Annotated in this window: 54 protein-coding genes and 3 pseudogenes (2 of these 57 only partly in view); 35 read left to right on the forward strand and 22 right to left on the reverse strand. The window is 66.9% G+C overall.

Annotated elements, in window-relative coordinates; genetic code table 11:
* Positions 1 to 331: the 3' end of a leucine--tRNA ligase gene (gene leuS, locus BJF89_RS02705; RefSeq protein WP_075812006.1), read on the forward strand. Its footprint begins 2522 nt before the window's first position; only the last 331 of its 2853 coding nucleotides appear in the window; its start codon lies beyond the left edge, outside the window; its stop codon occupies positions 329 to 331.
* Between the two features lie 45 nt (positions 332 to 376).
* On the opposite strand, the gene BJF89_RS02710 is transcribed toward leuS, so the two are convergent.
* The 4 genes from BJF89_RS02710 to BJF89_RS02725 all read right to left on the reverse strand — a co-directional run bounded on the left by BJF89_RS02710 (position 377) and on the right by BJF89_RS02725 (position 3409).
* The gene (locus tag BJF89_RS02710; RefSeq protein WP_075812008.1) at positions 377 to 724 is read right to left on the reverse strand and encodes a hypothetical protein; all 348 of its coding nucleotides are present in this window, start codon (positions 722 to 724) and stop codon (positions 377 to 379) included.
* 50 nt (positions 725 to 774) lie between these two features.
* The gene (locus tag BJF89_RS02715; protein ID WP_075812010.1) at positions 775 to 1731 is read right to left on the reverse strand and encodes a universal stress protein; all 957 of its coding nucleotides are present in this window, start codon (positions 1729 to 1731) and stop codon (positions 775 to 777) included.
* A gap of 3 nt (positions 1732 to 1734) precedes the next feature.
* Positions 1735 to 2187, reverse strand: coding sequence for a MarR family winged helix-turn-helix transcriptional regulator (locus BJF89_RS02720; RefSeq protein WP_075812012.1), 453 nt, complete (start codon positions 2185 to 2187; stop codon positions 1735 to 1737).
* A gap of 115 nt (positions 2188 to 2302) precedes the next feature.
* Positions 2303 to 3409: an inositol-3-phosphate synthase gene (locus BJF89_RS02725; RefSeq protein ID WP_075812014.1), complete on the reverse strand. Its 1107-nt coding sequence runs from the start codon at positions 3407 to 3409 to the stop codon at positions 2303 to 2305.
* Between the two features lie 130 nt (positions 3410 to 3539).
* Between BJF89_RS02725 and BJF89_RS02730 the strand changes: the two genes are divergently transcribed.
* From BJF89_RS02730 to dnaB, 7 genes are all read left to right on the forward strand, one after another.
* A complete protein-coding gene (locus BJF89_RS02730; RefSeq protein ID WP_075812125.1) occupies positions 3540 to 4004 on the forward strand; it encodes a DUF5318 family protein in 465 nt (154 codons plus the stop codon).
* On the forward strand, positions 4001 to 6154 hold the full coding sequence (locus tag BJF89_RS02735) for a transglycosylase domain-containing protein (protein WP_075812016.1): 2154 nt from the start codon (positions 4001 to 4003) through the stop codon (positions 6152 to 6154). The genes BJF89_RS02730 and BJF89_RS02735 overlap by 4 nt, the downstream gene beginning before the upstream one ends.
* Positions 6155 to 6166: 12 nt before the next feature.
* Positions 6167 to 6367 carry a hypothetical protein gene (locus BJF89_RS02740; RefSeq protein WP_075812018.1) on the forward strand — a complete coding sequence of 67 codons (201 nt, stop codon included), beginning with the start codon at positions 6167 to 6169 and terminating at the stop codon, positions 6365 to 6367.
* A gap of 111 nt (positions 6368 to 6478) precedes the next feature.
* Positions 6479 to 6778 carry a 30S ribosomal protein S6 gene (rpsF, locus tag BJF89_RS02745; protein WP_038550660.1) on the forward strand — a complete coding sequence of 100 codons (300 nt, stop codon included), beginning with the start codon at positions 6479 to 6481 and terminating at the stop codon, positions 6776 to 6778.
* A gap of 65 nt (positions 6779 to 6843) precedes the next feature.
* Complete coding sequence (locus BJF89_RS02750) at positions 6844 to 7470, forward strand: single-stranded DNA-binding protein (protein WP_075812020.1); 627 nt, start codon at positions 6844 to 6846, stop codon at positions 7468 to 7470.
* Between the two features lie 63 nt (positions 7471 to 7533).
* The gene (gene rplI, locus BJF89_RS02755; RefSeq protein ID WP_038550657.1) at positions 7534 to 7989 is read left to right on the forward strand and encodes a 50S ribosomal protein L9; all 456 of its coding nucleotides are present in this window, start codon (positions 7534 to 7536) and stop codon (positions 7987 to 7989) included.
* Positions 7990 to 8621: 632 nt separating this feature from the next.
* Positions 8622 to 10139, forward strand: coding sequence for a replicative DNA helicase (gene dnaB / locus BJF89_RS02760; RefSeq protein ID WP_139311850.1), 1518 nt, complete (start codon positions 8622 to 8624; stop codon positions 10137 to 10139).
* Here the strand turns inward: dnaB and BJF89_RS02765 are convergent, their stop codons facing one another.
* The gene (locus BJF89_RS02765; RefSeq protein WP_255372458.1) at positions 10140 to 10616 is read right to left on the reverse strand and encodes a MarR family winged helix-turn-helix transcriptional regulator; all 477 of its coding nucleotides are present in this window, start codon (positions 10614 to 10616) and stop codon (positions 10140 to 10142) included. It abuts the gene before it with no gap.
* A gap of 87 nt (positions 10617 to 10703) precedes the next feature.
* Here BJF89_RS02765 and BJF89_RS02770 point away from each other — a divergent pair, with 87 nt between their 5' ends.
* The 3 genes from BJF89_RS02770 to BJF89_RS02780 are packed head-to-tail and all read left to right on the forward strand — an operon-like array spanning position 10704 to position 12107.
* Positions 10704 to 11249: a YceI family protein gene (locus BJF89_RS02770; RefSeq protein ID WP_075812024.1), complete on the forward strand. Its 546-nt coding sequence runs from the start codon at positions 10704 to 10706 to the stop codon at positions 11247 to 11249.
* A 40-nt stretch (positions 11250 to 11289) separates the two neighbouring features.
* Positions 11290 to 11736 carry a CrcB family protein gene (locus tag BJF89_RS02775; RefSeq protein WP_075812026.1) on the forward strand — a complete coding sequence of 149 codons (447 nt, stop codon included), beginning with the start codon at positions 11290 to 11292 and terminating at the stop codon, positions 11734 to 11736.
* Positions 11733 to 12107 (forward strand): CrcB family protein, encoded by a 375-nt coding sequence (locus tag BJF89_RS02780; protein ID WP_075812028.1) that lies wholly within the window; start codon positions 11733 to 11735, stop codon positions 12105 to 12107. The genes BJF89_RS02775 and BJF89_RS02780 overlap by 4 nt, the downstream gene beginning before the upstream one ends.
* On the opposite strand, the gene BJF89_RS02785 is transcribed toward BJF89_RS02780, so the two are convergent.
* Positions 12108 to 12617 carry a hotdog fold domain-containing protein gene (locus BJF89_RS02785; protein ID WP_075812030.1) on the reverse strand — a complete coding sequence of 170 codons (510 nt, stop codon included), beginning with the start codon at positions 12615 to 12617 and terminating at the stop codon, positions 12108 to 12110.
* Positions 12618 to 12809: 192 nt separating this feature from the next.
* On the opposite strand from BJF89_RS02785, the gene trxA reads away from it, so the two are divergent.
* Positions 12810 to 13172, forward strand: a complete 363-nt coding sequence (gene trxA, locus BJF89_RS02790) for a thioredoxin (RefSeq protein WP_075812032.1) — start codon at positions 12810 to 12812, stop codon at positions 13170 to 13172.
* A gap of 39 nt (positions 13173 to 13211) precedes the next feature.
* On the opposite strand, the gene BJF89_RS02795 is transcribed toward trxA, so the two are convergent.
* Positions 13212 to 14285 carry an NAD(P)-dependent alcohol dehydrogenase gene (locus BJF89_RS02795; RefSeq protein ID WP_075812034.1) on the reverse strand — a complete coding sequence of 358 codons (1074 nt, stop codon included), beginning with the start codon at positions 14283 to 14285 and terminating at the stop codon, positions 13212 to 13214.
* A gap of 103 nt (positions 14286 to 14388) precedes the next feature.
* Here BJF89_RS02795 and BJF89_RS02800 point away from each other — a divergent pair, with 103 nt between their 5' ends.
* The 3 genes from BJF89_RS02800 (at position 14389) to BJF89_RS02810 (ending at position 17376) form a co-directional block, all read left to right on the forward strand.
* Entirely contained in the window at positions 14389 to 15255 is an 867-nt protein-coding gene (locus BJF89_RS02800) for a PspA/IM30 family protein (RefSeq protein WP_075812036.1), read from the forward strand.
* Positions 15256 to 15527: 272 nt separating this feature from the next.
* Positions 15528 to 17021 (forward strand): MDR family MFS transporter, encoded by a 1494-nt coding sequence (locus BJF89_RS02805; RefSeq protein ID WP_187344667.1) that lies wholly within the window; start codon positions 15528 to 15530, stop codon positions 17019 to 17021.
* On the forward strand, positions 17005 to 17376 hold the full coding sequence (locus BJF89_RS02810) for a hypothetical protein (protein ID WP_139311851.1): 372 nt from the start codon (positions 17005 to 17007) through the stop codon (positions 17374 to 17376). The genes BJF89_RS02805 and BJF89_RS02810 overlap by 17 nt, the downstream gene beginning before the upstream one ends.
* Before the next feature lie 10 nt (positions 17377 to 17386).
* Here the strand turns inward: BJF89_RS02810 and BJF89_RS02815 are convergent, their stop codons facing one another.
* From BJF89_RS02815 to BJF89_RS02845, 7 genes are all read right to left on the reverse strand, one after another.
* On the reverse strand, positions 17387 to 18073 hold the full coding sequence (locus BJF89_RS02815; protein ID WP_075812040.1) for a YdcF family protein: 687 nt from the start codon (positions 18071 to 18073) through the stop codon (positions 17387 to 17389).
* 109 nt (positions 18074 to 18182) lie between these two features.
* On the reverse strand, positions 18183 to 18764 hold the full coding sequence (locus BJF89_RS02820) for an Ltp family lipoprotein (protein WP_075812042.1): 582 nt from the start codon (positions 18762 to 18764) through the stop codon (positions 18183 to 18185).
* A gap of 155 nt (positions 18765 to 18919) precedes the next feature.
* Complete coding sequence (locus tag BJF89_RS02825; RefSeq protein ID WP_075812044.1) at positions 18920 to 20053, reverse strand: aromatic acid exporter family protein; 1134 nt, start codon at positions 20051 to 20053, stop codon at positions 18920 to 18922.
* 25 nt (positions 20054 to 20078) lie between these two features.
* Positions 20079 to 21143 (reverse strand): hypothetical protein, encoded by a 1065-nt coding sequence (locus tag BJF89_RS02830; RefSeq protein ID WP_075812046.1) that lies wholly within the window; start codon positions 21141 to 21143, stop codon positions 20079 to 20081.
* Between the two features lie 50 nt (positions 21144 to 21193).
* On the reverse strand, positions 21194 to 22087 hold the full coding sequence (locus BJF89_RS02835; protein ID WP_075812048.1) for an SDR family oxidoreductase: 894 nt from the start codon (positions 22085 to 22087) through the stop codon (positions 21194 to 21196).
* A gap of 116 nt (positions 22088 to 22203) precedes the next feature.
* On the reverse strand, positions 22204 to 23601 hold the full coding sequence (locus BJF89_RS02840) for a GntP family permease (protein WP_075812050.1): 1398 nt from the start codon (positions 23599 to 23601) through the stop codon (positions 22204 to 22206).
* Positions 23598 to 24149 (reverse strand): gluconokinase, encoded by a 552-nt coding sequence (locus BJF89_RS02845; RefSeq protein ID WP_075812052.1) that lies wholly within the window; start codon positions 24147 to 24149, stop codon positions 23598 to 23600. The genes BJF89_RS02840 and BJF89_RS02845 overlap by 4 nt, the downstream gene beginning before the upstream one ends.
* Positions 24150 to 24343: 194 nt before the next feature.
* Here BJF89_RS02845 and BJF89_RS02850 point away from each other — a divergent pair, with 194 nt between their 5' ends.
* The 7 genes and pseudogenes from BJF89_RS02850 (at position 24344) to BJF89_RS02880 (ending at position 33258) form a co-directional block, all read left to right on the forward strand.
* Positions 24344 to 25708, forward strand: a complete 1365-nt coding sequence (locus tag BJF89_RS02850; RefSeq protein ID WP_075812054.1) for a lipase family protein — start codon at positions 24344 to 24346, stop codon at positions 25706 to 25708.
* A 28-nt stretch (positions 25709 to 25736) separates the two neighbouring features.
* Positions 25737 to 28045, forward strand: a pseudogene (locus tag BJF89_RS02855) (glycoside hydrolase family 3 C-terminal domain-containing protein).
* A 107-nt stretch (positions 28046 to 28152) separates the two neighbouring features.
* Complete coding sequence (locus BJF89_RS02860; RefSeq protein ID WP_075812056.1) at positions 28153 to 29034, forward strand: SDR family NAD(P)-dependent oxidoreductase; 882 nt, start codon at positions 28153 to 28155, stop codon at positions 29032 to 29034.
* Between the two features lie 8 nt (positions 29035 to 29042).
* Positions 29043 to 29849: an SDR family oxidoreductase gene (locus tag BJF89_RS02865; protein ID WP_075812058.1), complete on the forward strand. Its 807-nt coding sequence runs from the start codon at positions 29043 to 29045 to the stop codon at positions 29847 to 29849.
* 20 nt (positions 29850 to 29869) lie between these two features.
* Entirely contained in the window at positions 29870 to 31009 is a 1140-nt protein-coding gene (locus tag BJF89_RS02870; protein ID WP_075812131.1) for an acetyl-CoA C-acyltransferase, read from the forward strand.
* A gap of 18 nt (positions 31010 to 31027) precedes the next feature.
* Entirely contained in the window at positions 31028 to 31663 is a 636-nt protein-coding gene (locus BJF89_RS02875; RefSeq protein ID WP_187344668.1) for a TetR/AcrR family transcriptional regulator, read from the forward strand.
* Positions 31664 to 31860: 197 nt separating this feature from the next.
* Positions 31861 to 33258: a lipase family protein gene (locus tag BJF89_RS02880; RefSeq protein WP_075812060.1), complete on the forward strand. Its 1398-nt coding sequence runs from the start codon at positions 31861 to 31863 to the stop codon at positions 33256 to 33258.
* A gap of 10 nt (positions 33259 to 33268) precedes the next feature.
* Here BJF89_RS02880 and BJF89_RS02885 read toward each other — a convergent pair whose 3' ends face one another.
* Together BJF89_RS02885 and BJF89_RS02890 are read right to left on the reverse strand one after the other, a co-directional pair.
* The gene (locus BJF89_RS02885) at positions 33269 to 35557 is read right to left on the reverse strand and encodes a cation-translocating P-type ATPase (protein WP_075812062.1); all 2289 of its coding nucleotides are present in this window, start codon (positions 35555 to 35557) and stop codon (positions 33269 to 33271) included.
* Positions 35558 to 35559: 2 nt separating this feature from the next.
* Entirely contained in the window at positions 35560 to 35769 is a 210-nt protein-coding gene (locus tag BJF89_RS02890; RefSeq protein ID WP_075812135.1) for a heavy-metal-associated domain-containing protein, read from the reverse strand.
* Positions 35770 to 36049: 280 nt separating this feature from the next.
* Here BJF89_RS02890 and BJF89_RS02895 point away from each other — a divergent pair, with 280 nt between their 5' ends.
* The gene (locus tag BJF89_RS02895) at positions 36050 to 37156 is read left to right on the forward strand and encodes an alkene reductase (protein WP_075812064.1); all 1107 of its coding nucleotides are present in this window, start codon (positions 36050 to 36052) and stop codon (positions 37154 to 37156) included.
* Positions 37157 to 37626: 470 nt separating this feature from the next.
* On the opposite strand, the gene BJF89_RS02900 is transcribed toward BJF89_RS02895, so the two are convergent.
* Together BJF89_RS02900 and BJF89_RS02905 are read right to left on the reverse strand one after the other, a co-directional pair.
* A complete protein-coding gene (locus tag BJF89_RS02900) occupies positions 37627 to 38385 on the reverse strand; it encodes a decaprenylphospho-beta-D-erythro-pentofuranosid-2-ulose 2-reductase (protein WP_075812066.1) in 759 nt (252 codons plus the stop codon).
* A gap of 12 nt (positions 38386 to 38397) precedes the next feature.
* On the reverse strand, positions 38398 to 39813 hold the full coding sequence (locus BJF89_RS02905) for an FAD-binding oxidoreductase (RefSeq protein ID WP_075812068.1): 1416 nt from the start codon (positions 39811 to 39813) through the stop codon (positions 38398 to 38400).
* A 49-nt stretch (positions 39814 to 39862) separates the two neighbouring features.
* On the opposite strand from BJF89_RS02905, the gene BJF89_RS02910 reads away from it, so the two are divergent.
* Positions 39863 to 42970, forward strand: coding sequence for a hypothetical protein (locus BJF89_RS02910; protein ID WP_075812070.1), 3108 nt, complete (start codon positions 39863 to 39865; stop codon positions 42968 to 42970).
* Positions 42971 to 43000: 30 nt separating this feature from the next.
* On the opposite strand, the gene BJF89_RS02915 is transcribed toward BJF89_RS02910, so the two are convergent.
* Complete coding sequence (locus BJF89_RS02915) at positions 43001 to 43321, reverse strand: hypothetical protein (protein ID WP_139311852.1); 321 nt, start codon at positions 43319 to 43321, stop codon at positions 43001 to 43003.
* A 113-nt stretch (positions 43322 to 43434) separates the two neighbouring features.
* On the opposite strand from BJF89_RS02915, the gene BJF89_RS02920 reads away from it, so the two are divergent.
* From BJF89_RS02920 to BJF89_RS02940, 5 genes are all read left to right on the forward strand, one after another.
* Positions 43435 to 43923 (forward strand): hypothetical protein, encoded by a 489-nt coding sequence (locus BJF89_RS02920; RefSeq protein WP_075812072.1) that lies wholly within the window; start codon positions 43435 to 43437, stop codon positions 43921 to 43923.
* Positions 43920 to 44534 carry an N-acetylglucosamine-6-phosphate deacetylase gene (locus BJF89_RS02925; RefSeq protein ID WP_075812074.1) on the forward strand — a complete coding sequence of 205 codons (615 nt, stop codon included), beginning with the start codon at positions 43920 to 43922 and terminating at the stop codon, positions 44532 to 44534. The genes BJF89_RS02920 and BJF89_RS02925 overlap by 4 nt, the downstream gene beginning before the upstream one ends.
* A 105-nt stretch (positions 44535 to 44639) precedes the next feature.
* Positions 44640 to 45830 carry a hypothetical protein gene (locus BJF89_RS02930; RefSeq protein ID WP_075812076.1) on the forward strand — a complete coding sequence of 397 codons (1191 nt, stop codon included), beginning with the start codon at positions 44640 to 44642 and terminating at the stop codon, positions 45828 to 45830.
* Between the two features lie 86 nt (positions 45831 to 45916).
* Complete coding sequence (locus BJF89_RS02935; RefSeq protein ID WP_075812078.1) at positions 45917 to 46675, forward strand: GtrA family protein; 759 nt, start codon at positions 45917 to 45919, stop codon at positions 46673 to 46675.
* Positions 46672 to 47124 carry a GtrA family protein gene (locus BJF89_RS02940; RefSeq protein WP_255372459.1) on the forward strand — a complete coding sequence of 151 codons (453 nt, stop codon included), beginning with the start codon at positions 46672 to 46674 and terminating at the stop codon, positions 47122 to 47124. Before BJF89_RS02935 ends, BJF89_RS02940 begins: the two co-directional genes overlap by 4 nt.
* Positions 47125 to 47157: 33 nt before the next feature.
* On the opposite strand, the gene BJF89_RS02945 is transcribed toward BJF89_RS02940, so the two are convergent.
* On the reverse strand, positions 47158 to 48081 hold the full coding sequence (locus BJF89_RS02945; protein WP_075812080.1) for a glycosyltransferase: 924 nt from the start codon (positions 48079 to 48081) through the stop codon (positions 47158 to 47160).
* Positions 48082 to 48219: 138 nt separating this feature from the next.
* On the opposite strand from BJF89_RS02945, the pseudogene BJF89_RS19265 reads away from it, so the two are divergent.
* The 5 genes and pseudogenes from BJF89_RS19265 to BJF89_RS02965 form a co-directional block, all read left to right on the forward strand.
* Positions 48220 to 49512 (forward strand): annotated as a pseudogene (locus BJF89_RS19265) (NAD(P)/FAD-dependent oxidoreductase); the annotation flags it as partial.
* Positions 49513 to 49620: 108 nt separating this feature from the next.
* Positions 49621 to 50262 (forward strand): annotated as a pseudogene (locus BJF89_RS19270) (DUF1365 family protein); the annotation flags it as partial.
* Positions 50259 to 51485 (forward strand): cyclopropane-fatty-acyl-phospholipid synthase family protein, encoded by a 1227-nt coding sequence (locus BJF89_RS02955; protein ID WP_075812084.1) that lies wholly within the window; start codon positions 50259 to 50261, stop codon positions 51483 to 51485. The pseudogene BJF89_RS19270 and the gene BJF89_RS02955, both read left to right, overlap by 4 nt.
* Complete coding sequence (locus BJF89_RS02960; protein WP_075812086.1) at positions 51482 to 52780, forward strand: cyclopropane-fatty-acyl-phospholipid synthase family protein; 1299 nt, start codon at positions 51482 to 51484, stop codon at positions 52778 to 52780. The genes BJF89_RS02955 and BJF89_RS02960 overlap by 4 nt, the downstream gene beginning before the upstream one ends.
* Position 52781: 1 nt before the next feature.
* Positions 52782 to 53582, forward strand: coding sequence for a DUF1295 domain-containing protein (locus BJF89_RS02965; RefSeq protein ID WP_075812088.1), 801 nt, complete (start codon positions 52782 to 52784; stop codon positions 53580 to 53582).
* Here BJF89_RS02965 and BJF89_RS02970 read toward each other — a convergent pair.
* Both BJF89_RS02970 and BJF89_RS02975 read right to left on the reverse strand, forming a co-directional pair.
* Positions 53557 to 55062, reverse strand: a complete 1506-nt coding sequence (locus BJF89_RS02970; protein ID WP_075812090.1) for an SDR family oxidoreductase — start codon at positions 55060 to 55062, stop codon at positions 53557 to 53559. The two genes, BJF89_RS02965 and BJF89_RS02970, sit on opposite strands and share 26 nt — an antisense overlap.
* 18 nt (positions 55063 to 55080) lie before the next feature.
* Positions 55081 to 55563: a MarR family winged helix-turn-helix transcriptional regulator gene (locus tag BJF89_RS02975; RefSeq protein WP_075812092.1), complete on the reverse strand. Its 483-nt coding sequence runs from the start codon at positions 55561 to 55563 to the stop codon at positions 55081 to 55083.
* An 85-nt stretch (positions 55564 to 55648) separates the two neighbouring features.
* Here BJF89_RS02975 and BJF89_RS02980 point away from each other — a divergent pair, with 85 nt between their 5' ends.
* On the forward strand, positions 55649 to 56168 hold the 5' portion of the coding sequence (locus tag BJF89_RS02980; RefSeq protein WP_255372460.1) for a tryptophan-rich sensory protein. Its footprint extends 296 nt past the window's final position; 520 of the gene's 816 nt are visible here — the first part of the coding sequence; the start codon lies at positions 55649 to 55651; its stop codon lies beyond the right edge, outside the window.

Consider the following 56168-nt stretch of genomic DNA (forward strand, 5'->3'; position numbering starts at 1 on the left):
TGCCGCCGTGGAACCACTGGTGCTGATGATGGCGCCGGTCGCTCCACACATCGCGGAGGAGCTCTGGTCACGCCTGGGCCACGAGGGTTCTCTGGCGCATGCACCGTTCCCCACCTGGGAAGAGAAGTGGCTGGTCGACGACACTGTCGAGTTGCCCGTCCAGGTGATGGGCAAGGTGCGTGGCCGCGTGACCGTGGCCGTGGACGCGGCGCGTGAGGATGTTGAGGCCGCTGCGCTGGCGGAGCCGAACGTGGCGGCGCATGTCGAGGGCAAGACCGTCGCGAAGATCATCGTGGTCCCCGGCAAGATGGTGAACATCGTCGCGAAATAGGTGAACAGGTGGGGTCCACTCCCCCACCCCGGCACGTGACGGTGCTCAGTGCCCGATGATCAGCGGGACCGGCAGTGTGGTGAAGATGATGAGGAAGAAGGGGATCAGCCACCACAGTGTGCCCATGAACGGCTGCCACCACTGGTAGCGGCGCCATTTGCGGAGTACGACGAGACCGGCGACGATCGGGCCGAACATGGAGATCACCGTCGGGATGATCCGGGTGACGGCGGTGTCCCCCACCGTCTGGTCGAGTACGATCCAGGCGACGATGGTGACGACGGGGAAGGCGACCGCCAACTGCCAGGCCTGGCGCACGGACGTACGCCGGTCAAGGTTCTCGAGGCGGTCGAGCGGATCGGGGTTCTCTGAACTGTTGGGCTGAGCGGACATGATGTCTCCGAGTCTAGCCCGGGGGCCCGTCTGGTCGGCTACCGCCGGACTCAGACAGGGCTGACGAGAACCGGCGCAGGTGAGTGTGCGAGAAGCTGGTTGGTGGACGGGCCGATGAAGACCCTGTTGAAGGCACCGAGGACGGAGGACCCGACCACGAGGATCTCGCCCTTCTTCCAGTGCACGTCGTCCATCGCACCGCTCCACCCGGGTCCGGAGCCGACTTCGGTCTCCACACGCAGGTCCGGGTGACGCTCCTCGGCGCGCTCCCTGCCGCGGGCGAGGATGTCGAGCGCCTGACCGCGCCAGCGTTCGTCCGCTTCGGCGGCGTCGGGAAACGGTGTGAGGGTGGGGTACATCGATGCGCCCGTAGGACTGAAGGCGACCAGTCGGAGCGGGACACCCCAGCGCGAGGCCAGGTCCGCCGCCTTCCGGAGGGCCTGGTGGGACTGCTCGTTGTCGACGTAGGCACAGCTGACGCGTGTGACGCCGTGCTTCGACAACGTCGGTGTCCGTGGCACGGTGACCACAGGCAGCGGCGCGCAGTGCAACAGCGCATCCGCGGTCGACCCGGCCCGGAAGCGTCCGACGGGGCCGCCGGAGGTCCCGAAGCGGGAACCGACGACGATGAGGTCCGCGCCGAACTCCTCGGCGGACCGGATCAGCGCCGTCGTCTCTGAATGGCTGTGGAGCAGCTCGTCACTGTCGTCGATCATCGACTCCGGCACCCCGGCCTCGATGAGGGCGGTGCGGGCTGCAGCATGACAGGCGGTCGACTCTGCGGCCGCCCACTCCTCGAACCGTTGCACGGCGGCGGCGTCGGAGGCGTCGACACGGTCGACGCCCTCAGGCCAGATCCGCGGGATCACGGTCACCGGTTTGACGGTGATCTCGGCGGTCCTGGAGAGCCAGGAGACGAATGCCGCGGTGTCGGTGCCGGTGTTGGTGTCAGCGCCGTCGGGATCCCCGTCGGGCCGCCAGGCCAGCAGCACGCGCAGCGGAGTCACCGGCTACTTCTCCCCCATGCGACGGGAGTCGAAGACCTCCATACCGGCCTCCAGGGTCGGGATGAACTCCTCCACCTTCTCCAGCTGCTCCGGGTCGAGGACGGCGAGGATGTTCGCCATCTGCTTGTCACGTTCCTCGCCGATCCGGGTCAGTTCGGTCTTGCCGAGGTCCGTGAGTTTCACACGCACACCGCGGCGGTCGCTCACGTCGCGGACGCGGGAGACCAGGCCCAGCGACTCAAGGTGGTTGATCGCGTTGGAGGCGGTGGGCATCCGGATCGACTCCAGATCGGCGATCTGGCTGATGCGCAGAGCACCGTGGGTCTGGAGGTTCATCATGATGGAGAGCTGCGCGGTGCTGATGCTGGACTGCGTGGTCTGGCGGAAGTACAGGAGGTACATCCGGGTGACGACGGGCCGCAGGCGCTTCGCGACTTCAGACGGGGTAGCGGTCATGCCGACCAATCTACCGTGCTTTGCTCCTGAAAGGTATACTCGCACCACTTTTAGGTCAGTGAAGTTCCTTAACCCGGCAGGTCAGAGGGATATAGCCGACCTACAATGAGGGTGATCAGGACCCCGAGATGAAGGATTCGAGATCGGCACGGCCCTTGTCGTCCGGCTGCTGGATCCGGGGGGACTTCATCAGGTAGGTCGACGCCGGGTCGACGGGTCCGCCGATTCCACGGTCCTTGGCGATCTTCGCGGCACGTACCGCGTCGATGATGATGCCGGCGGAGTTCGGTGAGTCCCAGACCTCGAGCTTGTACTCCAGGCTGATGGGCGCGTCGCCGAAGGCGCGGCCTTCCAGGCGGATGAAGGCCCACTTACGGTCGTCGAGCCACTGCACGTAGTCGGAGGGGCCGATGTGGACATTGCGGTCGTCGATCTTGCCGGACAGGGATCCGGTGAGGTTGGACGTCACGGCCTGGGTCTTGGAGACCTTCTTCGACTCGAGACGGTCGCGTTCCAGCATGTTCTTGAAGTCCATGTTGCCGCCGACGTTCAGCTGGTAGGTCCGGTCGACGGTCACGCCGCGCTCCTCGAAGAGACGGGCGAGGACGCGGTGGGTGATGGTCGCGCCGACCTGGCTCTTGATGTCGTCGCCGACGATGGGGACCCCGGCGTCCTCGAACTTCTTCGCCCACTCCGGGTCGGAGGCGATGAAGACCGGCAGGGCGTTGACGAAGGCGACGCCGGCGTCGATGGCGCACTGGGCGTAGAACTTGTCGGCCTCCTCCGACCCCACCGGCAGGTACGACACGAGGACGTCGGCGCCGGTCTCGCGCAGGTGGGCGACGACCTCATCATGGGTGGCGTCGGGTTCGGTCGACTCCTCGATGGTCTCCCGGTAGTACTTGCCCAGACCGTCGGCGGTGTGGCCGCGGCGGACGGTGATCCCCGACTCGGGGAGGTCGCAGATCTTGATGGTGCAGTTCTGGCCGGATTCCGTCGCGACGGAGACGTCTTTGCCGACCTTGTCGGCGTCGACGTCGTAGGCGGCGACGAGCTCGATGTCGCGTACGTGGTAGTCGCCGAAGCGGACGTGCATGAGGCCGGGGACGGTGTCGTCGTCCGGGGTGTCCTTGTAGAACTCCAGGCCCTGGAGCAGTGAGGTGGCGCAGTTGCCGATGCCGGCGATGGCCAGCTTGATGGAGGTGTTGTCCTGTGAACTCATGGCTCCGGACGTTAGCCCTCCAGGAACTGAAAAACACGGGCTGACGTGGGGTGGAAAGTAACTTGACCGGTCAACGTCCGGTCTTGACCGATTCACCCGGACCGGGAAACCGGATAGAATGGCCCGCATCATGTCGACCCCAGTGCAGCCCGTCCACACCGTCTCCCACGACCTGGACCGTCAGCGGACCCTGCGTGCGCTACGGCAGGGCGACCGGCGACGTTCGGAGGTCTGTGACGCCGACCGCGGCCTCATGTCCTCGGCAGAGGTGCTGGGTTACCGTGTCGACCGCCCCTGCCCCGTCTGCGGCGCACCGGATCTCCGTGAGAGCCTGTGGATCCACGGTGCGGCAATGGGGGAAAAATCGGGAACGGCGCGTAGTCTTTCGGAGATTGGCGCTATCCTCGCTACCCTGTTTCCTGACGGCGTCGGACGGTCTGCTACGGAACGTCCCGGCGCAGCCCCTGTCGGAGGATCCGGGAGCGGGGTGGCTGTCCACACGGTGGAGGTCTGCCTCCGCTGCGGATGGAACCATCTCATCAGGGAAGACATGTACGGTGCCGGTAGATCCAGTACGGAGAGAACAGCCACGTGACTAACGACTCGACCACCCCCAACGACTCCACGAAACGGCAGCGCACGCGCACGCGCAAGCCGGTGTGGCGTCGGCTCTTCGCCTCAGTGGCGGCAGTTCTGGCCGTGCTGATCGTGGTGCCGCTGGTGACGTTCTTCGCCGCCTACTCGGTGACCAAGGTCCCGCAGCCTGAGGAACTGGTCAACAACCAGATCTCCCAGATCTTCGCCAACGACGGGACCACTGAGCTGGCCCGTATCGTCCCGCCCGAGGGCAACCGGCAGAACGTCGACATCGAGGAGATCCCCGAGCATGTCCGCAACGCCGTCATCGCGGCGGAGGACCGGGACTTCTACGACAACCCCGGGTTCTCGATCACGGGGTTCGGACGTGCGGCCCTGGGGCAGCTCACCGGTGAGGACGCCGGCGGCGGATCGACCATCACCCAGCAGTACGTGAAGAACGCCGTCGTCGGTGACGAGCGCAGCCTGGTCCGTAAGGGCAAGGAGCTGGTGATCTCATCGAAGATGTCCCGTGAGTGGTCGAAGGACGAGATCCTCGAGGCGTACCTCAACACGATCTACTTCGGACGCAACGCCTACGGCATCTCCGCTGCCTCCCGTGCGTACTTCAACAAGCCGCTCCAGGAGCTGACTCCTGCCGAGGGTGCGGTGCTCGCCGCCTCCATCCAACGGCCCAGCCAACTCGACCCGTGGACCAACCGCCCCGAGGCCGAGCAGCGGTGGAACTACGTCTCCGACGGCCTGGTCGGTATGGGCACGATCAGCCAGCAGGAACGTGACGAGATGGTCTACCCGGAGGTCATTGATCCTGCACAGGTGGATTCGGGATCTGTGGCCGAGGGGACGAACGGCCTGATCAAGAGCCAGGTCCTCGCCGAATTGAACGCCAACGGCATCACCGAAGAAGCCGTGAACACCGGCGGTCTGAAGATCACCACGACCATCGACGCCAACCACCAGCGGGCCATGGTGGAGAACGTCCACAGCGCGATGGACGCCCAGGCAGACACCGTCCGGTCGGCCGGCGTGGCGATCGACCCCAAGACCGGAGGTGTCCGCGCCTACTACGGCGGCGACGACCCCACCGGGCTGGACTGGGCCAATGCCGGTCTCCAGACCGGCTCCACCTTCAAGATCTTCACGATGGCCGCGGCGGTCGAGCAGGGCATCCCGACCTCGACCCCCTACGACTCCTCCCCCGTCACCACCGGTGCGACCGAGGTGAACAACGTCGAGGGTGAGTCCTGCGGCACCTGTTCTATGGCAGAGGCGCTCAAGCGCTCGCTGAACACCTCCTTCATCCGTGTCGCCCGTGACCTCAACGGCGGTCCCCAGGACGTCGCCGACATGGCACACCGTCTCGGCGTCGCCGAGGAGCTCCCGGGCATCGGCGAGACCCTCCGTGAGAACGGCGGCACCCCGTACGAGGGCATCACCCTCGGCCAGTACCAGTCCCGGCCGCTCGACATGGCCTCTGCGCTGGCGACGCTGACCAACCAGGGCCGCTACATCCCCGCCCACTTCGTCTGGAAGGTCGAGACCTCCGAGGGCGAGATGCTGATGGACAACACGGGGATGGAATCCACCCAGGTCGTTCAGCCTGAGGTCGCTGACGAGGTGATCGCGGCCATGGGGCCGATCGCCGCCTACTCCAACGGCCACTCGTTGGCCGGCGGACGCCCGAGCGCGGCGAAGACCGGTACCGCCCAGTTGGGAGACACCGGACAGAACAAGGACGCCTGGATGATCGGTTCCACCCCCCAGCTGGCGACCGCCGTGTGGATCGGAGACACTGACGGCCAGCCGTTGATGGACGGCCGTTACGGCGGTTCGATGTACGGTTCGCAGTCGCCGTCCGACATCTGGCAGGGCTTCATGAACGAGGCCCTCGTCAATGACGAGGTCGAGCAGTTCGCCAGCTCGGTTCCCGTCGTCCAGGACCCGCAGGCAGGAAATGCCTCCAGCAGTGGTGGCTCTGCGGAGATGCAGGGTGGCGGCGGCACCGGTGGCGGTGCTGCCGAAGGAGACCAGGACAGTGACAGCGGCGCGTCGAATGACGTCCCCGACACCGGGGCTGACACCGGTAACGGCACCGGGCAGGACACCGACATCGGACGGATGATCGACGACTTCCTCAACAACCTCTGATCTGCGGCGATCATGTCCAGTACAGAGCTGCTGATCACGATGGGCAGCGTCTTCATCGGGTTCCTGCTGTTCGGCGGATCCTTCGCCAGTTTCATGGCGAAACGTCGCCCTGCGGTGATCTGGGGCCTGTTCGCTGCGGCGATCGTCTTCATCACGGTGATCCCCGTCGTCGTGGCCGTGTTCTGGGGGACGGCGGGACCTGCGTCCGGATAACTTGGGCACACCACGTCCGGCGTGTATCCTGATCAGGTTGCTGACGCAACGAACCCTCCTGCCGTAACCACTCCCGGATACGGCCGAAAAAACACTAGACCACAGGAGGTGATGAGGTCCGTGCGTCAATACGAGATGATGATTATCATCGACCCGTCACAGGATGAGCGCACCGTTTCCCCGTCCCTGGACAAGTTCCTGGAGACGGTCCGCAAGGACAACGGTACGGTCGACAAGGTTGACATCTGGGGCAAGCGTCGCCTGGAGTACCCGATCAACAAGCAGGACGAGGGCATCTACGCCGTCGTCGACCTGAACTGTGAGTCGGCCACCGTCCAGGAGCTCGACCGCGTTCTGAACCTGAACGACATCATCATGCGCACGAAGGTGCTGCGCAAGGACGCCAAGTAAGCGTCCTCGCGGCATCTGCATCAACGTCGAACCGACACTGACACCGACTGACAGGAGAAACTGACATGGCACAGGGAGACACCCCGATCACCGTCGTCGGAAATCTCGTCGCGGATCCCGAGCTGAGGTACACCCCCAGCGGTTCCGCCGTCGCGAACTTCCGTGTGGCGTCCACGCCGCGCCGGTTTGATTCCCAGTCGAATCAGTGGGTGGACGGCGAAGCACTGTTCCTCCAATGCAACGTGTGGCGGCAGGCGGCCGAGAACGTGGCGAACTCGCTCACCAAGGGTGACCGGGTGATTGTCACGGGTCGGCTGCGGCAGCGCTCCTTCGAGACCCGCGAGGGCGAGAAGCGCACCGTGTTCGAGGTCGAGGCCGATGAGGTCGGCCCGTCCCTGAAGTACGCCACGACCCAGGTCACCAAGACCCCCCGCCAGGGTGGGAACTTCGGTGGCCAGCAGGCCCCGCAGGGCGGCGGCCAGGCCGGTAACCAGGGAGGCTTCGGTGGTAACCGTGGCCAGGGTGGTTTCGGTGGTCAGCAGGGAAACCAGGGTGGTCAACCCAACCAGGGTTACGGCGGTAACGCCGGTAACCAGGGTGGGTTCGGCGGGCGTAACGCCGCGCCGGACGATGACCCGTGGAACTCCGCTCCGCAGTCCGGTTTCGACGGCGGCGACGAACCGCCGTTCTGATCTGCCGTGTGAGTAACCCCCGGATCCCTCGGGATCTACCGAAACCATGAAAGGCTACGGATCATGAAGCTGATCCTCACCGCCGCCGTCGACAACCTCGGTGTCCCCGGTGACATCGTCGAGGTCAAGGCCGGCTACGGACGCAACTTCCTGCTGCCGCGCGGCTACGCCATCACCGCCACCCGTGGCGCTGAGCGTCAGGTGGAGAACATCCGCCGTGCCCAGCAGGACAAGGTCATTCGCGACCTCGACCACGCCCGCGAGGTCAAGGGCGAGATCGACCGCCTGAACAACGTCACGGTCACCGTGCGCACGTCGGAGCAGGGCAAGCTGTTCGGCTCCGTCACTGCCGAGGATGTCGCCGCCGCCGTGAAGGCTGCCGGCGGTCGCGAGCTCGACAAGCGCACCATCGTCCTCAACCAGGGTGACGTCAAGGCGACCGGTTCCTACAACGTCGACGTGAAGCTGCACCCGCAGGTCGTCGCGTCGCTGAACTTCAAGGTCGTCGCAGAGAAGTAGTTCTCTCCTCGCCTCCCCCGTCGCAGGAACCCACGACGGGTCTTCGGACACCCCCGGCCTAGACACCCGGGGTCCGGCCTAGACAACCGGTGTGTCCGCAGTCCGGGTATCCGCGCGTCGGCGGCGAAGAACGCCACCATCTGTAAGACAACAGCATCGCCAGACAGGCCCGCCCCGGTCGTTCCGACCGGTCGGCGGGCCTGTGGCATATCCGGGGGACGTGGCTCCCGCACACCGTTGTACACAGTGGTTCACGGGCCTGTGGATAACTGTGGACAACTCGGGATAACTTTCTGTGATATGCAGAAATTATGCGCATATTTAGTTATGGCGTGACCTCGGACAATGCCGCAGAGCTGCTATCTGGCCTGCGGTGACACATGTTGTCCACGGAGCAGTGCAGTTAATATTCTTCATTTTGACCCCTCTTACCTGCATGTTTTTCGATAATTGCAGGTCAGAGCGGTCCCTGTCCACAGGTTGTCCACAAGCGGAACTGGACGGACGCAGATCCGCCCACATTTTCTCCACAGTTCACCCACACTGCCTGTGGACAACTCCCGGGCGGCGGCGTCTCGCGTAGGGTTGTCCGGACGTCAATGAAGTCCGAGGAGGGGGCTAGAATCATGGACATGAGTACACCGGACCGGGCACGCGACAGCTTCGCCGACGACATGGGGGACGCTCCTCTGCCGCCGGAGCCTGATCAGTGGGACAACGACGCCTTCGCGCCGGCTCAGCAGCACGCTCAGGGCGGTTCCGGTGGACGCGGAGGCTTCAAGCGGCGGGACAACGCCACCGGTGCCGGAGGTGCCTTCGCTGAACCCCGGCAGATGCCGCAGAACACCGAGGCGGAGATGGGCGTGCTCGGTGGCATGATGCTCAGCAAGGACGCCATCGCAGACGTCGTCGAACGCCTTCGGCCGGATGACTTCTACCGTCCGGCTCACCGGACGATCTACGAGACCATGCTTGAGCTCTATGGCGAGGGCATGGAAGTCGACCCGGTGATCCTCGCCGGACGGTTGGATAACAACGCCATCCTCGACAGCGTGGGTGGGGCCCCGTACCTGCACGAGTTGTCCTCCAAGGTTCCCACCGCGGCGAACGCCGGCTACTACGCCGACCTCGTTGCCGAGAAGGCCGTCCTGCGCCGTCTGGTGTCCGCCGGGACCAGGATCGTGCAGTACGGCTACTCCGGTCTGGAGGGGAATGAACTCGAGAGCGTCGTGGACCGGGCGCAGCAGGAGATGTTCAACATCACCAACGAGTCTGCGTCGGAGGACTACATGGTCCTCCAGGATCTGCTGGAGTCCACCATGGACGAGCTGGACGCACTCGAGAACGGCGACGGGCAGGGGGAGGGCGTTCTCACCGGGTTCAGTGAGCTTGACGAGATGACCAACGGCCTGCGTGGTGGTCAGATGATCATCGTCGCTGCGCGTCCCGGTGTGGGTAAGTCCACGCTGGCGATGGACTTCATGCGCTCGGTATCGGTGCAGCAGAACCGTGCCTCGGTGCTGTTCTCCCTGGAGATGAGTAAGTCGGAGGTGATGATGCGTGTCTTCTCCGCGGAAGCGGAGGTGCCGCTGTCGGTGATGCGTGGCGGCAAGATGGTCGATTCGCAGTGGGACAAACTGACCCAGCGGGTCACAGCCATCGAGAATGCGCCCATCTACATCGACGATTCACCCAACCTGACGATGACGGAGATCCGCGCCAAGGCCCGACGGCTCAAGCAGAAGCACGACCTCGGCCTGATCGTCGTCGACTACCTGCAGCTGATGAGCTCGGGCAAGAAGGTGGAGTCACGCCAGCAGGAGGTGTCCGAGTTCTCCCGTCAGCTGAAGCTGCTTGCCAAGGAGGTTGACGTGCCACTGGTGGCGATCTCGCAGCTGAACCGTGGTGTGGAGTCACGTGGCGACGACGCCCTCCCGCGCGTGTCGGACCTGCGCGAGTCCGGTTCGCTGGAGCAGGACGCCGACATCGTCCTGCTCATCAACCGCCCGGACGCCCAGAACCGGGATCACGAGCGGGCAGGGGAGGCCGACCTGATCCTGGCCAAGCACCGTGGTGGGCCTATCGGCACGGTCCAGGTCGCGCACCAGCTGCACTACTCGAAGTTCTCGGACCTCAGCAGGGGAGTGTGACTACTCCTCGAACTGCTCGGCCAGGGTCGCGAGGATCTCGTGGAGGTCGGCGGCCTGCTCGTCGCTGAGCACGTCGAACATCATGCGGCGTACCGAGGTCACGTGGGAGGGTGCCGCATCCCGGATGGTCTCGAGACCGTGGTCGGTGAGCACGACGAAAGCTCCACGGCCATCGGAGTTACACGTCTCCTTGCCGAGGAGTCCCCGGTTCATCATGCGGGTGATCTGGTGTGACAGGCGGGAACGGTCCCAGGTGAGCCGGTCGGCAAGTACCGCCATACGCATCCTGTGCCCGTCAGCCTCGGAGAGATTCACGAGGACCTCGTAGTCGGGCATGGACAGGCCGGTGTCGCGCTGAAGGTCCCGTGCCAGGGCGGAGTCCATACGCCGGGCCACGGACAGCCAGGATCGCCAGAGGCACTGTTCGGACTCGGTGAGCCAGGGGGTCGTCGTCTTGCCGTTCGTCATGTTTCCCATTCAACCACAGTAATGATGTAGTTGACACATCAACTACCCGCGTCTACTCTGGCTCCCGTATCGCACCACACCAAGGAGAACATCATCATGAGCAGCATCAACGACTACAGCGGCACCTACACCATCGACCCGGCGCACTCCGAGATCGGTTTCACTGCGCGCCACGCCATGGTCACCAAGGTCCGTGGATCCTTCACTGACTTCACCGGATCGGCCTCCACCGGCAACGGTCTGGAGAATGCGTCGATCAGTGTCGAGATCCAGGCAGGATCCATCGACACCAGGAACGCTGACCGTGACGGCCACGTGAAGTCGGCCGACTTCTTCGACGTCGAGACCTACCCGACGATCACTTTCGCCTCGACCGAGGTCCGTGCCGACGGTGACGACACCCTGGTCGTCACCGGTGACCTGACCATCAAGGACGTCACCAAGTCGGTCACCGTCGAGTTCGAGTTCGACGGCGAGGTCACCGACCCCTGGGGCAACAGTCGCATCGGTTTCGAGGGGTCCACGGAGATCAACCGTACGGACTTCGGGCTGACGTGGAACGCTCCGCTGAAGAGCGACGGTGTGCTGGTGTCCGAGAAGATCAAGCTCAACTTCGATATTTCGGCGACGAAGAACGCCTGACTACCTGACTATTCCGGTCAGGTGTTCTAGCATCACGGACATGACTTCAGTTGTGTCCACAGGGGAGCAACGCCGTTTCGGTGCCCTCGTTTTTGCCGGGGGAGCCCTCGGCGCGTTTCTGCGGTGGGCCTTCACCGTGGACACCGGCGTGGCAGGGTCCCTCTGGCCCCTCCTGGTGGTCAACCAGGTCGGTGCTTTCGCCATGGGGCTTCTCGTCGGAGCGCTGCCGTTCGTGCGGGACACCGGACGGGACGGCGCACCCGGCCGTAGGAACAGGATCCGTGTCTCCCTCGGTACCGGTCTACTCGGGGGATTCACGTCGTACTCCGCGATCGCCGCCACCGTGCAGGATGCCGGTGGCGTGCTCGGGCCTGTCGTCTACATCGTGGGAACGGTCGTACTGGGGCTGCTCCTCGCCCGCGCCGGAATGTGGTGCGGCGAACGACTCGTTCCCGGTGACCGGGGTGTCCAGGGGGAGGACGCATGACCGGCGACATTTCGTTGGTGGCGGCACTTCTCGTCGCCCTCGGGGGCGGTGCCGGTGCATGGCTCCGCTGGCGCATCGACTCGGCGATAAAACAACGTACCCGCAGTGACCTGCTCGTCAGCCTGCTGGTGATCAACACCGTCGGGTCGCTGGTCCTCGGTGTGCTCTACGGGCTGACGGACAGCTGGTGGCTGATCGCGCTCATCGGTACCGGCCTCTGCGGCGGCTTCACCACGTTCTCCAGCGCCTCGGCGGATGCGGTCCTGCTGTTCCGCCGTGACCGGGCGTTGGCAGCGCTCATCTCCGTGGTCGGGATGGCGTTGCTGGCGGTGGCCGCCTTCGCCCTCGGCCACTGGCTCGTCGACTGGTGATCAGCTCTTTTTCGCGGAGATCCACACGTCAATCTCCGCGTGGACCGGCTCATTGCCCGCGTCGTCGACCAGTGCGATGTCGAGCGTCACCAGTTGTCCGCCGGTTTCGCGGGTGATGGTGGAGAAGTCGGGGAAGTCAGCGGTGGCGGTCACGGTCAGCCCGCCGGTCGACTTCGTGGGGTAGTCTGCGCGCATCCCGCGGGGTAGCCAGCGGTGGGAGGTGGGGACCGTGGACTCGCAGAGCATGCCCATGGCCGCCTCGGCTCCGTTGAGCGCGGCGATCACGTGGAATGTGCCGATGTGGTTGCGCACACCCCACCAGTCGCCGATACGTACAACCGCACGGCCTGGTTCAGCGACGCGGATGCGGGGGAAGACCGTCCGGAAGTAGGGGGCCTTCAGACTGAATCCCAGGGAGAACAGCCCGCGGCCCGGTGCGCTGCCGTTGAGCTTCTTCCACAATGTGTAGGTGCCGGTGGCGGAGCCGTGTCCGGAAGCATGAGTAGTCATGTATCCAGACATTATCCCAGCAGGTCGGCCGCCACAGCCGAACTACAGTAGCGGTGACGTATATCGGCGAACACCGGTACCGTGGGGAGCGGTAACAGCAACGGTGGAATACCTGCCGTCCCCGACGACGTTGTACGGGGTGCGGAACGAGAGCAAACCAGCAGACGAACCAACAGTCAGGAAGGTGCGGCCATGGCCACCACGACGATCACCAGCGAGAACTTCCAGGACACCATCCAGGGCGACGGCATCGTGCTGCTCGATTTCTGGGCGGAATGGTGCGGGCCCTGTAAGCGGTTCAGCCCGGTCTACGAGAATGTGTCCGAGAAGTACCCGGACTACACGTTCGGCAAGATCGACACCGAAGCCAACCAGGACATCGCTGCAGCACTGCAGATCCAGTCCATCCCCACCCTGATGGCGTTCCGCGACGGCATCCTCGTCTACCGTGAGGCCGGCGCGCTGCCGCCGAAGGCCCTCACCGATCTCATCACCGAGGTCGAGGGCCTGGACATGGACGACGTCCGTAAGAAGGTCGCCGAGCAGAACAGCTAGGGACGGCGACCGGGGGCGGCCGTCGAGGGGGAGCGACGGTCAGATGGTGTGGGCGTCGATCACGGCACGGTAGCGCACCTCTGAGCCCAGGACGCGCCGGTAGGCGTCGTTGACACCGTCGGCGCCGACGAGTTCGATGTCGGCGGTGATGCCGTGCTCGGCGCAGAAGTCGATCATCTCCTGGGTCTCGGCGATACCGCCGATATTTGATCCGGCGACGCTGCGTCGACGCCCGGTGAGCTGGTTGGCCCGGATGTTCATGCCCTCCGGAGGGAGGCCGAGCATCACCAGCGTCCCGTCCGGTGCCAACATGCTGATGTACCGGTGGATGGGCAGCGCAGCCGAGACGGTGTTGAGAATCAGGTCGAACTCATCAGCGTGAGCCTTGTGGAAGGTGTCTGCGGCGTCCCCGCCGGTGGCCACGTAGGACGAGGCACCGAACCGGAGTCCGTCCTCCTCCTTCGACAGGCCGTGGGAGAAGACCGTCACCTCGGCACCGAGCGCGGTGGCGATCTTCACCGCGACATGGCCGAGGCCACCCATGCCGACCACGGCGACGCGGGAGCCCGGGCCGACACCCCAGTGCTTGAGGGGCGAGTACGTGGTGATCCCGGCGCACAGCAATGGTGTCATCGCCGCCATGGTCTCTCCGTCCAGACCACCGGCGACCTCCGGCATCCGGATCAGGAAGTCCTCCCGGCAGACGATGTGGGTCGAGTATCCGCCTTGGGTGATTGACCCGTCGTGTCGGTCGACACTGTTGTATGTGCCGGTCATGCCGTTGAGGCAGTAGTTCTCCTCCCCGGCGGTGCAGGAGGCGCACTCGCCGCAGGAGTCGACCATGCAGCCGATACCGACGACGTCGCCGACGGCGTACCGTGTCACCTCTGCACCGGTGTCCAGGACGGTGCCGATGATCTCGTGGCCGGGCGCCATCGGGAAGTTGTCGTGTGGCCAGTCGCCGTTGACGGTGTGGATGTCTGAATGGCAGATTCCGGACCAGCGGATTTCGACGAGACAGTCGTCGGGGCGCAGATCGCGGCGGGTCACGGTACCTTTCGTCAGGTCAGCGCCGGCGGAGGGGGCTTCGATACAGGCAGCGGTGGTAGTCATGGTCTCCGATGGTAACCGTCCTCCCCGCAGAGGCGGCACGCGCGAGCAGAAAACCCTTTATGCTGGGGAACAGACCGGACAAGACATTGTTAGGAGTGCCGCCATGGCGAACCCCTTCTCCAAGGGCTGGAAGTACCTGATGCAGTCCCTCGACACCACCATCGAGGAGAACGCGGACCCGAAAGTCCAGATTCAGCAGGCGACGGAAGCCGCCAAAAAACAGCACCGTGAGGTCACGGAGTCTGCCGCCCGCATCATCGGTAACCGTAATAAACTGGAGATGACGCTGAACCGCCTGGTCAAAGACCAGGAGAAGCTGCAGAACAATGCCCGCACGGCACTGCAGCAGGCTGACAAGGCGAGCTCCGAGGGGGATTCCGCCGCGGCAACCGAGTACACCAACACCGCCGAGATCTTCGCGACGCAGCTTGTCACGGTCGAGCAGGAGATCGAGGACACCAAGAAGATGCATGCCCAGGCGACCCAGGCCGCAGAGCAGGCACAACAGCAGCAGCGGCAGTCGGAGGCGCGGCTGAAGGAGCAGATGGGCCAGATCGACCAGCTGCGGGCCCAGGTGGACCAGGCGAAGATGCAGGAGAGCTCCAACCAGGCACTGGAGTCCATGCAGGGTATCCAGGCGGATGACAGTGTCCCGACCCTCGACAGCGTCCGCGACAAGATCGAGGCCCGCTACGCCACTGCGCTCGGCGCCCAGGAGCTCACCGAGAACAGTGTGCGCGGCAGAATGGCCGAGATCGAGACCAGCGGGCGGGACATGGCGGCCTCGTCCCGGCTGGAACAGATCCGTGCGGAGCTGGCCGGTGGCGGTGCTGCCGGTTCCACGGGTGAGATCACTGCCGGACAGGAGGGCGCTGCGCACGACGGGGTCGGGGATGCGGAGGCGTCACCCGAACCGTCGTCTGACGCCGGCGCCGGGGACGACCAGCCAGGGGCATCGTCCGGCCGGTAGACCCCGTAGGTTCTGTGTCCTGGAGGGTTGCGCCGGGTCCCCGCACCCTTTAGGATTGCAAGGCTTGAGCACGGGAGCGTGGTGTTCCGCCGAGGGGCGGCCCCGGGCACTCCGGATAGTTGTGACAAGGCCTCCGCACGGAGGTCTTTTTGGTTGCCTTCATCCCGAGCCAATCGCTGCGACGTGTCATTCGCCGTTGCAGCCCACCGGTGACGACGTCTCCACGGCTGACCCGTGCGCGAATGTCGCCTTGCATCTTTGGGAGGACCTCCATGCCAGACACCAGAACCACGTCCGGCTCTCGCCCGGACACCTCAGGCGTCAACGTCGGCCTGTTGATCGGCATTCTCGTTGCCGCGGCATTCGTCGCGATTCTCAACGAGACCGCGTTGTCGAATGCGCTGCCCAGCCTCATGCGCGAATTCGAGGTGGGGGAGGACGTGGCCCAGTGGCTGACCACGGTCTTCATGTTGACCATGGCCGTGGTCATCCCCACGACCGGTTACCTGATGCAGCGGTTGACGCTCCGGACGATCTACATCGCGGCCCTGTCGCTGTTCCTGGCCGGAACCGTCCTGGCCGCCGTGGCGCCGATCTTCGCGGCGCTGCTGGCCGGCCGTGTACTGCAGGCCGCAGGTACGGCGCTGATCATGCCGCTGTTGATGACCACGATCATGATCCTCATCCCGGTGGAACGCCGTGGTTCCGTCTTCGGTCTGGTCACGATCGTGATCGCGGTGGGCCCGGCCCTCGGGCCCACATTCGCGGGTCTGGTTCTCGAGCTCGCGAGCTGGCGCTGGATCTTCCTGGTCATGATCCCCCTGGCCCTGCTGGCGCTCGTGATGGGTATCTGGCAGATCCGCAACTTCGAGGAACCGAGTCGTCCTCCGTTCGACCCGGTGTCCGTGCTGCTGTCTGCGGTGGGCTTCGCCGCGGCGATCTACGGTCTGTCCGGTCTTTCCAAGGCTGCCGAGGAGTTCCCGACGGTGGCGGTCGTGTGCCTGGTCGTCGGTGCTGTCGTGCTGGTCGTCTTCTTCCGGCGTCAGGGCACGTTGATGCGTGCCCAGGCCGCCGGTGAACACCGTGCGCCCCTGATGAACACCACCCCGCTGAAGATCCGCGAGTTCTCCTGGTCCCTGGGCCTGATGCTGCTGTCGTTCGGTTCACTGTTCGGTTTCATCATCATCATGCCGATCTTCGGTCAGAACGTCCTGGGTCTCTCTGAGCTGCAGACCGGGCTGGTCACTCTCCCCGGTGGCATCATCATGGGGGCGATGGGCCCGATCGTCGGACGGTTGTACGACGCCCACGGGACGCGGCCGTTGATCATCCCCGGCGGCGCGCTGCTGGTGGTCGCCATGGGTCTGCTGCTCATGCTCGACGAGAACAAGACCTTCTGGTATCTCGCCGCGATTGCGGTGGTGCTGAACATCGGCCTGTCACTGCTGATGACGCCGTTGATGTCGAATGCGCTCGCCGCGGTCCCGAACGAGATCTCCTCGCACGGTTCGGCGATCCTCAACACCCTGCAGCAGCTCGCCGGTGCCGCCGGAACCGCGTTGTTCATCGCCGTCATGGGTATCGGCTCGGCGAACTCCACGGCCGGGACGCCTACAGGTGCACTGGTGGACGGTGTCCACGTGGCCTTCTACCTGGGGTCCGGTATCGCCGTGCTCGTGTTCGTGCTGACCCTGGTGCTGCGGATCGATGCGCGGAGCGTGACCGCCACCGCCGATGAAGATCAGCGGGATGAACAGAACGCCTGACCGGCGGGTGCTGACCGTCGTCATTGCGCTGCTCGTGGCCCTGGTCGCGGTCGGCGTGGCGGTGGTGTGGTGGTACGGACAGTCGTACCTGGAGCGCGCCGGGGGACTGCGCGAGTCCGAGGCCCGTACCCACTGCGGTGAGGAGGTCCGGTGGGAGACCGGGTACGGCAAGAACGCCGAACTGGACCTGTGGGGGGCCAGGACCGATCAGGACGGTGACCGGTGGATCATCGACGGTCAGGTGTTCGCGGAACATCTGGACGGGGTCGAGGTGACGCAGGGTGCGCGTACGGACGGGGAGCAGTTCCGTTGCCTGGTCTCCGCGGACAGGGTGGTCGTGGAGATGGTGGACTGACCCTGGGACGTCAGCCCCGACCGCCGACGTAGCCGAACGCCCGGAGGCCGGCGTCGCGGTAGTTCTTCAACGCCCGCAGGTAGTGCGGGTCGGACGTGACCACGATCGCGGTTCCGCCCCGCTCCCTGATCATCTCGGCGGTGTACTTCACGTTCTGCAGGGTGTTGCCGGCCTCTTCCTCGAGGATGATCTCGTTGCCGACACCCATCTCTGCTAGGGCGTCCTTCATCGCGGCGGCTTCCGAAGGACAGTCCTCACGGGTCTGTCCACCGGTGACGATCACCGGGTTCTCCGGGTGCTCGGCGAGGAGCTCAGCCGCGGCGCGCAACCGGTCGGTGAGCACCTGCGGTGCGGAACAGTCCTCCTGCAGTTGTGCGCCGAGGACCACGACGGGCGCCGTGTCGATGCGCTGCAGAATCGAGTGTGCCAGGGGAGTGCGGACGAATTCGGAGTCCGTGATGTTGTAGACCTGCTGTCTGGCCGCGGCGACGAGGTCGTCGACGACGGAGACGGAACCGGACACGGCGCCTGAACCTGAGATGCTTCCACTGGAACCGAGGGAACCCGAGGAAGAACCTGACGGGTCTGCCATGGCTGGTGGGGCAGTCGCGACGCCGGCTGCCAGTGATCCGGCGAGGACAACGGCGGACAGGCGATGTCGCAGGTCCCGGGTCGACGACGACGGGCGAATCGGCACAGTTCACTCCAGTTGGTTCGGCTCTCCTCGACGCAGTGGCGCAGAGTAGTGATAGCAGCATAACTGATGCCCGGAGGCGCGGGAAGCCCCCGAAAACTGTGGCCCCGGCCTACTGGTCGAGGTGGGCCAGCGCGTAGTCGGCTTCCTCGACGGTGAACTTCTCGCCGTACTCGGAGACCAGCTGCTCGTGGATCGCCGACGGGGACATGCTCATGGTGTCCTGGTACGTGCGGGCCTTCTCCAGTGCATTGTTGTTCCAGTCGGCGTCGACATTGTCGACGGCGTACCGGGCGGCCTCAGGGGAGAACCCTTCGCCGTAGTCGGAAGTCAGCTGGTCGAGTATTCCGGCCTTGGACATGTGCATCATCTCGGAGTAGGTCTCTGCCTTGCGCAGAGCCGACTGGTGCTCACGGGGAACGTCCTGGGCTTCCGGTGCAGGGGCGTCGTCCTCGACCGGCGCGGCCGCAGGTACGTCGACAGGAGCGTCAGTGGCCGGGGCTGTGACGACCGGGGTGGTGTCATCGGCGGCCTCCGCCGCGTCCTCGTCACCGCCCGTGGCACCCACGGCGATGGCGATGAAGACGGCGATGGCCAGGATGATGAACCAGACCCTCTTGTAGAAGGGCTTCTTCACCGGAGCCGGTGCGGGCTGCTGGTACTGCGTGTCCTGGGGGTGGATGTTGGTGGTCATGGTGAAACGTCTCTCTGCGTCGGTGGAGACCGGTCACGCCGGTCGATGGACGTCCTCTCCTCGAAGGACTGCAGAGATCATCGCACCGGGGGAGGACGGCGAATTTTGGCGTTCGAACGGACCGGTCGAATGATCGGAATCACCGGCAGTTGCCCTCAGTGGGGGTCACGGGCCTCCCGCGACGACGCCACGTCGTCGACGATCTCGACGATGTGCTCGAGACCCGTGATCATCGTCCCGTAGACGGGCCAGTGGCTCGTCGGCAGGTTCTCGTCGTCCGAGAGATCCTCTGTGAGCTGCTTCAGCCGGTCCGACAGCGACTCCACCTCGGCGTCCGGGTCTGCCACGGCACGGCCCGCGTCCCGGGAGATCGAGGCCCATTCCTCACGGAAGCGGGTGTCCCACTCACCCTCGGCGTAGGAGGCCTCTCGCAATGTCCTGGCCAGGTTACGCAGGTGGGATGCGCCTTCGTCGGCACGTCGCAGGATGTCCTCCCAGCTGGCCTCCTCCGGATCCGGCGTCTCCTGCCCGCGTGCCCGCGCCCGTCGCAGCCGCGACAGGTACGACCGCGGGTTGGCCCGACGGCTCTCCCGGGCGAACCGCACCACCGACCAGGCCGAGTTCAGTTCCTCACTGATCGAGTCAGTTTCGTTGATCCACGCGTCTGCCCGGTCGGTGTCCCAGGAGGAGGCGAACTCCTCACCCATGTTCTCCAGGACCGATCCCATCCTGCGGTTCACGTTGTCGACGTACCGGGATGCCTGCCTGTCCCGCAACGGAGGCAGGACCAGCAGGTTCACCACGATTCCGACCACGACTCCCACCCCGATCTCCATCATGCGGTCGCCGAACTGCTGCTGTTGCTCGGAGAAACCGTCACTGAGGATGAAGATGGACATCGTGGCGACGGTGACACCTTCGTCGCGGATCCACCGCACTCTGGCCAGCACCATTCCCACGAGGAGTGCCAGGGCATACGTCCACAGGGAGACGCCCAGGAACGTGCCGACGACAAAAGCGACCCCGATGCCCAGGAGAGAGGCGATGGTCGACTGCACACCACGCGACAGGGTGCGGTACGCCGTGGCGTCGATCGTCAGCAGGGCGACCCAGGGGGCGAGGAAGGGGAAACTCGTGTTGAGGAACGTCACGGAGATCCACCACGCGCCCGTGGCGGCGATCACGCATTTGGCGATCTGCAGCCCCGCGGTGGACCCCTCCGGGCTCCTGACCGTAGCCCAGAGACGGCCGAGGACCCCGTGGTCGTCGTCCCTTGTCCGGGTGTTCAGGACCGTCCCCCTTCGTTGGTTCGGATCATCCGTTCAACTCCGCGGAACCGAGTTCCTCGGGCGCCTTGAAGCGCAGGACGGCGGCGATACCGCCGGACAGCGGGGCATCGGTCAACGCCACGTCGGCGTCGACCTGGGCGCTGCTGACGACGGCTTCACTCTCCCCACGGGTGGGGACGTCGTAGTTGAGCAGCAGGGTCTCCACCGCGCCCATGCCGGCCGCCTGGATCACGGCGTGCACGCCTTCTGCACTCCGGCCACGTGCCCGGGCTTCCTCGAAGCGCTCGGCCTGGGCGAGGGCGGCGCCAGCGGCGATCTCGCTGGCGATGGCGCCGACCGCCTGGTACAGCGCTTCTCCGGCGTTGTCGCCGCTGGTGTCGGCGAGTCCACCCTCGTCCGTCTCCTGGACGATCTCGGCCAGCGCCGGGGGCAGTTCCTCCTTCACCGCGGTGCGTCCCTGGGTTTCACCGGCGAGGACGAGGACATCAGGCGACCAGGTGCGGGCGGTGGCGTCCAGGTGTTCGGCGATACCGCGGGCGTTCTGCTTGACCGCCTCGTCTGCCCGGCGTTGGATCTGGTTGTGGGACAGTGCCCCTTTGCGGGGCTTGCGGACCGGTTCGTCGCTGCGGTTCTCGACGACCTCCTCGCCGGATTCGTCGAGGTTCTGGTCACGGGTGGCGACGAGTCGGCGGACCACGGCGCCCGTCTGGTCGACCACGGCCAGCAGGACGCGGACCGCGCCGGCGCGTTCCCGCACGTAGCCGGAGAGTTCAGGGTTGTCGCCGAAGGCGGAGCTGTCCCCGGTTCCCGGGCGGGCGTCCCACGGTTCGTTGAGGAGGACGCCGCCGGCGTGGGCGACGAGCACGCGTCCGTCGGTCTGGATCTCGGTGATGTTGCGTGTGGACAGTGCGTCGTCCACCACCGACAGGAGCTGCTCGTCGGCACCTGCCTCGGCGAGCTGTTCACGCTGTGCGTTCCACCTCAGGCGGATCTGGTTCTCCGCGTCCTCGGAGGGGTTGCGTCCCTCAAGGTAGACGGTGACGAAAGGTCCGTCAGCCTCGTTGATGTCCCGGACGGTGTCGAGTTTCATCGTACTGTTCCTTTCTGGGGAAGCCGGGTGTGCTTACGGTGGGTGGATGCTTACGGCGTCATCTGTCCGCCGTTGACGTGGATCGTCGATCCGACGACGAAGCTGGATTCCGGCGACGTCAGGAAGACGTAGGCCGGGGCGAGTTCGACGGGCTGGCCCGCCCGGCCCAACGGGGTGTTGTGACCGAACTCGGGCAGTGCCTCCTTGGGCTGGCCGTCCGAGACCTGCAGGGGCGTCCACACGGGGCCGGGCGCCACGGCGTTGACGCGGATGCCCTCCGGAGCCAGTTGAGTGGCCAACCCCTTGGTGAAGTTGTTGATCGCCGCCTTCGTCGACGCGTAGTCCATCAGGTGGTCCGAGGGGTCGTAGGCCTGGATGGAGGTCGAGTTCACGATCGTCGCACCGGCGTCGAGGTGGGGGAGTGCGGCTCTGGTCACCCGCACCATGGCGTGGAGGTTCACCTCGTAGGTCTGCTTCCACTGCTCGTCGGTGATGTCGGCGAACCGTGGCACCGAGATCTGCCGCCCTGCGTTGTTGACCAGGGCGTCGAGTCCGCCGAGTTCCTTGACGGCCTGTTCCACGAGGTCCACGCAGTACCGCTCATCGGCAAGGTCGCCGGGCAGCAGGACGGCGCGACGGCCCTCCGCCTCGATGAGGTCGGCGACGCGGCGGGCGTCGCGTTCCTCGTCGGGGAGGTAGGCCAGTGCCACATCGGCGCCTTCACGGGCGAAGGCGAGTGCGGTGGCCGCGCCGATGCCGGAGTCCGCGCCGGTGACCAGAGCCCTCCGTCCTTCCAGGCGTCCGGTGCCGCGGTAGCTGGTGGCCCCGATGTCAGCCTCGGGGATCAGCTCAGCGTCCAGACCCGGTTCAGGCTGGTGCTGCTCGGGGGGTTCGATCCTCGCGAAGCGGGTGACAGGGTTGGTGAACGTCAGTTGGTCGGTCATGGCTCGTGCTCCCATCTGCATGTCGCTTATCGGGAAAGTGCCACGACCCTACCAGCGGGCTGACCTGCGGGTATGTGGGCCACCCGGAGGGGTGGCCCTATGTGTGGGTGCCCGGGTCAGATGACCAGGTGGACCAGCAGAACCACGCCGAGGGCGACGACGGAGAGCACCGTCTCCATCAACGACCACGTCTTCAGCGTCTGCGGCACGGTCATGCCGAAGTACTCCTTGACCAACCAGAAGCCGGCGTCGTTGACGTGGGAGAAGAACACCGACCCGGCGCCGATCGCCAGCACCATCAGCGCGACTTCGGTCGAGCCCATGCCCGCGGCGACCGGCGCCATGATGCCGGCGGCGGTGACGGTCGCCACCGTCGCCGAGCCGGTGGCCAGGCGGATGAACACCGCGACGAGCCACCCGGCGATCAGCGGGGAGACCGGCGCGGCCTGCACCCACTCGCCGACGACGTCGGCGACACCGGTGTTGACCAGCGTCTGCTTGAAACCGCCGCCGGCGCCGACGATGAGGATCACGCCGGCGATGGGTCCGAAGGCACCGCCGATCTGGTCGGAGACCTCCTGCCGGGTGCGCCCCACACCGAAACCGAGGAAGAACATCGCCAGCAGAACCGTCGCGAGTAGTGCGACGATGGGTTCACCCAGGAACTCGAAGGTCTTGTACACCACCGAGTCCTCGGACACCTGCAGTGATTCCACGACGGTGCGCGACAGCATCATCACCACCGGGAGCAGCACCACGGAGAGGCCCCGCCCGACCGAGGGACGGTCGGCCCCGGTGCTCCCGGTGTTCTCGGTGATGTCCTGCCCGGAGATGGAGGTCGGTGCCTCGATCGGTACCCACCGGGCCATGAACTTCGCCGACAACGGGCCGGCGATCGCCACGACGGGGACAGACACCAGCAGACCCAGGGCCAGGGTGAGGCCGAGGTTCGCACCCAGGGCGTCCACGGCGATCAGGGGGCCGGGGTGCGGGGGCACCAGGGCGTGCAGGGCGGAGAGACCCGCCAGGGCCGGAATACCCAGCAGCATGACCGGCAGCTGCGACCGACGGGCGGCCAGCATGACCACCGGGATCAGCAGGACGATGCCGACCTCGAAGAACAGCGGGATACCCAGCAGCATGGCCAGCCCGGCGATGACCCAGGGGCGTAGCCCCGGGGCGGTGCGGGCGAGGAAGGCGTCGACGATACTGTCGGCGGCACCGGACTTCACGAGGAACTGTCCGATCACCGCGCCGAGGGCGATGAGGACACCGACGTCGCCGACGGTGCCGCCGAAGCCTTCAGTGAAGCTGCCGAACGCCTCCACCAGGGGAGTGCCGGCGACCAGCGCGAGGACGGCCGAGCCGATCATCAGGGACAGGAACGGGTTGAGTTTCGCCCAGACGATCAGTCCGATGATCAGGGCGATGCCGATGACCGCGGCGACCACCAGTTGGGTTTCACCGGCGGTCCCGGTCGATTCGGCGTCGGCGGCGAGGAGGGTCAACGTCATTGCGGCCGCCCCTCGTGGGCGAGCACGGCGAGTGCGTCAATGGCCAGGATCTCGGTGGCGAGCGACTCGGGGGACTCGGTGGCGTCGACCGTGATGCCCTTCTCGTCGGCGTCGAGACCTTCGAGGGTGTCGAGTTGGGAGCGCAGCAGAGAGGCCGGCATGAAGTGGCCCTTGCGGACCTCCATGCGGGCGGCGAGAACGTCTTCCGGCGCGTCCAACAGCACGAAGAACTCGTCGCCGACGGCCTCACGCAGGACGTCGCGGTAGGACTTCTTCAGTGCGGAACAGGTCACGATGGTGGAGTGACCCTTCTCCGCCTGTGCGGTCATCCAGTTCCGCAGTTCCTGCAGCCAGGGCCATCGGTCGTCGTCGTTGAGCGGCTGGCCGGAGCCCATCTTCTTCTTGTTCGCCTCGGGGTGGAATACGTCGGCCTCGGCGTAGGGCACACCGGTTCGCTGTTCGAGCTGTTCGGCGATCGTGGTCTTCCCGCTGCCGCTCACACCCATGATGACGAGGTGGACGGGGCGGGGCCGGGTTGTGTCGGACATGGCACTCGTTTCTGGTTGGACGGGTGGTCTTGCGGAGACTGTACCCCTGCGGCCCTCCGCGGGGAAGGTTCCGAGTATGTCTGCCTCTGTGTCTTCGTGTGGGTTCTCCCCTTCTTCTCAGCGAGCCACGACAAGCGGAGTAGGTTTGACAGGAAATGTAGTAGGAAGAATATACCGTCAGAGGAGAGAAGACTATGGGGATCCTGGACGCGGTGAGGGGCAGGGTCGAGCCGACGGGGAGGCGGGGGCTGTCGGTGCTCGCCGGTGCAGCCGTCGTAGTGGCACTCGCGGTATCTCCGGCGCAGGGGCAGACCCTGCCGTGGGCAGGGCAGGCCCCACGGGTCGAGGCCGGCGACGTCGACCCCTTCTACAACACCGCCGACCTGGTCCCGGGCGCGCCCGGGACAGTACTGCGGACCGCGACCGCCCCCTACGCGCCGGCACCGTCCGGCCCGGACGGGCACCAGTTCGCCGTGCCGGACAGGGTGCAGAAGATGATGTACTCCACCACGGACATGACCGGTGCGCCCGTCGCGGTCAGCGGCTACACCGTCGAGCCGACGGTGCCGTGGACCGGCCCGGGGGAGCGTCCCACCGTGGTCGTGGGACGGGGCACGGTCGGCCAGGGTGACCAGTGCGCCCCCTCCCGGAACTGGCCCCTGGACGACCAGCCGGACCCGCTGGACTCCGGGCGCACCGTCGCCCTGGAGGGTGCGTACGACTGGGTGTTCGCCAGTCAGGGCGTCCGGGTGGTGGTGACCGACTATGTGGGAATGGGCACACCGGGGATGCACACCTACATGAACCGGGCGGAACAGGGGCACGCGATGATCGACGCGGCCCGTGCGGCCCGCAGCCTCGTCGAAGACCGCGGAGACGGTTTCGGCTCGGTCGGGTTCTACGGGCACTCCCAGGGCGGTGGTGCATCGACCGCAGCGGTCGAGGCAGTCGCCGACTATGCCCCGGACTTGGACGTGGTCGGCGCCTACGCCTCGGCCCCACCCGCTGACCTCGAGGCGGTGCAGCGCACCATCGACGGGTCGAACCTCGTCGGGGCGATCGGCTTCACCATCAACGGTCTCAACGCCCGGTACCCGGCGTTGGCCGCCGAACTCGACACGCACCTCTCCGACCACGGTCGTGACGTCCTTGATGACCTGGCCGGCATGTGCACCGACGAGATCGGCGACACCTACGGTTACCAGACAACCGACCAGTGGACGGCGGACGGCCGTCGGCTCGATGACCTCCTCGGCGAGATCCCGGAGGGCGTGCGGGCCATGAACGAGCAGCGCATCGGCACCGGGACGCCGGCCGCTCCGACGATGATCGTCTCCGGCCGCCATGACAAGACGGTGGCCTACGGTCAGGCCCGCGAGCTTGCCGCGACATGGTGCTCGACCGGGGCGCCCGTGGTCTACCGCGACGACATCCTCCCCGAGATCAGCGACCAGAACCACTTCCTCCAGGCGGTCTCCGGAAGTGCCTTCGGCATCCCGTTCCTGCTCGACCGGTTCCACGGGCGTCCGGTGACCGGCACCTGCGACTTCCCGGCGTGAATTCCCGTACACCAGTACAAAGGACACCATGACCCACCACACACCATCCACCACGGACGACACCACCGGCACCACCGACATTGCGGCACTGTCACTGGCAGACCGCGCCGGGCTCGGATCGGGCAGGAACTTCTGGCAGACGAAGGAGGTCGGTGACGTCCCCTCCGTCACGTTGACCGACGGGCCGCACGGGCTGCGCAAACAGACCGGTGGTGTGGACCACCTGGGACTGGCCGGCAGCGTTCCTGCCACCTGCTTCCCACCGGCCGCCGGTCTCAGCCAGAGCTGGGACCCCGACCTCGTGGAGCGCATCGGCGCCGCCCTCGCGGAGGAGGCGCAGGCGGAGGACGTGCAGGTGCTCCTCGGTCCGGGAGTGAACATCAAGAGGTCGCCACTGGGTGGACGCAACTTCGAGTACTACTCCGAGGATCCGCACCTGGCGGGGGCGCTCGGCACCGCCTGGGTCACCGGACTGCAGGACGGGGGCGTCGGTGCGAGTCTGAAGCACTTCGCGCTCAACAACCAGGAGCACGACCGGATGCGGGCGAGTTCCGACGTCGATCCCCGTCCGATGCGTGAGATCTACCTGCGTGCCTTCCGCAGGATCGTCGAGGACGCCGCACCATGGACCGTGATGTGCTCCTACAACGCCGTCAACGGAGTGCCCGTCCGGCACAGTCGTGAACTGCTCACCGACATCCTCCGCGGCGAGTGGGGCTTCGACGGCGTGGTCGTCAGCGACTGGGGTGCGGTCGGCGGGCGCCTACGCTCGGTCGCCGCAGGTCTTGACCTGCAGATGCCGTCGGACGGTGGGGCGGCGGACGCCGAGGTGGTGACAGCGGTCAGCAACGGGCAGCTCGACGAAGACGTGGTGACCGTCGCAGCGGAGCGGGTGGCGGCACTGGCCCGGCGGGCCACCGCGGCACGCCGGGAAGCCTCCTTCGACGACGAGACCGCGGAGAAGCACCATGCCCTCGCCCGTGAGGCAGCGGCGCGGTCCGTCGTCCTGCTGAAGAACGACGACGCCGATGGACGGCACATCCTGCCGATCGCCGCCTCGGGGGTGACCGGTTCCGTGGCCGTGATCGGTGCCTTCGCCGAGACCCCGCGCTACCAGGGCGGAGGAAGTTCCCATGTGAACCCCACCCGCGTCGACTCGCCGCTGGAGCTGCTCAAGGAACGTCTGGCGGCACCGGTGACCTATGCCGCGGGCTTCACCACGGACGGTTCAGGGCGTGACAGCGGGCTGCTCGCTGAAGCGGTGGAGGACGCCGCGAACGCGGACATCGCCGTGGTGTTCCTGGGCCTGTCGCCGGACCAGGAGTCCGAGGCTTCGACCGGACCGACCTGTCGTTGCCGCCGGAGCAGCTCGGGTTGTTGCGTGCGGTACGTGCGGTGCAGGAACGGGTGGTCGTGGTGCTGTCCCACGGTGGCGCGTTGGACCTCGGGGAGGTGTCTGACCTCGCCCCGGCGGTTCTGGACGCCAACCTGCTCGGCCAGGGCGGTGGTGCGGGGATCGCCGATGTACTGACCGGCGAGGTGAACCCGTCGGGCAAACTCACCGAGACCCTGCCTGCACGGTTGGCCGACACCCCGGCCTACCTGGATTTCCCTGGTGAGCACGGGCACGTCCGTTACAGCGAAGGTCTGTTCGTCGGTTACCGCTGGTACGACGCACGCAATCTGCGTGTCGCCTACCCGTTCGGTCACGGCCTGTCCTACACGACCTTCGAGTACGACGATGTCTTCGGCCAGCCGGACGACGACGGCGACGGCATCACGGTCACGGTCGGGGTGACCAACACCGGTCACCGGGCCGGACGGGACGTGGTGCAGGCGTATGTGTCTGTGCCGGACTCGGACCAGGTCAGGGCTCCCAAGGTGTTGGCCGGGTTCGGATCGGTCACGCTGGAACCCGGTGAACGAGAGGAGATCGAGATCCACCTGGACCGGCGTGACCTGGAGTACTGGGATGTGCGGGTGGACCGTTTCGTCCTGGAGCCGGGACGCTACGTGGTTCACGTGGGGGCGTCCAGCAGGGACCTGCGTGGTTCGGTGGAGGTCGACCTGGAAGGGGAGGAGGTGCGTGTTCCGCTGACCCTCGAGTCGACGCTCGGCGAGGCACTGGCGGTACCGGCGGTGGCGGAATCGCTCGGCGATGTCCTCGGCGGCATGGCCGGGGGTGATGGTGAGAGCGGCGGTGAGGGTGGAGACGGTCTGGGTGTCGACATGGCGAAGATGATGGCGAGCATCCCACTCGACCGGATCGTCACGTTCAGCGGGGGAGCGGTGACCCGCGAACAGCTGCAGGAACTGTTGGAGAGGGTCAACGGGTAGGGGCTCGCGTCGTACATCGGCCCGCTGGGGGGAGGGCCTTGACACGGCTGAGATCAGCATCACATAATACTCGTTAGTATCGCAGTTAGAAACTAGAGAGGAAGAACATGGAAGAGTTTGCAGGACAAGTTGCCGTCATCACCGGAGCAGGCGGAGGACTGGGCAGGGCTCATGCCCTGGACCTCGCGAAGCGCGGCGTGAAGGTCGTGGTCAACGACCTCGGCAACGCTGATGCTGTCGTCGACGAGATCGCGGCAGCCGGTGGTGAAGCCATCGCCAACGGCGCCGACGTCTCCGATGTCGAGGCTGCCGCCGCGATGATTGATGCTGCAGTGCAGCAGTGGGGTCGTATCGACATCCTCATCAACAACGCCGGCATCCTCCGTGACAAGAGTTTCGCCAAGATGGACCTCGCCGACTTCCGCAAGGTCGTGGATGTCCATCTCATGGGATCGGTCAACTGCACGAAGGCCGCCTGGCCCCACATGGTCGAGCAGGGCTACGGCCGTATTCTCATGACCACCTCCGCCTCGGGCATCTACGGCAACTTCGGTCAGTCCAACTACGGTGCCGCCAAGTCCGGACTGGTCGGCCTGACCAATGTCCTGGCCATCGAAGGCGAGCGCAAGGGGATCAAGGTCAACGCCCTTGCCCCGACCGCGGCCACGCAGATGACGGACGGCCTCATCGACGAGGACGCCGCTGCGAAACTCGGCCCGGAGACTGTGACCCCGGGTGCGGTCTTCCTGGTGTCGAAGGATGCACCCAACGGCGTGATCCTTGGTGCAGGTGCCGGAGTCTTCGCAGTGTCCCGCATGCTCGAGGCAGAACCGGTCGCCCTGCCCGCTGACGAGCTCAGTGCCGAAGGCGTCGCCGCCCACTGGGACGAGATCTCCGACCTCAGCAACACCCATTCCCTCGGCTCGGCATTCGACCAGACCTCGCTGTATGTGCGGACCGTCACCGGGGACGCAGGGAACAAGGGGTAGAAGGCGTCATGACCACCACGAACAACTTCGATATCTCGGGACACACCGTCCTGGTCACCGGCGGCGCACGGGGCATCGGCCTGATGATCGCCGAGGGGCTCCTCCGCGCCGGAGCGACCGTCCTGGTGTCCACCCGCAAAGCGGACGCTGCACAGGAGGCGCAGCAGGAGCTCTCGCAGTACGGGACCGTCCATGCCATCGCCGCCGACATCTCGACCGAAGAAGGGTGCCGGGACCTCGCTGAGCAGGTCAAGAGCCACACCGACCACCTCGATGGGCTGGTCAACAACGCGGGTGCGACCTGGGGTGCCACCTTCGACGAGTTCCCGCCGTCCGCCTGGGACAAGGTACTCGGCGTGAACGTCAAGACGCCGTTCGTGCTCGCCCAGCTTCTGCGTCCGCTGCTTGAGGCCGGTGCGGGCTCCGAACCGTCCCGCATCATCAACATCGGCTCCATCGACGGTCTCGCCGTGCCGAACTACGAGAACTACTCGTACTCCGCGTCGAAGGCGGCGGTCCACCACATGACCAGGCACATGGCCTCGACGCTGGCACCGTCGATCCTGGTCAACGCCATCGCGCCGGGGCCGTTCCCCACCAAGATGATGAAGTGGGCCATCGACGAGCACGGCGACGAGATGAGCAAGGCGAACCCTCTCGGGCGTCTGGGACGACCTGAGGACGCTGTCGGGCTCGTGACATTCCTGCTGTCCCCGGCCAGCTCCTTCATCACCGGCACGACGATCCCCCTCGACGGCGGACTGACCTCCACGATGTCTGTCGCCATGTACGATCCGACCAACTCACAGAACTGAACCAAGGAGAAATGAGCACCATGAGAGAAGCAGTGGTGGTTTCCACCGCACGTACCCCCATCGGCCGCGCCTACAAGGGTGCGTTCAGTGACACCCAGGGCCAGGAACTCGCCGCACACGCGATCGCCGCCGCGGTGGAGCGGGCGGGCCTCGACCCGTCTGACGTGGAGGAGGTCATCCTCGGCTGCGCCATGCAGGAAGGCTCGACCGGGTACAACGTCGCACGTCAGGCAGCCCTGCGCGCCGAGCTTCCGGTCTCCGTGCCGGGCATGACCGTCGACCGCCAGTGCGCGTCCGGCCTGATGGCCGTGGCGACGGCGGCGAAGGAGATCATCGTCGACGGCCTGCAGGTCGCCGTCGGCGGCGGCGTGGAGTCGATCAGCCTCGTGCAGAATGAGCACCGCAACAGCTACCGCGTCGTCGATCCGTGGCTCAAGGAGAACGGGCACGACGTCTACATCCCCATGCTGGAGACCGCCGAGAACGTGGCGGAGCGCTTCTCCGTCTCGCGTGAGGCCCAGGACGAGTACGCCCTGGAATCCCAGCGCCGGACCGCCGCCGCCCAGGAGGCCGGACTGTTCGAAGACGAGATCGTCCCCCTCGGCGGCCTCTCCCTCGACGAAGGCAACCGACCGTCCACGACGGCCGAGGGCCTGGCGAAACTGAAGGCGGTCCTGCCGGACCGTCCCGGGCACGACGCCACCATCTCCGCAGGCAACGCGTCCCAGCTTTCGGACGGTGCGGCCGCCGTCGTCCTGATGGAGAAGGACGAGGCCGCACGCCGGGGCCTGGAGCCCCTGGGCACCTACCGGGGAATCGCCGTAGCCGGGTGCGAGCCGGACGAGATGGGCATCGGGCCCATCTACGCCGTGCCGAAGCTGCTGGAGCAGCACGGGCTCACCGTCGACGACATCGATCTCTGGGAACTCAACGAGGCTTTCGCCTCCCAGGCAGTGTACTGCCGGGACCAGTTGGGCATCGACCCGGAGAAGTACAACGTCAACGGTGGCGCCATCGCCATCGGTCACCCCTACGGCATGAGCGGCGCCCGCATGGTCGGCCACGTGCTGCGTGAAGGCAAGCGGCGCGGGGCCCGGTACGTGGTCGTCACGATGTGCATCGGCGGCGGAATGGGAGCGGCCGGGCTGTTTGAACTGTGACTGTATAGACTGGAGGACATGACAGTGGACTCCTTCGGCGTCGATATGACAGCCCATGATCAGGCGCGTCATCAGATCCTCGACGCCGCAGCCGAGGTCTTCGAGCTCAGAGGTTTCGACCGTGCCACCATCGACGACATCGCCGAGGAGATCGGCGCGACGAAGGGGCGGGTCTACTACTACTACCGCTCGAAGTTCGACATCTACCTCGCCGTGTACGAGGAGGGGATGAAGACCGTCCGCCGTGTGGTGGAACCGTTCTCCAGCGGCGCGGGTACCGGTGCCGAACGGCTCACCGCCATGAGTGAGGCGCACCTGGCGAACCTCATGCAGAACCTCGGCTACCACAATGCCATCCACCAGGGTGTCCCCGGACAGCGTTTCGCTGCGCTCAAAGAGCGGCAACGCGAGGTGCTCGAGACGATCAACGGACTCCGCGAGGAGTACGAGGTGATGTTCCGGCAGGTGCTGGAGGACGGTATCGCCGACGCGAGTATCCGTGACGGTGACCGGCGTCTGATGACCCGTGTCCTGCTGAGCAGTCTGAACAGCACGGCCATGTGGTTCCGGCCCCGTGAGGGGCAGGACGAGGCCGAGATCCGGGCCCTTGCCGCCACGATCGTCGCGCAGGTGGTCGGCGGCATCACGACGTAGTAAGAATCTTCTGAAAACACATAGTTTTCAGTGTCGACAATCCCGGTCCCCATAATGGGGTCCGGGATTGCTATTTCCCTAAGTCCAGGTCACAGGCTTCCATGGTGGTTCGTGCCACGCGCGAAAATAAGACGTCCCCACTGTCGCACCGCGTCGACGCTACGGTGTCGTCAACTGACTGACGACCCGGAGGCGGAATGCGGGATACGAAACGAAAAGTAGGGGCGACGCTCCTCGTCCTGGCACTCGGTGGTGGTGCGGCACCGGCCTGTGCCGGCACAGCCGACGACCCGCCGAAAGAGACGACACAGTCCGCGCCGGTCACTGCGCCGGCCGAGATCCCGACCGTCCAGGACGATGCGTCGTTCTTCGCGCTTCCCGACGGAGACGACGCCGAGGAGCTGCAGCGACTCGCCCCCGGTGCACCGCTGAAACAACGCACCATCCCGGCTGAGATCGAGGGAATCGAGGGAATCAAGGAAATCGGGGAGATTGACTCCCCGTTGCAGGCCACCCAGGTGCAGTACCGCACCACCGACACCCTCGGTGAGCCCTCCGTGGCCGTGACCAGTGTGATCCACCCGCCGTCCTCCGTCGAACCGTCCGGCAACACCGTGATGTACGCCAGTTTCTACGACTCCATGCGCCCCGAGGACGGACCGTCCCGCGTCCTGTCCGGGAACGTCAGCGAAGGTGGCGCCGTCGTGCTGGCGGAACTCGCCTTCATCGCACCTTTGCTCGCCGCCGGACATACCGTGGTCATGCCCGATATCCAGGGCGAGGGGGAGATCTTCGCCGCCGGTCCGGAGTACGGGCAGATCATCCTCGACGGCCTCCGCGCGTCCCACCGGACTCCCGGGGCCGAGGTCCCGTCTGACGCTCCGACCGCGCTCGTCGGTTACTCCGGGGGGTCGATCGGTGCCGGTTGGGCGTCGATCCTGGCGGAAAGCTACGCACCGGAGGTCGCCGGGAGCATTGTCGGGGTGGCCCAGGGTGGCACCATGGTGCGCCCCGAACACAACCTCGTCTACGCGGGGGAGGGCAGCGGCTGGTCCGGTGTCGTCGGTATGGCGATGGTGGGGCTGGCGCGTGCCTACGGGGTCGACCTGGACCCCTACCTCACCGACACCGGTCGACAGGTCTTCGCCGACATGGACCGCGTCGCCATCGGTGACGCCTCCGACTCCTACGATCACCTGCGGTGGGAGGAGATCATCCTGCCGGAGTACCCGTATCCGGACTCCATTCCCGAGGTGCGTCACCTTCTGGACGACACGAACATGGGGTTGCGGGACACCCCGCCGTACCCTCAGCTGCTGGTACAGGCCGGAGGTGGTGAAGCGGAGAACACCCCGCCGCATCCAGTCCTCGGTGACGGCGACGGTGTGATGCTGCTCGGCGACACCCGGTCGTTGGCCCGGAAATACTGTGATGACGGGACGGACGTGGACTACCGGGAGATCCCGGCCGGTGGCCACGCGTTGGCAGGGGCCGCGTGGGCAGCGCAGATGGTGCCATGGATCAACGTCCGCTTCGCCGGTGACGAGCCGACGAGTACCTGCGGGCAGATCCCCGAGGGCAACCCGCTGCAGTGAGGTGCCCCGGTCAGCTGGCGTGGCTTGACCGGAAGCTGCGCAGCCGCAACGAGTTGGAGACCACGAACACCGAGGAGAACGCCATCGCCACACCGGCGAGCATCGGGTTGAGCAGCCCGATCGCAGCCACCGGAATCAATGCGACATTGTAGGCGAAGGCCCAGAACAGGTTGCCCCGGATCGTGCCGAGGGTGCGACGCGACAGGCGGATAGCATCGACGGCGGAGCGCAGGTCGTCATTCATCAGTGTGATGTCCGACGCCTCGATCGCCACGTCGGTCCCCGCCCCCATCGCCAAACCGAGTTCCGCGGACGCCAGGGCCGCGGCATCGTTGACACCGTCACCGACCATGGCCACGTTCCGGCCCTCAGCCTGGAGCGTACCGATGTGGTCGACCTTCTCGTCCGGCATCACACCGGCGATGACGTTCTCCGGGGCGATCCCGACCTCGGCGGCGACGGCTCGGGCGGCACCCTCGTTGTCACCGGTGAGCAGCATCGGTGTCAGACCGAGCTCCTTGAGCCCGGCCACGGCCTCGGCGGAGGTCGGTTTCACCGTGTCCCGCACGGTGATCACCCCGGCGGCGTTCCCGTCGATCTCGACGACGACGGGGGTGCCGCCGGCGTCCTGCGCCGCGTCGAAGGCCCCTTGTAGGTCATCGGGCAGGTGTGCGGCGGGACGACCCACGGTCACGGTGGACCCGTCGACCGTCCCGGTGACACCCCGTCCCGCGGTGGTGGCGAAATCGGTGGCCTGAGGAACCGCGCCACGCTGCTCGGCCTCGCGCACGATCGCCCGGGCGATCGGATGCTCGGAGCCAGCCTCAACGGCGGCGGCGGAAGCGAGCACGCCGGGGGTCGCGTCGCTGACGGACATCACACCCGAGGTGACCGTGCCCGTCTTGTCCATGACGACGGTGTCGACGCGCCGGGTGGACTCCAGCACCTCCGGCCCCTTGATCAGTAGGCCGAGCTGGGCGCCCCGCCCGGTGCCGACCAGCAGTGCCGTCGGTGTGGCCAGGCCCAGTGCGCACGGGCAGGCGATGATCAGTACCGCGACGGCGGCGGTGAACGCGGGCGCCACTCCACTGCCGGTGGCGATGTGGATGACCAGCGTCGCCACGGCGATGAGGATGACGACGGGGACGAAGACCTGCGAGATACGGTCGACCAGTCGCTGCACCGGTGCCTTCTTGGCCTGTGCGTCGGTGACCAGCTTCGCCATCTGGGACAGCGTGCTGTCCTCACCGGTGCGGGTCACGCGGACGAGCAGCCGTCCTGAGGTGTTGATGGTCGCCCCGGTGACAGTGGAACCGTCCGTGACCTCAACCGGCACCGATTCGCCGGTGAGCATCGACTCGTCCACGGCGGAGCTGCCGTCGGTGACCACGCCGTCGGCCGCGATCTTCTCGCCCGGACGCACCACGATCACGTCGTCGACCTGTAGCTCCTTGACGGGAACGCGGGCCTCGGCGCCGTCGCGCAGCACCGTGGCGTCCTTCGCCCCCATGTTCAGCAGGGTGCGCAGCGCCTCGGAGGAACGTCCTTTCGCACGGGTCTCGAACCAGCGGCCCAACAGCAGGAAGGTGATGACGACGGCGACGGACTCCAGGTAGATCTCGTCCATCGTGGAGTGCGACGGCAGAAGGTGCATTTCCATGGTCATCCCGGGCATGCCCGCGTTACCCAGGAACAATGCCCACAGTGACCACAGGTAGGCGGCCGTGGTGCCCAGGGTCACCAGGGTGTCCATGGTGAAGGAGCCGTGACGCAGATTCGCCAGCGTGGCCCGGTGGAACGGTGCCCCGCCCCAGAAGTACACCGGGGTGACGGCGGTGAGGACGGCCCACTGCCAGTTCTCGAACTGCAGTGCCGGGATCATGCTCACCAGGACGACCGGTACGGTGATCAGCGCGGAGACGATCGTGCGCTTCTTCAGGTCGGCGGCCTCACTGTCGCGGGCGGCGTCGACCCGGGACTGGCCGCTCTCCTGCCCGCCGGTTGAACCGGCATCACTGGTGTCACCGGTACTCGCGCCTTCGGTGTCGTCGGACATGGTGAAGGCGTCGTATCCGGCGCCTCTCACGGTGTCGATGAGGGCGCTGGTGTCGGCCTTGGCGGGGTCGTAACGGACCGAGGCGGATTCGGTGGCGAAGTTCACCGTGGCCTCCACACCGTCGAGCTTGTTGAGCTTGCGCTCTACGCGGTTCGAGCAGGACGTGCAGGTCATACCGGTGACGCCGAGGTCCAGATCGATCAGGCCGACGGGTTCGGCGGATTCGACGGGTGTGGTGGTCATGGTCAGCTCCTGATGCTGTAACCGGCTTCAGCGACGGCGTCGGCGACGGAGGAGTCGTCGATGTCCTCGCCGGTGACGGTGACGATCCCGGTGGACAATTCAGCGTCCACCGACGAGACGCCGGCGATCTCACCGATCTCCTCTTCGACGGAAGCTTTGCAGTGTCCGCAGGTCATGCCTTCGACGGTGTAGTTCTTGGTGATGGTGGCCATGGTGTTCTCCATTCGTCGTTCCGGTCTCTCTGACGATGCCGACTGTATACCCCTATGGGGTATGCCGCAAGGGGGCTGGCCGCTGTTCGGCGAGTGGCAGACCTGTCGGTCGCGTGGCAGGGGCGATGGTCGTTTTCGGCGTGCTATCCGCCCGTTACCCCTGACCGCGCAACCGGTAGCTCTGCCATCGCCGACGTCTGCCTGGAGACCTGCGCGTGTCTCATGCCTGGATTTCCGGGGCTGCGGGAATACCGTCCTGCCCGCCAGGGTTGTCCCGGAGGTGACTACAACGACTTCCACGACCACGACCACAACGACGTCTCTCTTCGACCCACTGGACACCGGTGCGCTCCACCTGAAGAACCGGGTGACCATGGCTGCGCTGACCCGTCAGCGTGCAGAAGAGGACGGCGTGCCCACCGACCTGCACGTGGAGTACTACCGGCAGCGCGCATCGGCTGGCCTGGTGCTGACTGAGGGCACCTTCCCCGCGTTCAGTAACCGTTCCTTCCCGGGGCAGGCAGGTATCGCCGATGACGCGCAGCAGGCCGGCTGGGCGCAGGTCGCCGACGCCGTGCACGCGGAGGGCGGGACGCTGGCCATGCAGATCATGCACGGTGGGCGCACGTCCCACCCCGACCTGCTGCGCGGCGGAGAGCCGGAGGCGCCCAGTGCGATCGGCACTGGCGGCCCGGTACGGGGATTCTCCGGGAAGCTCGACGGTGTGGTGCCGAGGGCACTGGAGACCGACGAGATTCCGCGGATCATCCAGGAGTTCGTGGACGGAGCACGCCGGGCCGTCGATGCAGGCATTGACGCGGTGGAGATCCACGGCGCGAACGGCTACCTGCTGCACGAGTTCACGGCGGCATCGTCGAACCACCGTGAGGACGCCTACGGCGGTTCCCCGGAAAACCGGGCCCGTCTCACCGTCGAGGTGGTCCGGGCCGTGGCCGCGGAGATCGGACCGGAGCGTACGGCACTACGGATCTCCCCGGAGCACGGTGTGCAGGGTGTTCCGGAGGACGACCGGGAGGACGTCCTGGCCACCTACGGCGCCCTCATCGACGGCATCCGGGACCTCGGACTGGCCTACCTCTCGGTGTTGCACGCGGACATCGACGGCGACCTGGTCGCGACCCTGCGTGAGAAGTTCGCCGGGACATTCCTGCTCAACAGTGGTTTCGGTCATGTCACCGAGCTGGACGAGGCGCGGCACATCGTTGAGGACGATCTGGCCGATGCCGCAGTGGTCGGTCGCCAACTCATCGCCAACCCGGATCTGGTCCGCCGTTGGCAGGACGGACTGGAACTGAACCGGCCGGATTCCTCGACGTTCTACGTCGGCGGGGCCCACGGGTACACCGACTACCCCTTCGCGGAGTAGGACGGATGCCCGGCTCAGGGGGTGCCGCGGCGTCCGGCGTGCTCCGTGAATTCGTCGCGGAGAGCGAGGAGGTCGAGGAGATTGAGGCTCTTGGGCCTGCGCCAGGCCCGGCGCCCCTTAGCCGGTGACGGGGAGCGGCAGTGCTGGGGCAGAGTCTCGTAGTATCTGCTCCCCAGGAATAGCCTGGAGCACGTTTATGCCACGATTCGTTCGCGTAGCGGAGTGTGGCGAACAGATCACTGCTTTTCGTACCTGTGTATTGCGCTGTGGGGATGATCCGGCGGAGCAGTCGGTCCGCTGGCAGACCCGCCGGTCGTTCTAGGCCCCAAAAGCGACCGGACCCTCTGCCATCGGGCCTGTACCTCTGCCACCCGAGGGCTGGTGTGCTACCGCAACGGTCCCGCAGGTGAACCCCTACATCCCCTCACCGCACCTGACGCGATACGGAAGCAGCCTACAGCCGCAGCCCCCTACAGCGGCAGCCGCCGCACGATGAACTGCGGCAGGTTCTTCAGGATCAGCATGATCGGGCGGAACAGTGGGTGGATCCAGATGACCGGCTTGCCGCTGTCCACCCCGGCGGCGACAGCCTTGGCGGCATCGGTCTTGTCCACGGTGAGCGGGGCGTCGTCCAACGCGGCGGTCATGTTGGTGCGGACCTGGCCGGGGCGCACCGTCAGGACCTTCACCCCGGTGCCGCGCAGAGCCTCACCGAGCATCCGGTAGAAGCCGTCCACGCCGGCCTTGGTGGAGCCGTAGACGAAGTTCGAGCGGCGCACCATCTCACCGGCGACGGAGGAAAACACCACGATCTGGCCATGTCCCTGGGCCTTCATCCGGTTGGACAGCAGCACGCCGACGGAGACCGCACCGGTGTAGTTGACCTGGGCGGCCAGCACGGCCTGCTTCTGGTCGGTCCACTGCACCTCGTTGTCGCCGAGGACACCGAAGGCGACGACGGCGAGGTCGATGTCGCCACCGGCCCAGATCTCGTCGAAGACTTCCGGGTGGGAGTCGAAGTCGGTGGCGTCGAAGCCGACCGTCTCCACGGTGGAGGCGCCGGCGGACTCCATGCGACCGACGGCGGAGGAGAGGTCCTCACCCGGACGGGCGGCCAGCACCACGCGTGCCGGGCCACGGGTCAGGAACTCCTCGACCACGGCGAGCCCCATGTCGGAGGCGCCGCCGAGCAGCAGGATGGACTGGGGTTTACCCACGGCATTGATCATTGGAAGACTCTCCTAGTTGAGCTCGAGGCGGCGGGACATGTCGGAGGCGAAGACACCGGTGGGGTCGATGGACCGTCGGGTGTCCAGCCAGCCGGACAGGCCGGGGTACATCTTGTGGAAGTTCTCGGCGGAGGTCCGTGACTCCTTGGCCAGGTAGAGACGTCCGCCGAACTCCATGACGCGCTGGTCGAGCTTGTCGAGGAACTCGCCGAGACCGGGGCGGATCGGGAAGTCCACGCACACGTTCCACCCCGGCATGGGGTAGCTCAGCGGAGCGCGGTTGCCCTCGCCGAAGAGCTTGAACACGTTGAGCGCGGAGTAGTGGCCGGACGCCTGAATCTCGCGGATGATGTCCTTGAACGCTTCCACAGCCTCGGTCGGCACCACGAACTGGTACTGCAGGAAGCCCTTGGAGCCGTAGCCGCGGTTCCACTCTCCGATGAGGTCGAGCGGCTGGTAGAACTGCGTGAGGTTCTTGATCTGGTTCTTCGCCGGGGCACCCATCGTGTAGTACGCCAGGCCGACCGCGGAGAGGGTCAGCTTGTTCAGGGTGAAGGACGGGAAGATGTCCGGCACCGTCATCAGCTGCGGTGCGTTGAACTTCAGCGGGTCCGCCGCCAGTTTCGGCGCGTACTCCTTGAGCTGGTCCAGGGTGGCCAGGGAGCCGCGGGAGATCGTCGCCCGGCCCAGTTTCGGGGCGGGGGAGATGCAGTCGAACCACGCCGAGGAGTAGGTGTAGTTGACCTCGGAACCGTCGGAGTGTGCGGCGATGGTCTCGTCGAGCGTGTCCGTGCGGTCGGTGTCCGCGAGGAAGTAGGCGGTCTCGGTTTTCGTCATCCGGATGGTGGCACGCAGGATGATGCCGGTCAGTCCCATCCCGCCGACGGTGGCCCAGAACAGGGTGCCGTCGGGGTCGTCCGTGGAGCCTTCCGGTTCCAGGTGCAGGACACGGCCGTCGGCGACGAGCAGTTCCATGGAGACCACGTGGTCGCCGAAGGATCCGGCGGAGTGGTGGTTCTTGCCGTGGATGTCCGGGCCGATGGCTCCGCCGATGGTGACCTGGCGGGTGCCGGGCAGGACGGGGACCCAGAGCCCGGACGGCAGTGCGGCCTTCATCAGCTGGTCGAGGGTGACGCCGGCGTCCACGTCGACCAGGGCGGTGTCCGGGTCGATGGAGTGGATGCGGTTGAGCTGCTGCATGTCGATCACGAGGCCGCCGCCGTTCATGGCGGGGTCGCCGTAGGACCGGCCCATGCCGCGGGCGATGACACCGCGCTTGAGGTGGTCGGGCTTGTCGGCGTTCTCGTCGGCGACCTGGGCGACGGCGGCGGAGATGATGTCGACATCAAGGGTGGCGAGGACCTCGGCCGAGGTGGGCGCGGTTCGTCCCCACCCGGTGAGCGTCCGGGTGTGCGTCTTCAGTTCCATGGGGACCACCCTACCGCCGGGGGAGGCTGATTCATGTCATAGTTGGGGCATGGGACGGGTCAGAGGTACGCAGGATGTGGCGTGGGTCGCACACGAGTGGGAGTCTCTGCGGGGGATGCGCTCGCGTGGCGAGATCGGTGAGGAGTCCTACCTGCGCAGGTGTGAGGAACTCTCGGATTGTCTGGGAACTTCCCGTGAAGATGAGGAGTTGGCGTACCGGATTGACCTGCTGCGTTGTCTGGAGGGGGAGGCGTTGGACCGGCGGGACACCGTCGACCTGTTGCCCGGGCTGTGGAAGATTCACCGCGAGGACCCGGAACGCTTCCCGGCGAATCCCGATGCAGGACCGGCCGCCGGTGGCACAGTCGACACGGGTGGCACAGGCGGCACGGGTGACGCCGACCTGCCGAATATCTTCGACCTGCTGTGGCAGGAGATCGTCCTGAGCGCCGCGCAGCGTCCGGACATGGACCTCGCGGACCTCGAGGATCTGAGCGAACAGGCCGTCGGGGCGCTGCGGGAGCTGGGACGCTCCGAGACCGATATCGCCGAGACCCGGGTGCGTGTCCTACTGGCACTGGGCCGGTTGGACGACGCGCAGGAGCTGCTCGACGATCTGCCGGAGCCGTCCTTGCCAGAGGAGCTGACCTGGGCGGAGGCGCACCGTTTCCAGCGTGACCTGGACGTCCGGGGCATGGTGGCGCTACAGCGTGGCGACCTGGAGTCGGTGGTCGGGATCGTCGCGGCGATGGAGAACGCCCCGGAGGCCCATGTCCAGCCGACGGTGATGCTAGCCGAGTCGTTGATTCCACTCTCCGGTGTCGTCGCGCTGGAGGTCTCAGCGGCGCGGGCGGCCTTCGTCGCTGACCGCGCGGTGGGCTCGCCGGAGTTGTCGGACGCACTGTTGCAGGTCGCCGAGTATCTGGCGGTGTCGGGACGGGCGTCACTGGCGCTGGGGCTGCTGGACCGGATGCTGCCGGTCATGGCGCTGCACCGGCGTGACCCCTCGTCGGACGTCCATCTGCTGGAGGGGATGCACACGGTTCTCGCCGCGGCAGTGGAGGCCGGGCACGGTGCGGTGCGGCCGTTGTTCGCCGGGTTGCCGGCGGTGGCGGACTGGCTGGCGTTCGCGGGTGAGCAGACCGGCGGCGGGACGGTCGCGGGTCTCGCCCGGTGGACCGGCGAACGGGCACGCTCCGCAGCGGCCGCACTGGACCGGCGCAACGGCAATGACGTCGAGTCGAGCATCGGGTTGGCACTGCACCGGGCACCGTCCGGTGCGCCGTCGGCGCCGGACGTCCCGGTGCCGGAGTCCCACGCCCTGTCGGTGACCCCGGTGATGCCGACGCGTCTGCCGTCCTGGGTGGAGGACGCCTGGCTGCATCTGCCGCGTGAGGTCGCCGACTGGCGTGGCGAGGTCAGTGGGGCGGTGTCCCCCGAGATCCCGGTGGCCGGCCCGGTGGACCTCTCGACGCTCGATACCGGCGACACCGTTGCCGCACTGATGATGTACTCGATGCTCGGCCTGTCGGAGGCTGTGGAGGTCACGGTCGACCGGTTGACGGAGATCCGCGACGGACGCGTGGGGCTCGGCCCGCATGAGGCCGTCGTCGAGGAACTCCTGCGCAGGTACGACGTGCAGGACGACGGTCTAGACGGTGTAGACGGTGTAGACGGTATAGACGGTATAGACGGCATTGACGAGGACGACGAGGATATCGACGACGTCCCGGCGGAGGACGACGAAGCGGCGGGCCCACCGGTGCTCGACGAGCTCGACGAGATGCTCCGGGAGCGGCAGCGCACCCAGGACGACGCGGAGGACGCCGGCGCCGATCCCGCCACCATTCTCGCCAACCGGGTGGAGACGGTCGCGGGGTTCTGGCAGGGCTCCGGTCCGCTCGTCCGACGCGTCATCGAACAGGACGTCCTGATGGGCGGGGTGTATCCCGACAGGGAGTCGCTGCGGCTGGCGTTGCGCGCATTACACCAGGTCACCCGGCTGTTGCCACGGTCGATCCCGGAGGTCGGCTCGGCACTGCTCGCCGGCATCAGTGAGCTCGCCGCCGACGACCCGGCGGTGGACGCGCTGGTGGCACAGGTCGCGCACTACGTCGCCGGGGTAGCCCTGAGCCTGCCGGTCCCACCTCCCGGCCCGGTGGCGATGCTCGGGGACGAAGCTGCCCCGGAGTTGCTGGACGAACTGCTCTCACTGGGTGTGGCCCTGTCCGGGCACGGTGCATTCCATGAGGCACTCGCGGTGTATGAACGGTGCCTGCGCACCGTGTCAGGGGAATCGGGGGAGGAGCCGACGATGTCGGACGACGAGGGGGCGATGATGCGCATCCACCTCATGGCGGCGCGTGGCGAGACTCTGGCGAAGCTGGGCAATCACCGGGCCGCGGCGGCGGCTTTCGCCGAGGCGGCGGACAGTGCCCAGTTCAGGGAGCAGTGGGAAGTCGCTGCGGAATACCACGTGACCTGCGTCTCCGCGCTCCTTGACGACCGGGATTTCCCGCGGGCCGCATTCGTCCTGGAGGGCTTCGACGACATCGAAGGGCTGGACTGGGCACGCTTCCCCCATGCCGCGTTCCGTCGTGAGGCGGAGGCCACCCGTCTGGCGACGGCCCTGGTGGGGGAGAACTTCGCCCGGGACTGGCCGGACCAGGTCGAGCGGCTGAAGGAGGCCTACCGACGGTTTCACCTGGTGGCGACCTCGGTGGAAGCGGAATTGTCCTCGGAGGAACTGGGGCTGCGCGCCGCCGGAGACCTGGTCGACCATGTGCTGAACATCAACCGCGGCCTGGTGCACACCGACCGGGTGGACGAGGCACTGGCGTTGACGGCGTGGGCGGCCGGCGTGGCGAAGGAGGCGGAAGGGACGCTCACCCGGGCGGGGACGGATGTCTCACCTGGCGTCACTGTGGAGTCGGCACGTCTCGAGGCGTTGACCGAGGAGGCGCTGCTGCTGCATGTGGCGGGCCGTGACAACGAGGCGCTGCTGATCTTCGAGTCGGTGGCCCAACAGGCGCGCCGGGTCGACGCCGACTGGCTCATCGCAGCGGTGACACGGCGTCTGGAGGCGGCGGCGCGCTACGGCGGGGACCCGGTGGTCCGCGACCGTTACACCGCCCTGCTCGGTGACGTGCGGGGCTGACCTGTCCCGCAGGCCCGTCTGGCGGCCCGTCTAGAGGTCCATGACCTCGCGGATCGTCTCGGGGAGCTCGGCGACGCAGGTGATGGTGGGGCCGTTGTAGTCGCGTAGTTCCTGGTTGACGATGCGCCGACTCGTGGAGTCGAGCACCGGGAGCTCCTGGGCGAGCAGGCGCACCATGAACTCATTCAGTGGCGCCTCGGCGTGCGAGGCGGCCTCGTAGCTCTTGTCCGCCGCGGTGCCACCCACCACGCTGGTCTCCGCCCGCGACCCCTTTGTCCCGGCAGGTTGGCCGGCGGTGGCCTTGGCGATGTTGCGCCGCATCTGGGTCTTGGCGCGGTCTTTTCCGAACATGGCGTCCAGCGTACAACGGCTGTGTCCGGATGATGTCCGGGCGCTGTTCTACACTCGGTGTCGTACGTGACTCCCGTACCGGGGTGCACGCCGAAACGGCAAGGAGGACCACGATGGCCAAGAAAACCAGGGCACGTAGCAGGGCAGGGAAACGGGCGCTCACGCAGAAGGAGTTCCGGATCATCGCCGGCACGACGCTGGGGTACTACCTGCTGCGCGACGTAGTGAAGCGGAAGTGGCCGCGTCGTGTCGGCCAGGCCGCGGTACTGGCCACCGGTGTCGGCCTCGTCCTCGCCGACGAGTGGGACGCTCTCTCGGACGAGGACCGTCAGGAGATCAGCGAGAGCCTGGCGCAGGCACGTGAAGCGGTGGGGTCCGGCCCGGTGCAGGGAACGGTGGTGCTGGCGGCCGGTGCCACAGCGGCCGTGGGTACCGGCGTCTGGCTGAACGGGCGCCTGGACGCCGCCGGTGCAGCGGTGGTGAGTGGTGTCGGGGGACGGATTCCCCTGGTCGGGGGAGTATTCCGCGCCCTGCCGTCGACGATCTACGGTGCGGCGCAGCTCGGCGTGCTCTATGTCGTGAATGAGCGGGTGCGCGCATGACGGACCCGGGCGCCCCGTCGGCCGCGGGAACCCAGTCCCAGCAGGCGGGAGCGACCCGCGCCCAGGATCCGCCGGTGATGGTCGCCGCCACGGTCGGCGACGTCACTGCGGTGTGGCAGGTCGAGGTCGACGCCCGGGTTCTGCTCGGCGACTTCAGCGGTGCCTGGCTCGCCGATTCCGACGGCGTGCACGGATTCGCTGCCGACGCCGACTGGATCGACGGGCGGGACGACCGCGAGACCGTCCTGTCGCTCATTCTCGGTCGACCGGTCATCGTGTCGGGTGAGGGTGCGGGACTACCGGACGGCGTACAGGTCGTGGATCTCAGGGCGACAGTGGAGAACGCCCGTGCAGCCGTCGAGCGTAACCGGGAGGACTTCGCCGAGGTGAACCCCGGCAAACAACAACCCCCCTGGGGCGAGATCGAGTTCGAGGAGCAGGACGGACTGCCACCGCAGGGGCTGGACGGGGACGCCGCCGAGGCGGTGATCCGGTGCATGTCCACCGCCCGTGGAGTCCGCCGTCTCGCCCAGGGCTGGAATGCCGTCGAGAAACTCCGGGTGCAGAGGCTCGGCGGGGAGTTGCGGGCCCTGCCGCTCGTCCTCGCCTGAAGCGCGGCCGGCACGCAGGCCGCACACAGCCAGGCACAGCCAGGCACGGTCGGGGTGCGGCCGGGGCGGCGGCAGCAACCCGGCAACCTCGCTACCCTTGGTGGCATGAACGCACGGCATGCTTCCCGGACGGACCGCTCCCGCGGCCCGGCGACCGGTGACGGCCTTGCCGCGGTACTCCGGCTCCCGCTGCTGGACGAGGGGGCGGGCACCGCGGCGGGTGCGGACGCCGTCCCGCCGGCCACATTGCTGGTCCTGGCTGAATACCACCGACAGTCCACGGGCTTCTACACGCGTGCCCTGGGCCTCAATGACCAGTTGTCGGTCGCCGAGACCGTCCGTGCGGTGCTCATCGCCTTCGACTGGCCGGGCGCCACGCAGCTGCTCGACGGCTCCCCGGACGGTCCGACCTGGTCCCTGCAGGCACGTCGTCGTGACCGTCTCCGCGTCTACAGCCGCACCGCCGGGCCGATCGGCACCACGCTGGACGAGGCGCTGGGGCGTGACGGCACGGCCTCCCTGCTCGTCGACGATCTCGTCATCACCCTGACCACCGCCGGTGCGATGACCAGGGATGAACACACTCCGGACGCCGTCTGCCTCGCCGGGGAGTTCATTCCCGAATCCAGGAGAGAGCCGGACGGCGACGGCCGGACGGTGGCGCTGAAAGCCTTGGCGTTCGTCGGATCGACCGGCGACGGCGCCGGTGGTGTCGAGATCCCGCGGGACGTCGACCTTGCCGCCGTGAATGTCGCGTTGACCGGAGAAGAGACCGTCGAGCAGATCCTCGCCGGACTCGCCCCGGAACTCCGGGAACTGTTGCTCGACGGTGACCTCTACGAGTTCACGCCCCTGTTGCAGGCGCTTGACCTGGGGCGTCCCGCTCAGGTGCAGGACAGTGCGCGTGCCGTCCTGGATGGTGTCCCCGCTGAGACGACTCCGCTCGGACGTGCCGCCGCCTGGTCACGGATTGTGGCGCTGTCGACGCTGTCGGACCGGGCCACCGCGGACGAGATCTCGGAGATGCTGATGGCGGCACTCGGTTTCACCCGGGCCGACGCCGGCATCGCCCCGGGAGGCGGGCGCCTGTCCGTCGACCCGTTGAGTGCCGCCGAGATACGTGGACTGTCCTCGGCGACGGGGAGGAGTCTGGCGTCCTGCGGTGCCGGAGCATGGGAGGCGAACGGGGCCGCCGACCCCGTGGTGACGCCCCTGGTGCCGCGCAGCAGCCTGCTTGAGCGGCTCGAGATGTACCGCTACCTTCTGCAACGGCACGAGAGAGACGCGGGCGGCTGAGGGGTTACCGCCACACCCGCCCGACACCCGCCCGACACCACGGTGTGTCGCCGGTGTTTCGTAATTGGCGGATATGCCAGTAGCGTATGTCCGATAAGTCTCCGCGATTTCGCCCCGGGTCCGGGACCAGGATCGAGACCAGGATCGAGACCAAGATCGAGACCAAGACCGACACCAGTGCAGAGAGGACGCCCGTCGTGACCGACGCCATCGCCGAACAACCGGGCTCCGCCGCAGACGGCAGACATCACGGGCCGACGGTCCCGCAGCGACAGTCCACGTCGGAGCGCTACTGGCGGCTGGCGCGGCAGTTCCTGAAGTTCGGGATCGTCGGCGCATCGGGTGTCGTCGTCAACAACGCCGTCGTCGTCGTGGCGAACAAGACCACCCAGTGGCTCTGGGACTTCGACGGCCACGAGGCCTTCGCCAACCTGCTCGGCACGCAGTTCCACATCCGCTGGTACCACGTGTTTGCGGTGCTGGCGTTCGTCGTGGCGAACCTGTGGAACTTCAACCTCAACCGGCGCTGGACGTTCCGGACATCAGGGAAGTCGTCCTGGTTCCGCGAACTCGTCCCGTTCATGATGGTCGGTATCGGCGGGCTGCTGGTGACGCTGGCCGTGCAGACCGCGCTGATCAACCCCGAGTCTCCGGTGGCCTTGTCGCGGGAGATCTGGGACGGCTCCAGTGGTCTCCGGGACCCCATCTACTGGGGCAATCTCATCGGTGTCTGCGTCGCGATCCCGGTGAACTTCCTGTTCAACAAGATGTGGACCTTCCGGGCCGCACGTGATCACCATGTGCCTGTCCACCTGACGCCACTGCCTGAGGGGGACGAGAAGTGACGGGACACGCGACGGACGTGCCGGATGCCGCACAGGACGCCGGGACGATCGAGCGGTTGACGCTGAAGACCCAGTTGTTCCGGTTCATCATGACTGGCGTGGTCGGCGCCGTCGTCGACTTCGGCAGCACCTACCTACTTTACCTCGCGGGGCTGGGGGACGGTGCGTCGAAGACGGTCGGTTTCATCCTCGGCACCCTCACCGCATACCTGATCAACCGCCGGTGGACGTTCCAGGCCACCCCGTCGGTGAAACGCTTTCTGATCACGATGGCGTCCTACCTGGCCACCTACGCGGTCCAGGTCAGTCTGTACAAATTGAGCATCCCGTGGCTCGAGGGCATGGACCTGGACCAGTTCTGGGTCCGCGCGATCAGCTTCGTCATTGCGCAGGGCACGGCGACGGTGCTGAACTTCATCATCCAGCGGTGGGTCATCTTCCGCAGCTGAGTCGACGCCGCCCCTGTGCCGCAGCGACTACGCCTACGGCCGGTAGAACTTCTCTGCGCGTCCCTTCGCCTGCAGCGACAGCCACTCACGGAAGCCCCTGAGGTCGCGCTTCTGCACCAGGAAGAACCAGCCGAAACGTGCGTACTCCTGTGGCAGTAGACGACGCATCCCCGGCTGGTTCATCAGGAAGCCGCGGTTGCGGTAGGTGAAGTAGCGCTTCGTCGCATTGTCGGGGTATTGGGTGTGCATCCGTCCCCCGAGGATCGGCTTGAACTCGTCGGCACCGTCGGGATGCAGGTAGGACGTCGTCAGGCAGGTGCCGAAGGGGAGACCGGAGCGCATGAGACGCCGGTGGTACTCGACTTCGTCGCCGCGGATGAAGAGACGGTAGTCGGGGACGCCGATGACTTTCATCGCCTCGGCGCTGAGGAGGGCGCCGTTGAAGAGACTGGCGATGCCGGGCAGGAAGTCACCCTGCAGTTCGTGCAGGTAGCGGTGCCACACCACTCCCTGTCGCAGGGGGAAGGCGAGCCGCTCGGGCTCGTCGATGTTGCAGACGGCGGGGGACACCTCGGCGAGGCCGTGGGTTTCGGCGACGTCGTAGAGGTTCTCCAGAACGTGCTCGTCAGCCGGGCGTCCGTCGTCGTCGGCGCACCACACGGCGTCGATGCCGAGAGACAGCGCGGTGAGGAAGCCGAGGGCGAAGCCACCGGCTCCACCGAGGTTGGTCTGCGAGGGGACGTAGACGGCCCGGTCGCCGGCGAGTTCCTCGAGCAGGACGCGGACCTCGTCCTGGCAGCCGTTGTCGACGACGATGACCTTGTCCACGGGGTGGGTCTGGGCGCAGACGACGGCCAGGGAGTTGCGTAGGAGCGCGACCCGCTGGTGGGTGACGATGACTGCGGCGGTGGAACCGTCGCGGTGGAGGCGGGCTGCTGACTGCACGGGTGTCTGCATGGATGTCATTGTGCCACGCGCGGCTGCGCGCCCAGGTGTCGGCAGCGCCGAGCAAAAATAGCTAACCTGGTTGATATATTTTTCGATTCGAGATTCCACGCACCGGAAGACCCCGGTGCGCAGACGGGAAGTGATCACATGGCCAGTTCCTCACGGCCCACCCGCATCGCCGTCATCGGTGCGGGAGTCAGCGGGCTCACCGCGGCCTATGAGCTTTCCAGCCACGCGGCCGTCACGGTGTACGAGGCGGACGGCAGGGCCGGCGGTCACGCCGACACCACCACCGTGCGTACCGGCGCCGGTGAGGTGAACGTCGACACCGGGTTCATCGTCCACAACGACCGGACTTATCCGGTCCTGCTGCGTATGTTCGCCGACCTGGGTATCCGGACCCGTCCGGCGGAGATGTCCCTGTCGGTCCGCGCCGACGACGCCCACGGTGGCGAGGGGCTGGAGTACGCCGGCGCCCGCGGCGTCGTGGGGTTGTTCGGGGACCGTCGGAACCTGCGGCGTCCTGCGTATCTCAGGATGCTCGGGGAGATCCTGCGTTTCCACCGTCGGGCACGGAGGCTGCTGGCAGAGGACGGCACTGCTGCCGACGGGACCGCTGCCGACGAGACGCTGGAGGAATTCCTACACCGCGGACGGTTCTCGGCGTACTTCGTGCGGCATTTCATGACACCACTGGTCGCCACCGTGTGGTCCTGTGATCCGGCGACCGCGGGCAGGTACCCGGCGCGCTACCTCTTCACGTTCCTGGAACACCACGGCATGCTGCGGGTGTTCGGTTCGCCGCACTGGCGCACCGTCGTCGGCGGGTCGCATGAGTACGTACGACGTATCGCCGACGTGGTCACCGCGCGCGGCGGTGAGGTTGTGACGGGCGTACCGGTCACACGGGTCAGTGAGCATGAGGGTGGGGTCAGCGTCACCACCGTGGACGGGACGTCGCGGATATTCGATGCCGTGGTCGTCGCCACCCATCCCGACCAGGCGCTGGCGATGCTGGCGGCACCGACTCCCGCGCAGCAGGAGATCCTCTCGGCGATGCCGTATTCACGGAATCAGGTGCAGTTGCACACCGACACCAGCCTGTTGCCGCGGACCCCCGTGGCCCGCGGGGCGTGGAACCACCTGGAACGCGGCAGTGGTGCGGTGGTCGTCACCTACGACATGACCAGGCTGATGCGCCTTCCGGAGGCCGACGGGACCCGCTACCTGGTCACCCTGAATGCCGCTGACCTGGTGGATCCGGCGACGGTGATCACCACACGGGACTACTCCCACCCCATCTACACCCCGACGTCCGTGACGGCGTCGCGCCGGTCGGGGGAGCTGGACTCGGACCGGATCGTCTTCGCCGGCGCATGGCAGGGCTGGGGTTTCCACGAGGACGGCGCCCGGTCGGGGCTGTCCGCAGCGCGCCGACTGGTGCCCCTGGACGAGTCCGTCCGCGCGGTGGAACCGGTGAACCGTGTCCTGCGCACCACGGTGAAACATGCCCGGACGACACCGGTCGAGCACCGTTTCACCCACCGCTCCTGGATGTGGTTGGTTGATCTCGACCACCTGCCGGACCATGGTGTGGCGTCGTGGTGGCGCGGGGTGTTCCTGGGGCGGGACCACCTCGGTGGCCGGAGTATCCGCGACGGTGTGGTCGGACTGCTCCGACAGCGTGGCATCACCGCGCCGGTGGGCCGTATCCGGATGGCGGCGATGCCACGGGCGTGGGGCACCGGATTCAACCCGTTGTCGGTGTTCTGGTGTGATTCGCCGGAGGGCGGTCCGCTGGTCACCGTGCTGGAGGTGCACAACACCTACGGTGACAGCCACGCCTATGTCGTCCGACCGGACGAGGCAGGTAGAACACACGCGGACAAGGAACTCTATGTCTCGCCCTTCCACGGCACCGACGGCGACTACGCGATCCGGGTGCCGTACCCCGTCGACGGACGGGTGCAGGTGGGCATCACCCTGCGCGTCGGCGACTACTCGTTCGCCGCGTCCGTCCGCGGCGCACCGGTGCACGACGGTGCTCCCCGGTGGCTCGACACGGCCCGTGCCGCACCGGCAGCACTGGTCACCGCCGTGCTCATCCGGGTCCACGGCATCTGGCTGTGGGCACGGGGACTACCGGTGCAACCCCGGCCACACACCACTCGAACGGAGGTCCCCTCGTGAGACCGTCAGTGAACGTCACCGCACCGGGGCTTGTCCCCGAGGCCCCGCAGGCACCGGTGGCAGCCTATGTCACCAGGAAACTCCTGGTCCGGGCGGCAAAGACCGCCGGTATCACCGTCGCCCACGTCGGCGACCCGCACGTCGGTCACGCCGACCTGAGGATCCTGCGTCCCGACGCGTTCTACGCCCGCCTCGGCGCCCGGGGCCTGATCGGATTCGGGGAGGCCTACACCGCCGGCGACTGGGAGGCCGACGACCTCGCCGGCACGCTCACCGCCCTCTGCCGGAAGTTCACCACCCTGGTCCCTGGGTGGATGCAGCGTTTCCGTGCTGTGTACCTGCGCCGACGTCCACGGGCGCACCGCAACACGGTGGACGGGGCACGGGCGAACATCAGCCACCACTACGACCTGTCCAACGACTTCTTCGCGACCTTCCTCGACCCAGGGATGAGCTACTCCTCGGCGTTGTTCGCCTCGTCGGGCATGAGCCTCCGGGAGGCGCAGAACGCCAAGATGGACCGGGTGCTCGACCGCGCCGGGGTCGGCGCCGGCACCCGTCTTCTGGAGATCGGTACCGGCTGGGGTGAACTGGCGATCCGCGCCGCCGGACGTGGGGCCCACGTCCACTCGGTGACCCTGTCGACCGAGCAGGCCGACCTGGCGCGGGAACGAGCGGTGCAGGCCGGGGTCGCCGGGCTGGTGGACATCGGTGTCCGGGACTACCGGGAGGTGGAGGGACAGTATGACGCAGTGGTCTCCGTGGAGATGATCGAGGCGGTCGGCCACGAGTACTGGGACGCCTACATGGGCACCCTCCGGGACCGGCTGCTCCCCGGCGGTACCGCGGTGATCCAGGCGATCACCATGGACCACCACCGGATGACGGCCTCGAAGGACAATGCGACGTGGATCACCAGCTACATCTTCCCCGGCGGGTGCATCCCCTCGGTTGAGGCGCTGGACGCCGCGGCGGAACGCGCCGGGCTGCGTCCGGGCGCGCGTCGGTTCTTCGGCGCCGACTACGCCGAGACGCTGCGACGGTGGGACGAGGCATTCCGCCGGGAGAGCGGCAGGATCGGACGACTCGGCTTCGACGACGCCTTCCGTCGTCTGTGGCATTTCTACCTGTCCTACTGCCAGGCCGGTTTCGCCGCCGACTACATCACGGTCGGTCAGGTGGAGTTCCACCGGCCGCATCATCACCAGGAGAACCAGTCATGACCAGCACACTCACATCCACCGGACACGCCACTGCCGCCGACCGGCTCGTCATCCTGATCACCCAGGCCACCGGCGTCACCGCCGGTGACCTGCCGGTCCAGATCCGGGCCTGGGACGGCAGCACCGCCGGGCCCGACGGGGCCGACTGCCCGACGCTCGTGGTGAAAGACCCGCAGGCACTGACGAGGCTGCTGTGGTCGCCGGGTGAACTGGGTCTGGCCCAGGCGTACGTCACCGGCGAGATCGACGCTGAGCCCAGCGACGCTCTCGCCGAGGGCTTCGCCCGGCTCACCGCGCTGGCCCGACGCCCGGAGGTTCGCGTCCGACTGACGCCGTCCTCACTGGTCAATGTCCTACGCGGGGTGAAGGACCTGGGCGTGGTCGGTCGGCGACCCACTCCACCGGCGTCGCAGGCACACCTGCGGGGACGGGCGCACACCCGTGACCGTGACCGGTCGGTGATCGCCCACCACTACGACCTCTCCAATGAGTTCTACGCCCAGATCCTCGACGAGACGATGTCGTACTCCTGCGCCTTCTTCGGGGACGGCCCCGGCAGCACCCCAGTGACCACTCTGGAGGACGCCCAGCGGGCCAAACTGGACCTGGTGTGCCGGGCACTCGACCTCACCGAGGGCCAGCACCTGCTCGACGTCGGCTGCGGCTGGGGATCGACCGCCGTCCACGCCGCCGAGAACTACCGCGTGCAGGTCACGGCGGTGACGATCTCACGCGAACAACGTGACTGGGTGCACCGCCTCGTCCGGGAGCGCGGCCTGCAGGACCGGGTCACCGTACTGCTGCAGGACTACCGTGACATCACCGGAGAGTTCGACGCCGTCTCCTCGATCGAGATGGGCGAGCACGTGGGGCAGCGCAACTACCCGTCGTTCATCCGGACGCTCCACGACCGCGTCCGACCCGGCGGACGGGTGCTCATCCAGCAGATGTCGCGCCGGGGGCGTCATCCCGGTGGTGGGCCGTTCATCGAGGCGTTCATCGCCCCGGACATGCACATGCGTCCGCTCGGGGAGACCGTGTCGATGCTGGAGGACGGTGGCCTGGAGGTGCGCGCGGTCCGTGGCATGAGGGACGACTACGCGCGCACGGTGGACCACTGGATCGACCGGTTCCATGCCCACCGCTACCGGATCATCGGTCTCGTCGGTGAGGAGGTCTTCCGCGTCTGGCACCTGTACCTCGTCGGCGGTGGCATGGCTTTCCGGCAGGGACGGATGGGCGTCGACCAGATCCTGTCCGTCCGTCCACCGGCGCTCCCGGCAGAGGGGGCGTGACATGGTTGTCGACTGGTTGATTGTGGCCGCAGCCTGTGCGGTGATGACTGTCCTGGTGATGACGGTGGTCGCCGTGGTGATCCGACGGCACGGCAAGGTCGCCGTGATGGACGTGCTGTGGGGGCCGTTGATCCTGCTGAATTCCGTGACCGCCGCTGTCACCGGACTGGTCGCCGGTGGCACTGGTCCGGTGGTGTGGGTGATGCTGGTGGTCGTCGTGGTCTGGGCGGGACGGCTCTCCCGCCATCTGGTGACACGGTTCGGCAGTGACAAGGAGGACCCGCGTTACGACGACCTGATGCGAAAACCGGCGGCGAGTCTGCTGACCTCGGTGCTGCTGCCACAGGGGTCGGTGGCATGGCTGGTGTCTGTTCCGGTCCAGGTCGCGGCGGTGGGCGGCACGGGCGGCACAGGTGGGGTGACGCCGGTGATCGTCGTCCTCGGTATCGTCGTCGCAGTGGCGGGCCTGGTGTTCGAGTCGGTCGCCGACCGTCAGCTGGACGACTTCCGCGCGGAAGGGGTCTCCGGCCGGGTGATGGACCGCGGGCTGTGGTCCTGGAGCCGGCACCCGAACTACTTCGGCGAGTCACTGGTGTGGTGGGGGATCTGGGTGGCGGCCGCAGCGTCCGGTGTGGGTGTCCTGGCCGCGGTGCTGTCGCTGGTGTCCCCGGTGGCGATGACCGTGACCCTGGTGTGGGGGACGGGGGCACGGTTGCTGGAGAAGCGCATGACCGGTCGGGACGGGTGGGAGGACTACACGCGCCGGACGTCCATGTTCATTCCGCTGCCGCCGCGGCGATGATGTTGCGCTTCATCAGCGGGAACACCGCCGCGTGGAACGGGGCGACGACCCACCAGTAGGCCCGACCGCGCAGGCCCCGCGGCAGGAAGACCGCGTCCTGCCGGTAGACGGTGGTTCTTGCGCCCTCGTCGCCACCGTCGCCACCGTCCTCCCTGTCGACCCGGAGGATCAGCCACGCCTGACCGCTGACCTTCATCTCCGCACGCAGCACCAGCAGGTTGGGGCGGTCGATACGCTCCACCCGCCACCAGTCGACGCGGTCACCGGTGGCGAGGTGCCGGGGGTCACGACGCCCTCCCAGGCCCGGGCCGCCGACCAGCCGGTCCATGATTCCGCGGACGTTCCACAGCAGGGGTGTGGAGTACCAGCCGTTGCGGCCGCCGATGGACTCCACGACCTGCCACACCTGCTCCACTGTCGCCGTCGTCCGTGCTTCGCGGCTGTCGGTGTACACCGTCTCACCCGACCAGTCCGGGTCGGTGGGCAGCTCGCCGCCGACGTCGGTGGACTGCCACGACCGGTCCCAGGACGTCGGGACCTCACCGGTGGCTTCTCGCTGCAGGGCCCGACGCACCGCCGTCGGATAGTCGGCGAGGCCTCCCGGAGGGTCGGGCAGGACGTCCCGGATCCGGTGACCGTCGGTGGTCACCGCGTCCTCCGCCATGGACTGCGCCAGCGGGACCGCCAGCGAGCGGGGAACCGGGGTGACCAGGCCGATCCACCCACCGGACAGCTGGTCCATCGGCAGTGGGACAGGAACGGCGGTGATCAGGCGTCGCAGCCCGCGGATCCGGCCGTAGATCCGCAGCAGGTCCGAGAACCGGTAGGTCTGCCCGCACCCGACGTCGAACTGGTCATTGACCCCGTCGAGGTCGTCGGCGTCGGCGGCGTGGACGAGATAGTGCAGGACGTCCCGCACGCTGATCGGTTCGATGCGGTTGTTGATCCACCGCGGTGCGACCATCACCGGCAGGCGTTCAGTGAGATGCCGGATGATCTCGAAGGACGCTGAGCCGGAGCCGATCACGGTGGCCGCACGCAGCACCACGGCAGGGACGTCGCCCTCGAGCAGGATACGGGCCACACGTTCGCGTGACCGCATGTGCTGGGACAGGTCCTCCAGGTTTCGGTCCGGCGGGTGCATGCCGGAGAGGTAGATGATCCGCGAGGCACCGGCCGCCGCGGCAGCCTCGGAGAGGTTCGTTGCGGCATCGCTCTCGGCGTCCTCGAAACTGGTGCCGGCGCTGTCACCCATGGAGTGCACGAGGTAGTAGACGACATCGACACCGCCGACCGCCTGAGTCAGGGAGGAGGGGTCCGACAGGTCGGCGCACACGGTGTCGACGTCGTCGTACCAGTCGAAGCGGGCCAGCCCGTCGGGGTGGCGGGAGGCGGCGCGGACGCGGTGCCCCGCAGCGAGGAGCTCAGGGATGAGGCGTCCGCCGATATAGCCCGACGCGCCGGTGACGAGGATGTCCATGGCACCAGCGTAGGCACCTCAGTCGTCGTGTGGGGCGTCGTCCGGGGCGATGGCCTCCACCAGCGCGTCGAGGAATCCGATGATCGCGCGACGGTCTCCGGCGGGGACGTCGCGGGCGGCCTGCAGCATCTTCTCGTGCATCGGGGACAACCAGTCCTCCACCTCCTCATGGGAGAGGTCGGTGGCCACGATGATCACCGAGCGTCGGTCGTCAGGGTGCGGGGCACGCCGGATGTGGCCGGATTCGGTCAGCCGGTTGAGCAGCTTCGCCGTTGCGGCCGTCGAGATGTGCAGCACCTCCGCCAGAGCCTTGGCGGTCAGAGGATGCCCGGAGCGTTCACCGGCGATGATGTGGCGCACGGCCTCGGTGTCGGTGGAGTTCAACCCCATGTCGGAGCCGACATGTCGGCGCATCTCCTGGTCGGCAGCCCGAAACCGCCGTACGGCGTGCAGAAGCGCCACGGCGGGATCGGAACCGTCGTACCAGTAGTCCGTTGACATGTGGTCATCATAACCGCTGACAACGGCTAGCCAAGTTAGCTATTATGGTGACGATCCTGACTGGACGAGACACGAGGAGCGGAACATGGGGCGCACCAGCATGACCGGAGATGCAGAGGCCCCCGTGCCCCTCACGGTACCGCTCGTCGTTCTCGCCAGTGGATTCATTGCGACTGCCGTCGCGTTCCTCGGCGCCGGCGTTGTCGGCGGCACGCCGGTCGCCGAGGCTGCCGGCGGCTGGCTCGGGCAGGACGCCACGCCCTTGGCCCCGGCGACACCGGCGTTCCGGGTCTGGTCACTGATCTACCTGGGTCTGGTGGCGTATTCGGTCTGGCAGGTGCTGCCGTCCCAACGTCGGTCGTCACGGCAACGCAGGCTGCGACCGTGGGCGGTGGCGTCGATGCTGCTGAATGCAGCGTGGATCTGGTCGGTGCAACTCGACCAGCTGACGGTGAGCCTGGTGGTGATCGTGGTGCTGTTGGGTGTGCTCGTGCGCATTCTGGTGCTGATGATCGAGACGCCGGCAGAAACCAGGGTGGGTGCGGTCCTCGCCGATGGCACATTCGGACTGTATCTGGGTTGGGTCACGGTGGCCACGGTCGCCA

This window comes from Corynebacterium sp. CNJ-954 (assembly GCF_001942345.1).
Taxonomy (GTDB): Bacteria; Actinomycetota; Actinomycetes; order Mycobacteriales; family Mycobacteriaceae; genus Corynebacterium.

Excerpts from the sequence above, each read along its gene's own strand:
- BJF89_RS02730 (WP_075812125.1), top strand. The coding sequence starts at position 3,540 with ATGTCGACCCCAGTGCAGCCCGTCCACACCGTCTCCCACGACCTGGAC.
- BJF89_RS02870 (WP_075812131.1), top strand. The coding sequence starts at position 29,870 with ATGAGAGAAGCAGTGGTGGTTTCCACCGCACGTACCCCCATCGGCCGC.
- BJF89_RS02905 (WP_075812068.1), bottom strand. The coding sequence starts at position 39,813 with ATGGAACTGAAGACGCACACCCGGACGCTCACCGGGTGGGGACGAACC.
- BJF89_RS02885 (WP_075812062.1), bottom strand. The coding sequence starts at position 35,557 with ATGACCACCACACCCGTCGAATCCGCCGAACCCGTCGGCCTGATCGAT.
- BJF89_RS02740 (WP_075812018.1), top strand. The coding sequence starts at position 6,167 with ATGTCCAGTACAGAGCTGCTGATCACGATGGGCAGCGTCTTCATCGGG.
- BJF89_RS02770 (WP_075812024.1), top strand. The coding sequence starts at position 10,704 with ATGAGCAGCATCAACGACTACAGCGGCACCTACACCATCGACCCGGCG.
- BJF89_RS02840 (WP_075812050.1), bottom strand. The coding sequence starts at position 23,601 with ATGACGTTGACCCTCCTCGCCGCCGACGCCGAATCGACCGGGACCGCC.
- BJF89_RS02930 (WP_075812076.1), top strand. The coding sequence starts at position 44,640 with ATGAACGCACGGCATGCTTCCCGGACGGACCGCTCCCGCGGCCCGGCG.
- BJF89_RS02775 (WP_075812026.1), top strand. The coding sequence starts at position 11,290 with ATGACTTCAGTTGTGTCCACAGGGGAGCAACGCCGTTTCGGTGCCCTC.
- BJF89_RS02795 (WP_075812034.1), bottom strand. The coding sequence starts at position 14,285 with ATGACTACCACCGCTGCCTGTATCGAAGCCCCCTCCGCCGGCGCTGAC.
- BJF89_RS02960 (WP_075812086.1), top strand. The coding sequence starts at position 51,482 with ATGACCAGCACACTCACATCCACCGGACACGCCACTGCCGCCGACCGG.
- BJF89_RS02720 (WP_075812012.1), bottom strand. The coding sequence starts at position 2,187 with ATGACCGCTACCCCGTCTGAAGTCGCGAAGCGCCTGCGGCCCGTCGTC.
- BJF89_RS02860 (WP_075812056.1), top strand. The coding sequence starts at position 28,153 with ATGGAAGAGTTTGCAGGACAAGTTGCCGTCATCACCGGAGCAGGCGGA.
- dnaB (WP_139311850.1), top strand. The coding sequence starts at position 8,622 with ATGAGTACACCGGACCGGGCACGCGACAGCTTCGCCGACGACATGGGG.
- BJF89_RS02750 (WP_075812020.1), top strand. The coding sequence starts at position 6,844 with ATGGCACAGGGAGACACCCCGATCACCGTCGTCGGAAATCTCGTCGCG.
- BJF89_RS02965 (WP_075812088.1), top strand. The coding sequence starts at position 52,782 with ATGGTTGTCGACTGGTTGATTGTGGCCGCAGCCTGTGCGGTGATGACT.
- rplI (WP_038550657.1), top strand. The coding sequence starts at position 7,534 with ATGAAGCTGATCCTCACCGCCGCCGTCGACAACCTCGGTGTCCCCGGT.
- BJF89_RS02830 (WP_075812046.1), bottom strand. The coding sequence starts at position 21,143 with ATGAAACTCGACACCGTCCGGGACATCAACGAGGCTGACGGACCTTTC.
- BJF89_RS02820 (WP_075812042.1), bottom strand. The coding sequence starts at position 18,764 with ATGACCACCAACATCCACCCCCAGGACACGCAGTACCAGCAGCCCGCA.
- BJF89_RS02805 (WP_187344667.1), top strand. The coding sequence starts at position 15,528 with ATGCCAGACACCAGAACCACGTCCGGCTCTCGCCCGGACACCTCAGGC.
- BJF89_RS02780 (WP_075812028.1), top strand. The coding sequence starts at position 11,733 with ATGACCGGCGACATTTCGTTGGTGGCGGCACTTCTCGTCGCCCTCGGG.
- BJF89_RS02975 (WP_075812092.1), bottom strand. The coding sequence starts at position 55,563 with ATGTCAACGGACTACTGGTACGACGGTTCCGATCCCGCCGTGGCGCTT.
- BJF89_RS02970 (WP_075812090.1), bottom strand. The coding sequence starts at position 55,062 with ATGGACATCCTCGTCACCGGCGCGTCGGGCTATATCGGCGGACGCCTC.
- BJF89_RS02810 (WP_139311851.1), top strand. The coding sequence starts at position 17,005 with ATGAACAGAACGCCTGACCGGCGGGTGCTGACCGTCGTCATTGCGCTG.
- BJF89_RS02725 (WP_075812014.1), bottom strand. The coding sequence starts at position 3,409 with ATGAGTTCACAGGACAACACCTCCATCAAGCTGGCCATCGCCGGCATC.
- BJF89_RS02765 (WP_255372458.1), bottom strand. The coding sequence starts at position 10,616 with ATGGGAAACATGACGAACGGCAAGACGACGACCCCCTGGCTCACCGAG.
- rpsF (WP_038550660.1), top strand. The coding sequence starts at position 6,479 with ATGAGGTCCGTGCGTCAATACGAGATGATGATTATCATCGACCCGTCA.
- BJF89_RS02910 (WP_075812070.1), top strand. The coding sequence starts at position 39,863 with ATGGGACGGGTCAGAGGTACGCAGGATGTGGCGTGGGTCGCACACGAG.
- BJF89_RS02710 (WP_075812008.1), bottom strand. The coding sequence starts at position 724 with ATGTCCGCTCAGCCCAACAGTTCAGAGAACCCCGATCCGCTCGACCGC.
- BJF89_RS02850 (WP_075812054.1), top strand. The coding sequence starts at position 24,344 with ATGGGGATCCTGGACGCGGTGAGGGGCAGGGTCGAGCCGACGGGGAGG.
- BJF89_RS02925 (WP_075812074.1), top strand. The coding sequence starts at position 43,920 with ATGACGGACCCGGGCGCCCCGTCGGCCGCGGGAACCCAGTCCCAGCAG.
- BJF89_RS02785 (WP_075812030.1), bottom strand. The coding sequence starts at position 12,617 with ATGACTACTCATGCTTCCGGACACGGCTCCGCCACCGGCACCTACACA.
- BJF89_RS02920 (WP_075812072.1), top strand. The coding sequence starts at position 43,435 with ATGGCCAAGAAAACCAGGGCACGTAGCAGGGCAGGGAAACGGGCGCTC.
- BJF89_RS02800 (WP_075812036.1), top strand. The coding sequence starts at position 14,389 with ATGGCGAACCCCTTCTCCAAGGGCTGGAAGTACCTGATGCAGTCCCTC.
- BJF89_RS02875 (WP_187344668.1), top strand. The coding sequence starts at position 31,028 with ATGACAGTGGACTCCTTCGGCGTCGATATGACAGCCCATGATCAGGCG.
- BJF89_RS02935 (WP_075812078.1), top strand. The coding sequence starts at position 45,917 with ATGTCCGATAAGTCTCCGCGATTTCGCCCCGGGTCCGGGACCAGGATC.
- BJF89_RS02915 (WP_139311852.1), bottom strand. The coding sequence starts at position 43,321 with ATGTTCGGAAAAGACCGCGCCAAGACCCAGATGCGGCGCAACATCGCC.
- BJF89_RS02945 (WP_075812080.1), bottom strand. The coding sequence starts at position 48,081 with ATGCAGACACCCGTGCAGTCAGCAGCCCGCCTCCACCGCGACGGTTCC.
- BJF89_RS02880 (WP_075812060.1), top strand. The coding sequence starts at position 31,861 with ATGCGGGATACGAAACGAAAAGTAGGGGCGACGCTCCTCGTCCTGGCA.
- trxA (WP_075812032.1), top strand. The coding sequence starts at position 12,810 with ATGGCCACCACGACGATCACCAGCGAGAACTTCCAGGACACCATCCAG.
- BJF89_RS02900 (WP_075812066.1), bottom strand. The coding sequence starts at position 38,385 with ATGATCAATGCCGTGGGTAAACCCCAGTCCATCCTGCTGCTCGGCGGC.
- BJF89_RS02835 (WP_075812048.1), bottom strand. The coding sequence starts at position 22,087 with ATGACCGACCAACTGACGTTCACCAACCCTGTCACCCGCTTCGCGAGG.
- BJF89_RS02890 (WP_075812135.1), bottom strand. The coding sequence starts at position 35,769 with ATGGCCACCATCACCAAGAACTACACCGTCGAAGGCATGACCTGCGGA.
- BJF89_RS02865 (WP_075812058.1), top strand. The coding sequence starts at position 29,043 with ATGACCACCACGAACAACTTCGATATCTCGGGACACACCGTCCTGGTC.
- BJF89_RS02845 (WP_075812052.1), bottom strand. The coding sequence starts at position 24,149 with ATGTCCGACACAACCCGGCCCCGCCCCGTCCACCTCGTCATCATGGGT.